The organism is Gordonia marina, assembly GCF_052036135.1.
Classification (GTDB): Bacteria; Actinomycetota; Actinomycetes; order Mycobacteriales; family Mycobacteriaceae; genus Gordonia.
On record NZ_JBPSDN010000005.1, the window covers coordinates 56410 to 113708 of the forward strand.

At 69.8% G+C, this 57299-nt stretch carries 51 protein-coding genes (2 of these 51 only partly in view); 21 read left to right on the forward strand and 30 right to left on the reverse strand.

Annotation, left to right across the window (positions count from 1 at the left end; translation table 11 throughout):
- The 5 genes from ACSEEN_RS04145 to ACSEEN_RS04165 form a co-directional block, all read right to left on the reverse strand.
- Positions 1–135 carry the 5' portion of a BMC domain-containing protein gene (locus ACSEEN_RS04145; RefSeq protein ID WP_247865466.1) on the reverse strand. It extends 471 nt beyond the left edge of the window, so the window shows 135 of its 606 coding nt (coding positions 1–135); its start codon is at positions 133–135; its stop codon lies beyond the left edge, outside the window.
- Positions 128–1474 carry an aspartate aminotransferase family protein gene (locus tag ACSEEN_RS04150; protein WP_440712495.1) on the reverse strand — a complete coding sequence of 449 codons (1347 nt, stop codon included), beginning with the start codon at positions 1472–1474 and terminating at the stop codon, positions 128–130. The genes ACSEEN_RS04145 and ACSEEN_RS04150 overlap by 8 nt, the downstream gene beginning before the upstream one ends.
- Positions 1475–1640: 166 nt before the next feature.
- Positions 1641–2357 carry a microcompartment protein gene (locus ACSEEN_RS04155; RefSeq protein WP_440712391.1) on the reverse strand — a complete coding sequence of 239 codons (717 nt, stop codon included), beginning with the start codon at positions 2355–2357 and terminating at the stop codon, positions 1641–1643.
- Positions 2357–2641, reverse strand: a complete 285-nt coding sequence (locus ACSEEN_RS04160; protein ID WP_247868123.1) for a BMC domain-containing protein — start codon at positions 2639–2641, stop codon at positions 2357–2359. The genes ACSEEN_RS04155 and ACSEEN_RS04160 overlap by 1 nt, the downstream gene beginning before the upstream one ends.
- A gap of 50 nt (positions 2642–2691) precedes the next feature.
- Positions 2692–4176, reverse strand: a complete 1485-nt coding sequence (locus tag ACSEEN_RS04165; RefSeq protein ID WP_440712392.1) for an aldehyde dehydrogenase family protein — start codon at positions 4174–4176, stop codon at positions 2692–2694.
- Between the two features lie 247 nt (positions 4177–4423).
- Between ACSEEN_RS04165 and ACSEEN_RS04170 the strand changes: the two genes are divergently transcribed.
- From ACSEEN_RS04170 to ACSEEN_RS04185, 4 genes are all read left to right on the forward strand, one after another.
- Positions 4424–5428 carry an ATP-binding cassette domain-containing protein gene (locus tag ACSEEN_RS04170; RefSeq protein ID WP_298443553.1) on the forward strand — a complete coding sequence of 335 codons (1005 nt, stop codon included), beginning with the start codon at positions 4424–4426 and terminating at the stop codon, positions 5426–5428.
- A 93-nt stretch (positions 5429–5521) separates the two neighbouring features.
- A complete protein-coding gene (locus tag ACSEEN_RS04175; RefSeq protein WP_440712496.1) occupies positions 5522–6286 on the forward strand; it encodes an ABC transporter permease in 765 nt (254 codons plus the stop codon).
- Position 6287: 1 nt separating this feature from the next.
- Entirely contained in the window at positions 6288–6794 is a 507-nt protein-coding gene (locus ACSEEN_RS04180) for a methylated-DNA--[protein]-cysteine S-methyltransferase (protein WP_440712393.1), read from the forward strand.
- A 118-nt stretch (positions 6795–6912) separates the two neighbouring features.
- Positions 6913–7191: a hypothetical protein gene (locus tag ACSEEN_RS04185; protein WP_440712394.1), complete on the forward strand. Its 279-nt coding sequence runs from the start codon at positions 6913–6915 to the stop codon at positions 7189–7191.
- Positions 7192–7203: 12 nt separating this feature from the next.
- Here ACSEEN_RS04185 and ACSEEN_RS04190 read toward each other — a convergent pair whose 3' ends face one another.
- From ACSEEN_RS04190 to ACSEEN_RS04225, 8 genes are all read right to left on the reverse strand, one after another.
- Positions 7204–8460 carry an ROK family protein gene (locus ACSEEN_RS04190; RefSeq protein WP_440712395.1) on the reverse strand — a complete coding sequence of 419 codons (1257 nt, stop codon included), beginning with the start codon at positions 8458–8460 and terminating at the stop codon, positions 7204–7206.
- Between the two features lie 255 nt (positions 8461–8715).
- Positions 8716–9138, reverse strand: coding sequence for a nitroreductase family deazaflavin-dependent oxidoreductase (locus tag ACSEEN_RS04195; RefSeq protein WP_247865474.1), 423 nt, complete (start codon positions 9136–9138; stop codon positions 8716–8718).
- Positions 9139–9286: 148 nt separating this feature from the next.
- Positions 9287–10201: a PDDEXK-like endonuclease domain-containing protein gene (locus ACSEEN_RS04200; protein ID WP_440712396.1), complete on the reverse strand. Its 915-nt coding sequence runs from the start codon at positions 10199–10201 to the stop codon at positions 9287–9289.
- Positions 10202–10365: 164 nt separating this feature from the next.
- Entirely contained in the window at positions 10366–11049 is a 684-nt protein-coding gene (locus tag ACSEEN_RS04205) for a histidine phosphatase family protein (protein ID WP_440712397.1), read from the reverse strand.
- 10 nt (positions 11050–11059) lie between these two features.
- Positions 11060–12079: a phosphotransferase family protein gene (locus tag ACSEEN_RS04210; protein ID WP_247865477.1), complete on the reverse strand. Its 1020-nt coding sequence runs from the start codon at positions 12077–12079 to the stop codon at positions 11060–11062.
- The gene (locus ACSEEN_RS04215; RefSeq protein WP_298443577.1) at positions 12072–13289 is read right to left on the reverse strand and encodes an acyl-CoA dehydrogenase family protein; all 1218 of its coding nucleotides are present in this window, start codon (positions 13287–13289) and stop codon (positions 12072–12074) included. The genes ACSEEN_RS04210 and ACSEEN_RS04215 overlap by 8 nt, the downstream gene beginning before the upstream one ends.
- A gap of 65 nt (positions 13290–13354) precedes the next feature.
- Positions 13355–13957, reverse strand: coding sequence for a TetR/AcrR family transcriptional regulator (locus ACSEEN_RS04220; RefSeq protein WP_440712398.1), 603 nt, complete (start codon positions 13955–13957; stop codon positions 13355–13357).
- Positions 13954–14577, reverse strand: a complete 624-nt coding sequence (locus tag ACSEEN_RS04225; protein ID WP_440712399.1) for a TetR/AcrR family transcriptional regulator — start codon at positions 14575–14577, stop codon at positions 13954–13956. The genes ACSEEN_RS04220 and ACSEEN_RS04225 overlap by 4 nt, the downstream gene beginning before the upstream one ends.
- An 88-nt stretch (positions 14578–14665) precedes the next feature.
- Here ACSEEN_RS04225 and ACSEEN_RS04230 point away from each other — a divergent pair, with 88 nt between their 5' ends.
- The gene (locus ACSEEN_RS04230; protein ID WP_440712400.1) at positions 14666–15556 is read left to right on the forward strand and encodes an oxygenase MpaB family protein; all 891 of its coding nucleotides are present in this window, start codon (positions 14666–14668) and stop codon (positions 15554–15556) included.
- Between the two features lie 44 nt (positions 15557–15600).
- On the opposite strand, the gene ACSEEN_RS04235 is transcribed toward ACSEEN_RS04230, so the two are convergent.
- The 7 genes from ACSEEN_RS04235 to ku form a co-directional block, all read right to left on the reverse strand.
- The gene (locus tag ACSEEN_RS04235; RefSeq protein WP_440712401.1) at positions 15601–17028 is read right to left on the reverse strand and encodes an LLM class flavin-dependent oxidoreductase; all 1428 of its coding nucleotides are present in this window, start codon (positions 17026–17028) and stop codon (positions 15601–15603) included.
- A 75-nt stretch (positions 17029–17103) separates the two neighbouring features.
- On the reverse strand, positions 17104–17880 hold the full coding sequence (locus ACSEEN_RS04240; protein ID WP_440712402.1) for a hypothetical protein: 777 nt from the start codon (positions 17878–17880) through the stop codon (positions 17104–17106).
- 118 nt (positions 17881–17998) lie between these two features.
- On the reverse strand, positions 17999–18910 hold the full coding sequence (locus ACSEEN_RS04245; RefSeq protein ID WP_440712403.1) for a hypothetical protein: 912 nt from the start codon (positions 18908–18910) through the stop codon (positions 17999–18001).
- 47 nt (positions 18911–18957) lie between these two features.
- Positions 18958–20277, reverse strand: coding sequence for an alpha-hydroxy-acid oxidizing protein (locus tag ACSEEN_RS04250; RefSeq protein WP_440712404.1), 1320 nt, complete (start codon positions 20275–20277; stop codon positions 18958–18960).
- Positions 20278–20438: 161 nt separating this feature from the next.
- Positions 20439–20936, reverse strand: coding sequence for a DUF4334 domain-containing protein (locus ACSEEN_RS04255; protein WP_440712405.1), 498 nt, complete (start codon positions 20934–20936; stop codon positions 20439–20441).
- Complete coding sequence (locus ACSEEN_RS04260; RefSeq protein WP_440712406.1) at positions 20920–22419, reverse strand: flavin-containing monooxygenase; 1500 nt, start codon at positions 22417–22419, stop codon at positions 20920–20922. Before ACSEEN_RS04260 ends, ACSEEN_RS04255 begins: the two co-directional genes overlap by 17 nt.
- 26 nt (positions 22420–22445) lie before the next feature.
- Positions 22446–23303, reverse strand: coding sequence for a non-homologous end joining protein Ku (gene ku / locus ACSEEN_RS04265; protein WP_440712407.1), 858 nt, complete (start codon positions 23301–23303; stop codon positions 22446–22448).
- 39 nt (positions 23304–23342) lie between these two features.
- On the opposite strand from ku, the gene ligD reads away from it, so the two are divergent.
- Entirely contained in the window at positions 23343–25289 is a 1947-nt protein-coding gene (ligD, locus tag ACSEEN_RS04270) for a non-homologous end-joining DNA ligase (RefSeq protein WP_440712408.1), read from the forward strand.
- An 88-nt stretch (positions 25290–25377) separates the two neighbouring features.
- Here ligD and ACSEEN_RS04275 read toward each other — a convergent pair whose 3' ends face one another.
- Positions 25378–27210, reverse strand: a complete 1833-nt coding sequence (locus ACSEEN_RS04275) for a flavin-containing monooxygenase (protein WP_298443607.1) — start codon at positions 27208–27210, stop codon at positions 25378–25380.
- A 175-nt stretch (positions 27211–27385) separates the two neighbouring features.
- Between ACSEEN_RS04275 and ACSEEN_RS04280 the strand changes: the two genes are divergently transcribed.
- Together ACSEEN_RS04280 and ACSEEN_RS04285 are read left to right on the forward strand one after the other, a co-directional pair.
- Positions 27386–28603, forward strand: coding sequence for a helix-turn-helix domain-containing protein (locus tag ACSEEN_RS04280; protein WP_298443610.1), 1218 nt, complete (start codon positions 27386–27388; stop codon positions 28601–28603).
- A 238-nt stretch (positions 28604–28841) separates the two neighbouring features.
- The gene (locus ACSEEN_RS04285) at positions 28842–29588 is read left to right on the forward strand and encodes a metallophosphoesterase (RefSeq protein WP_440712409.1); all 747 of its coding nucleotides are present in this window, start codon (positions 28842–28844) and stop codon (positions 29586–29588) included.
- A gap of 2 nt (positions 29589–29590) precedes the next feature.
- Here ACSEEN_RS04285 and ACSEEN_RS04290 read toward each other — a convergent pair whose 3' ends face one another.
- The 6 genes from ACSEEN_RS04290 to ACSEEN_RS04315 form a co-directional block, all read right to left on the reverse strand.
- Positions 29591–30553, reverse strand: coding sequence for an ERCC4 domain-containing protein (locus ACSEEN_RS04290; protein ID WP_440712410.1), 963 nt, complete (start codon positions 30551–30553; stop codon positions 29591–29593).
- A 69-nt stretch (positions 30554–30622) separates the two neighbouring features.
- Entirely contained in the window at positions 30623–32083 is a 1461-nt protein-coding gene (pntB, locus tag ACSEEN_RS04295) for a Re/Si-specific NAD(P)(+) transhydrogenase subunit beta (protein WP_371308696.1), read from the reverse strand.
- A gap of 6 nt (positions 32084–32089) precedes the next feature.
- Complete coding sequence (locus ACSEEN_RS04300; RefSeq protein WP_371308695.1) at positions 32090–33622, reverse strand: Re/Si-specific NAD(P)(+) transhydrogenase subunit alpha; 1533 nt, start codon at positions 33620–33622, stop codon at positions 32090–32092.
- Positions 33623–33883: 261 nt separating this feature from the next.
- Positions 33884–34723, reverse strand: a complete 840-nt coding sequence (locus ACSEEN_RS04305) for a hypothetical protein (RefSeq protein WP_440712411.1) — start codon at positions 34721–34723, stop codon at positions 33884–33886.
- A gap of 29 nt (positions 34724–34752) precedes the next feature.
- On the reverse strand, positions 34753–36222 hold the full coding sequence (locus ACSEEN_RS04310; protein WP_440712412.1) for an FAD-binding protein: 1470 nt from the start codon (positions 36220–36222) through the stop codon (positions 34753–34755).
- A 67-nt stretch (positions 36223–36289) separates the two neighbouring features.
- On the reverse strand, positions 36290–37111 hold the full coding sequence (locus tag ACSEEN_RS04315) for an acyl-CoA thioesterase domain-containing protein (RefSeq protein WP_440712413.1): 822 nt from the start codon (positions 37109–37111) through the stop codon (positions 36290–36292).
- 111 nt (positions 37112–37222) lie between these two features.
- Between ACSEEN_RS04315 and ACSEEN_RS04320 the strand changes: the two genes are divergently transcribed.
- On the forward strand, positions 37223–38095 hold the full coding sequence (locus ACSEEN_RS04320) for a helix-turn-helix domain-containing protein (protein ID WP_440712414.1): 873 nt from the start codon (positions 37223–37225) through the stop codon (positions 38093–38095).
- A 13-nt stretch (positions 38096–38108) separates the two neighbouring features.
- Here ACSEEN_RS04320 and ACSEEN_RS04325 read toward each other — a convergent pair whose 3' ends face one another.
- Positions 38109–39008, reverse strand: a complete 900-nt coding sequence (locus ACSEEN_RS04325; protein WP_440712415.1) for a hypothetical protein — start codon at positions 39006–39008, stop codon at positions 38109–38111.
- Between the two features lie 113 nt (positions 39009–39121).
- A complete protein-coding gene (gene nadB, locus ACSEEN_RS04330) occupies positions 39122–40687 on the reverse strand; it encodes an L-aspartate oxidase (RefSeq protein ID WP_440712416.1) in 1566 nt (521 codons plus the stop codon).
- A gap of 289 nt (positions 40688–40976) precedes the next feature.
- Here nadB and ACSEEN_RS04335 point away from each other — a divergent pair, with 289 nt between their 5' ends.
- From ACSEEN_RS04335 to pgfA, 4 genes are all read left to right on the forward strand, one after another.
- Entirely contained in the window at positions 40977–42458 is a 1482-nt protein-coding gene (locus ACSEEN_RS04335) for a hypothetical protein (RefSeq protein ID WP_440712417.1), read from the forward strand.
- A gap of 75 nt (positions 42459–42533) precedes the next feature.
- Positions 42534–43100, forward strand: coding sequence for a hypothetical protein (locus ACSEEN_RS04340; protein ID WP_440712418.1), 567 nt, complete (start codon positions 42534–42536; stop codon positions 43098–43100).
- A gap of 95 nt (positions 43101–43195) precedes the next feature.
- Positions 43196–44572: an ABC1 kinase family protein gene (locus ACSEEN_RS04345; protein ID WP_247865502.1), complete on the forward strand. Its 1377-nt coding sequence runs from the start codon at positions 43196–43198 to the stop codon at positions 44570–44572.
- A 71-nt stretch (positions 44573–44643) separates the two neighbouring features.
- A complete protein-coding gene (gene pgfA / locus ACSEEN_RS04350; protein ID WP_247865503.1) occupies positions 44644–46269 on the forward strand; it encodes a cell envelope lipid trafficking protein PgfA in 1626 nt (541 codons plus the stop codon).
- Between the two features lie 57 nt (positions 46270–46326).
- Here the strand turns inward: pgfA and ACSEEN_RS04355 are convergent, their stop codons facing one another.
- Positions 46327–48030, reverse strand: coding sequence for an FAD-binding dehydrogenase (locus ACSEEN_RS04355; protein WP_440712497.1), 1704 nt, complete (start codon positions 48028–48030; stop codon positions 46327–46329).
- Between the two features lie 232 nt (positions 48031–48262).
- Here ACSEEN_RS04355 and ACSEEN_RS04360 point away from each other — a divergent pair, with 232 nt between their 5' ends.
- From ACSEEN_RS04360 to ACSEEN_RS04395, 8 genes are all read left to right on the forward strand, one after another.
- A complete protein-coding gene (locus ACSEEN_RS04360; RefSeq protein WP_247865504.1) occupies positions 48263–49228 on the forward strand; it encodes an alpha/beta hydrolase in 966 nt (321 codons plus the stop codon).
- Between the two features lie 99 nt (positions 49229–49327).
- Positions 49328–50356, forward strand: a complete 1029-nt coding sequence (locus ACSEEN_RS04365; RefSeq protein ID WP_298442431.1) for a Dyp-type peroxidase — start codon at positions 49328–49330, stop codon at positions 50354–50356.
- A 49-nt stretch (positions 50357–50405) separates the two neighbouring features.
- Positions 50406–51212: a family 1 encapsulin nanocompartment shell protein gene (locus ACSEEN_RS04370; RefSeq protein WP_247865506.1), complete on the forward strand. Its 807-nt coding sequence runs from the start codon at positions 50406–50408 to the stop codon at positions 51210–51212.
- 153 nt (positions 51213–51365) lie between these two features.
- A complete protein-coding gene (locus ACSEEN_RS04375; protein ID WP_440712419.1) occupies positions 51366–51596 on the forward strand; it encodes a DUF433 domain-containing protein in 231 nt (76 codons plus the stop codon).
- A complete protein-coding gene (locus tag ACSEEN_RS04380; RefSeq protein ID WP_440712420.1) occupies positions 51593–51958 on the forward strand; it encodes a DUF5615 family PIN-like protein in 366 nt (121 codons plus the stop codon). Before ACSEEN_RS04375 ends, ACSEEN_RS04380 begins: the two co-directional genes overlap by 4 nt.
- 309 nt (positions 51959–52267) lie before the next feature.
- A complete protein-coding gene (locus tag ACSEEN_RS04385) occupies positions 52268–54001 on the forward strand; it encodes an ABC transporter ATP-binding protein (protein WP_440712421.1) in 1734 nt (577 codons plus the stop codon).
- Positions 53998–55920 (forward strand): ABC transporter ATP-binding protein, encoded by a 1923-nt coding sequence (locus ACSEEN_RS04390; RefSeq protein WP_371308688.1) that lies wholly within the window; start codon positions 53998–54000, stop codon positions 55918–55920. Before ACSEEN_RS04385 ends, ACSEEN_RS04390 begins: the two co-directional genes overlap by 4 nt.
- Before the next feature lie 55 nt (positions 55921–55975).
- Positions 55976–57299, forward strand: the start of a protein-coding gene (locus ACSEEN_RS04395) for a multicopper oxidase domain-containing protein (RefSeq protein ID WP_440712422.1). 1349 nt of this gene lie beyond the right edge of the window; the window shows 1324 of its 2673 coding nt (coding positions 1–1324); the start codon lies at positions 55976–55978; the stop codon falls past the right edge of the window.

Here is a 57299-nt window from a genome sequence, read left to right on the forward strand (position 1 = left end):
CAGGCCCGGCGCGATCTCGATGATCTGGGCCGACATGTTCGCCCGCGGCAGGGAACCGCGCACGAAGGTGCCCAGGTAGCACATCGTCTGCGGTTGCAGCTTGTCGATGAAGATGAACGAACGCAGGTCAGCCACGGCTGCCTCCCATCATGTCGCGGAGTTCCTCGGCGATCAGCCGCCGGAGGTCGTCCCGGTTCGGCGGCTGCCAGCCGGCGACCGAGACGGACCGGCCGGGAGAACGCCCGGCCGCCAGGTCACGGGCGACATGCTCGAATTCGGCCAGCAGTCGGTCGGTGTCGCTCTGGCTGAACACCAGCGGCGGGCGGATCTTGATCACGTTGCCGTAGGTGCCCGCCGCGCTGGTCAGCACCTTGCGGTCGCGCAGACCGTTGACGAAGGCGGAGGTCAGCGCGGCATCGGGGTCCTTGTCGACCGGGTCGTGCACCAGCTCGACACCGACATACAGGCCGGAACCGCGGACGTCCGCGGCGAATCCGGCGCGGTCGAGGATGGTGCGGAAGCCCACGACCAGCTGATCGCCCTTGTCTCGGGAGTTGGCCATCAGGCCCTCGCCCTCGATCACCTCGAGCACCGCCTGGGCGGCGGCGATCGGGGCGTTCTCGCCGCCGAAGGTGTTGAAGTAGGCGACGTCTTCGGCGAAGGCATCGAGGTGGCGGCTCTGCGCCACCATTCCGGCGACCGGCATACCGTTGCCCATCGGTTTGCCCATCGTCGCGAGATCCGGGGTGAAGCCGCTGCGCTGGTAGCCCCACATGGCGGCACCGGTGCGCGCGAATCCCGGCTGCACCTCGTCGCTGATGATCAGGCCGCCGGCCCGGTGCACCAGGTCCGCGGCGGCGGCGAGCACTCCCGGATCCGGGTAGATGCCGTCGGACGAGAAGATGCTGTCGACGACCAGCGCGGCGAGGCGGACACCGCGGCGCGCCAGATCGTCGATCTGGGTCTGCACGCTGTTCAGGAACAGCTCGCGCACCTGGGCGGCGTCGTATCGGTACGTGTCGGGCGCGGGGACCAGCCGCACGTCGCGGCCGAGCATCGCGCCGGTGCCCGAGGCCGGCGACCACGAGGCGACGTCGCGCGTGCAGCCGTGATAGGCGTTCTCGGTGACGATCACGCCGGTCCCGCCGCTGACCACCCGGGCCACCCGGAGCGCGAGGTCGTTCGCCTCCGAGCCGGTGCAGGTGAACATCACGTTGTCCAGCGCCGCGTCGTGGGTGGCGACCAGGTTCTCCGCGTAGTCGATGATGTCCGGTTGGAGATAGCGCGTGTTGGTGTTGATCGTCTGCAACTGCCGGTGCACGGCGGCCACGACGTGCGGGTGGTTGTGCCCCACGCTGGCCACGTTGTTGTAGGCGTCGAGGTATTCGTCGCCGCGGGCGTCGATGATCTTGGTACCGAAGGCCCGTACCGGGCGGAGCGGCTCGTCGTAGAACAGGCGATAGGCCGGTCCCATCACCCGGCGGCGGCGTTCCACCAGTTCGCGGGTCTCCGGATCGAGCGAGGCGAGACGATCGTCGCTGAGCGCGTTCAGCGAGATGATCTCGACGTGCGGATCGGGTGTCATGAAGCGGTCCTTCCCTGAGATGCCGCGCGCGGCACGGCAGCGGAGCTGCGGAGTCTCATCGGCCGACGACCTCCTGGAGAACGCGGGTGATCTCGTCGCGGGCGACCGTCACGCTCGCCAGGTCACCGGCGATGAACAGCCGGCCGGCGGCGCCGATCATCTGCACGTCGACCAGCGTGAGGTCGGGGGCCACACGCTCGGCGCTGTTGGCCGCGACGGCGGCGAACAGCGCCGGCGCCATCTCGTACACCAGGAGCGCCGAGCCGGGCAGCAGCATCGAGGCGTCCCGCGTCCGGTTCAGGATCACCGCGTGCTGGTCGCCGATCTCCTCGATGATGTCGCTGTAGAGGATCTTCGGCTTGAGCTGATCCTCGGGACTCGCGTCGAGCGCGGCCAGGATCGCGGCGCCCGCCCGCTCGACGACGTCGGCGTCCGGACTGTGCACTTCGAGGATCCCGTACTGGCGTTCCACGTACAGCAGCCCGGGCTCCACCTCGGGGGTGGCCTTCAGCGCGGAGTCGGTGACCCGCTGGATCGCCAGCGCCGGGGCCACCTCGACGATCAGCGAGTGGTCGCCGGCCTTCGGCGGATAGCCGCGGGCGCGTGTCGGGGTCGCCATCGTCGCGGCGAACTGCCGCTGGAGACCGTCGATGCGCAGGTACACGCGGAGTTCGGTGGACGGTGCGGCGGGCTGGGCCACCTCGGCGGGGGCCGTCTGCCCGGCGGCCGGTCTCGTCTTGCGGGCCGGAGACGAGGTGCGCGTCGTCGCCATCACTTGGTTCCGGTGACGGCGAAGTGCTTGTTCAGATCACCATGCGGACGCGGAATCACATGCACCGACACCAGCACACCCACACTCGCAGCCACCTCCGACCCCGCCTCGGTCGCCGCCTTCACCGCACCCACATCACCATTGATGATCACCGCCACCAGGCCGTCCCCCACCTCCTGACGACCCACCAACGACACATTCGCCGCCTTCACCATCGCATCCGCCGCCGCCAACGCAGCCACGAAACCCCGCGTCTCGATCATCCCGATCGCATCACTCATGATTCCCACTCCTTCTCGTCAGTTCTGGTTCGATGTGCGGGCGCACCCGCGTGTCAGCGCCGCTCGCTGAACAGGTCACGCAGTTCCTCGGCGATCAGCCGGCGCAGTTCCTCGCGCAGCGCGTCGTCGCCCGGGAGCGAGCCGCGCCCGGCGGCCCACGCCGGGCTGACCCGCAGGCCGTCGAAGCGCGGGAAGGGCGCCGCCGTCTCGTAGGCGGTGCGCTTCCACTGCACGAGGTGCTCCGGCGACAGGTTCTCGCCGAGCGAGCTGCCGCCGAGGAATCCCGTGCCGATCGACATGGTCATCGCCAGGCCGGTGTCGAAGCCCGCGTTGCCGAGGCTGCCGCCGGCGTTCACGACGATCCGGTGCACCGGCAGCCGGCTGGTGAAGTCGAGCACCCGCTGGGGGCCGGTGCTGTGGATCACCGCCGAGTGGCCGGTGCCCACGTTCTCCACGAGTGCCTGCGCGGCGTCGACCGCGTCGGCGAAGTCGGCGGCGCGCAGCACCCCGAGGACGGGCGACAGCTTCTCGTGAGTGAACGACTCGTCGTCGGAGCGATCGGTGAACGGGGCCAGCAGGACCTTGGTGCCGGGCCGCACGGAGATCCCGGCGCCCTGTGCGATCACGGTCGCCGGACGGCCGACCAGCGAGGTGTTGAGCTTGCCGCCCGGGTACAGGTGGTTCCGCAGGCGGCGCACCTCGTCGTCGCTGCACAGATGCGCACCGTCACGCTGCAGGTCCGTCAACAGCCGGTCGGCCACCGCCTCGACCACGATCAGCACCGACTCCGCGGTGCACAGCACGGAGTTGTCGTACGACTTGGAGGCGACGATCGCCGCGGCGGCCGCGGGCAGGTCGGCGGTCTCGTCGACGACGACCGGCGCGTTGCCGGGACCGACGCCGATCGCCGGCGTGCCCGATCGGTACGCCGCGCGGACCACCGCGCCGCCGCCGGTGGCCAGGATCAGGTCGACGCGCGCATCGCCCATCGCCGCTTCGATCAGTGGCACCGAGGGCTCGGCCAGGATCTGGATCGCGCCGTCGGGAGCGCCGGCGGCCACGGCCGCGTCGCTGAGCAGTCCAGCGGCCTCGATGCTGGTGGCGACCGCGGCCGGGTGCGGGCTGATGACCACGGCGTTGCGGGTCAGGAGGCAGGACAGCACCTTGAAGTAGAGGTTCGCGACGGGACTGGTCGACGGCGTCACCGCGAGAACCACCCCGGCGGGGCTGGGCACCATCAGCAGCTTGCGCGCCGCGTCGACGCGGTGGCCGACCAGATCGAGGTCGCCGTACTCCCGCACGAACCCCGCCGACAACGCCTCGTTCTTGATCACCTTGTCCTCGGCCACGCCGAATCCGGTCTCGGCGGCGGCCTTCTCGGCGAGCTGCCGCGAGTGGCGGAAGCCGGCCTCGGCGACGGCCCGCACGATGCGGTCGACCTGGGCGCGATCGAAGTCCCGGAACCGCCGCGCGGCCGCCCGGGCACGGTCGAGCACCAGATCGAGGTCCGTCGACACCGCCGTATTCAGAGGATTCATACTGGGTTCAGGCCTTCCATGAGTTCATCACGCAACCAATTAAGCCTTTTGGTTGTAAACGGTTGCGACTACGGTCGCACGGAAACCCGCCAGCGTCAAGGGATTCCCGAAACAACGATCCGGCGACGCTGGGCGACCTTCCGGACCGGCCTGGTCGGAGTGAAAACCAACCATTTGTGGGGGCACCGGGCGACGGTCCCCCATAAACCCGTGGCCCGCTGTCGGACGTGCTCGTTACGCTGGCACGATGACCGGCACTCCTACCGACGCGGCCGTCGAGGCGATCGATCTGGTGAAGCGCTTCGGCGACTTCACCGCCGTCGACGGCGTCAGCTTCTCCGTCCCCGCGGGGACCGTCCTCGGCATGCTCGGCCCCAACGGCGCGGGCAAGACCACGACCGTCCGGATGATGACCACGCTGTCGATCCCGACCTCCGGCACCGCCCGGATCAACGGCTACGACGTCCGCGAGCAACCCGACCAGGTGCGGCGCAGCATGGGCCTCACCGGCCAGGCCGCCACCGTCGACGAGCTGCTCACCGGCCGCGAGAATCTCGCGATGATCGGCGGCCTGTACGGCATCGGCCGCAAGGCACTGCGCGCCCGCAGCGATCAGCTCCTCGAGCAGTTCTCACTCACCGACGCCGGCGACAAGGTGGTGCGCGACTACTCCGGCGGCATGCGGCGGCGCATCGACCTCGCCGTCAGCCTGCTCAGCGCACCGCCCGTCCTGTTCCTCGACGAGCCGACCACCGGCCTCGACCCGCACAGCCGCAACGAACTGTGGGACGTGCTGCGCGAACTCGTCGCCCAGGGCACCACACTCGTCCTCACCACCCAGTACCTGGAGGAGGCCGACCAGCTCGCCGACCGGATCGTCGTGGTCGATCAGGGCCGGATCATCGCCGACGGCACGCCGCTGCAGCTCAAGGATCAAGCCGGATCCGCGAGCGTCGTCGCCACCCTCACCGACGCCGCCGACCTCGCCTCGGCCCACCGCCGGCTGGTTCCGGCACTGGCCGCCCTCCGGGGAGGCGGCGACGTCGAGATCTTCGTGGACGAGGGTTCCCGCTCGCTGACCATCCCGGCCGGCGGGCTGCCCGACCTCACGAGAGTGGCGCAGCTGCTCGACGAATCGGGGATCGCCGTCGACGACCTCGGGCTCTCCCGGCCGAGCCTGGACGACGTCTTCCTGACCCTGACCGGTCATCGCACCGACCCCGGCGACGATGCGTCGCCCTCCGATGCCTGATCCGCCGCCCCTCGAACTCGTCGAAAGGAAGCCGTGAGCGTCTCCGCACCCGTGACCATCACCCCGCCCAGCCTGTGGCGGCAGACCGCGATCATGGTCAAGCGCAGCCTGATCCACACCCGGCGCATGCCGGAGATGCTGGCCGACGTCACCGTCCAGCCGATCATGTTCGTGGTGCTGTTCGCGTTCGTCTTCGGTCCGGCGATGCCGGTCCCGGGTGGCGGCAGCTACAAGGACTACCTGCTGCCCGGCATCATGGGCCAGACGATCGCGTTCACCGCGTTCGTCGTCGCGACCGGCATCACCGCCGACGTCGACAAGGGCATCGTCGACCGTTTCCGGTCGCTGCCGATCTCGCGGACGTCGTACCTGTTCGGCCGCTCGATCGCGTCGGTGCTGCACTCGATGATCGGCATCGTGGTGATGGCGCTGACCGGGCTGGCCATCGGCTGGCGGATCCACAACTCCGCCGGGGAGGCGATCGCCGGGTTCGCGCTGCTGATCCTGTTCGGATTCGCGCTGATCTGGTTCGGCGTGCTGATCGGCTCCACGCTGCGGTCGGTGGAGTCGGTGAACGGCGTCATGTTCACCACCATCTTCCCGCTGACCTTCCTCTCGAACGCGTTCGTCCCGACCGCGCCGATGGCGCCGTGGCTGCGGGCCGTCGCCGAATGGAATCCGATCTCCTCGCTGGTCCAGTCGCTCCGCGTGCTGTGGGGCAACGGACCGGCGGCGGGTCCGGGCAGCGCCCTGCCGCTGCATCATCCGATCATCTCGACGGTGCTGTGGTCGGTCGCCCTGACCCTGGTGTTCGCTCCGTTCGCCCTGCGCGCCTACCGCCGCCGGACCGCCGACTGACATGCCGGACCTGCGATACACACGGATCGAGACGCCGCTGGGCGAGGTGACGCTCGTCGCCGAGGACGACCACCTGACCGGTCTGTACTTTCCCAGGCAACGGCCGCTGCCGGCCGCCGACGAGTTCGGTCCGCGCGTCGACGTCCACGCCGATCCGGTGTTCACCCGCACCGCCGCCGAACTGGCCGAATACTTCGACGGCACACGGCAGTCGTTCGGCGTGCCGCTGCGCGCCCGCGGCGACGACTTCGCCGAGCGCGTGTGGGCCCTGCTCCGACAGATCCCGTACGGGACGACGACCACCTACGGCGCCATCGCCACCCGCCTCGGCCACCCGGGACAGGCGCAGCGCGTCGGCCAGACCGTCGGCCGCAATCCGATCGGCATCCTCATCCCGTGTCACCGGGTGATCGGCGCGGACGGCTCACTCACCGGATACGCCGGCGGCCTGGATCGCAAACGCCGGCTCCTCGACCTCGAAGAACCGGCGGACACCCGGCTGTTCTAGCCGGTCGTCGGCCACGGCCGTCGGCCGAAGGGAGGATTCCCGCCCCGATCGGCGGGGCGGACCACCGTTTCCGGCATACCGTCGGGGCGTCTTCTCTCCCGAAACGAAGGACCCCGGCATGCACCGCATCGTCTCCGCCTTCGCCGCGCTCGCCGTCGGCGCTCTTCTGCTGACCGGCTGCTCCAGCGACGACCTCACCAAGACCAGCTGCAAGGACTACAACAAGATGAGCAGCAGCAGACAGGACGACGTGGTCCGCGCGCTCCTGAAGAAGCGCAGCAAGAGCGGCGACAGCGACGACACCGGCGGTGTCGCGATCCAGCTGAACAAGACGAGCGTCTCCGGCTTCTGCCAGAGCGCGCCCTACTCGTCGGTCGACCAGGCCCTCACCCTGTGACCGGTCCGCCGGTCAGGCGGTGTGGCTGAGGGCGTCGAGCGGGTCGGCGTAGATCGCGTCGAGGGCGACGGCGCCGGCCGCCTTCTGCTGGACGGTGATCGCCGAGCGGGCCACGCGGACGTCGCGATTAGTGATCACCGACGTGGCGCGCAGCGCCTTGGACACCACCGGCAGGGCCTCGGGGTAGTCGGTGAACGCCTGGCCGCCGAGAATCACGTGATCCGGGTTGAAGATGTCCGAGATCAGCGCCACCGTCCGGCCGAGGATCTCGGCGCGCTCGGCGAGGATGTCGTGGGCGACGGCGTTTCCGCTGCGCGCGGCGTGCCGCAACGCCTCCAGCGAGTCGACGTCCAGGCCGGCCGCGGCCGCGGCCCGCAGCACGCCCGAGTCACCGACTGCCTCTTCCAGGCGTCCGGTCTTCTCCGGGTCGAGCAGCCGGGTCTCGCCGGTCGGGAAGTGCCCGATGGTCGGCGGGCCGGCGGCCGGGGTGTGGACGGTGCCGTCCACGCTGAACGCGATGCCGGCCATTTCGCGGGCGTAGAAGTAGAGGAAGTTCTGGCTCGACTCGGCCGGGTTCACCACCAGCTCGGCGGCGGCCATGGCCTCCACGTGCGAGGCCACCGACACCGGAAGACCGAGTTCCCGGGCGATCAGTTCACCCACGCGGACACCGCTCCAGCCCAGTCGCGGGTGGTCGACGACGCCCTTCCCGGCGACGCGGCCACCGATGGCGACACCGCCCCAGAGGAGGCGCTTACCCACCCAGCGGTCGGCGAAGCGTCGTGCGCTCACTCCGATCGCGGCGACCACCTGCTCGGGCGTCGCGGCCTGCGGGGTGGGGATGTTGATGGCACCCACCACCCGGTGCTGCAGGTCGTGGGTGGTGATCGAGGTGGTGCGGAAACCGATGTGGATGCCGACGGTCAGGAAGTCGCCGGTGTTGATCTCGAAGGGCACCCGAGGGCGGCCCACCGCGCCGGGCGGCGTCAGATCGGCGCGTTCGCGGATCAGGCCGGCCTTGAGCAGTGCGCTCACCTGGCGGTTGACGGTCGAGATGGAGAGGCCGGTGAGGGCGGCGGTGTCGTCGCGGAACACCGGTCCGGAGACGCGGGCGGTCCGCAGTACCAGCGCGGCGGCCTTGGTGGAGAGTTGGAGACTGGCGACACCGGCGTGCGGGGTGCTCACCCGGGCCGCCGGGCGCGGTCGCTGGCGGAGGGTCGCATTCTGGGCCTGTCGAATGGTGACGCGTCGGTCGAGGGTGGAGGTCATGGGGTGTCCTTGGGTGCCGGGCGCGCAGACACCCGGACGGGTGCGCGCAGCGCGAATCGAATGCCCGCGAGAGCGGGATGGAAGCTGGGGTCAGCGCATTCGACGGCGACACAGGACACGGGCGAGCGGCAGGCGGCATCCCAGAGCGGTGGTCACATAGGTGACCTCCGGGATCGCATACGGCTGCACGGTCATGTCGATCAAGCTAGCAAGAGCCGGCGGTCCCGGCAACATCGGGGCCCGGCAGCGGGCCCCTCATTCGATGAGGAACACCGGGATCTGCCGGTCGGTCTTGGTCTGATATTCGGCGTACGGCGGGTAGGCCGCGACGGCGAGGGACCACCAGTGTTCACGCTCGTCGCCGGACAGTTCGCGGGCGGTGCCCTCGGTGACCACGTCACCGTCCTGCACGGTCACCGCCGGATTCGCCTTCACGTTGTGGTACCAGGCCGGATGCTGCGGTGCGCCGCCCTTGGAGGCGACCATCGCGTACTTACCGTTCTCCTCGACGCGCATCAGCGGCACGTAGCGCTTCTTCCCGGATTTCGCGCCCGTCGTGGTGAAGAGCACCACCTTCATCCCGTTGATCCCGACCGAGTCGGTGGTGCCGGTCTCGATGATCTTCTCGGTCTGCTCGCGCACCCAGTCGGTGGGGCTCAGTTCCGGTGTCTCGCTCATGTCCTCGATGGTAGGTCGGCGGCCGCGGTCCGCGCCGCCGGAATCCGTCGCGGATTCTGTCGCGGCCGAGATCCGTCGCGGATCTTGCCGGAATCGCGGACGATTCCGCGACGGAGATCGTCGTCCGGCAAGATCCGCGACGGATCGCTCAGGCCGTGCGCCGTTCGGCGAGGGCGAGGTGGTGCCGGATGATCGCGAGGGTCTGCGCCGGGCGTTCCACGATGTCGGCCCAGGTGAAGTGCAGCACCGTCCAGCCCGCCCCGGTGAGCGCGTTGCCGCGGGTCCGGTCGTGCTGGAACGCCTCCGCGTCGGAGTGATACGCGAAGCCGTCGATCTCCACGGCGAGCTTGTGCTCGACGAAGGCGACGTCCACCTCGTAGGGGTCCGCGGCCGGATAGTTCAGTACGTAGGGCGGCAGGTCGCGCGCATCGAGCAGCATCGCCAGGGCACGACGTTCCGCGGGCGATCGCGCGCCGGCCGCGGCGGCGTCGAGCATCGGCGCGACGATGCCGGCGCCCCGCCGGCCCGGGTAGCGCGCATCGGCGATGACCAGGTCTTCGAGGGTCACCTTCCCGGCCTGCAACACCCGGTCGAGAAACTCCATGCCGAGCAGGGCGGCCGAGTCGGAAACGGTCATGGCCGGTGAGGTCACGGCGACGCTCCGCACCTCGTAGAGGTCGACGTCCTTCAGGGTCCGGTTCCACAACTGCACCGTGCCGAGGCTCTTGGCGAGCGGCTTCCGAGTGCTCCGGCCGCGCGGGACGTCGACGTGGATCGTCGCTGGAGCACTTCGGGTGTAGCCGCGCCAGAACGCGGCCGCGGGGCCGCAGAGCGCGGCGCTCCTCCCGCAGCTCCAGACCGCCGCGCGGATCCGTGCGGGCGGGGTCAGGTAGTGGTCCACCGCGTGAAAGACTCCCGGCCCGACGGTCTCCCATTCCCCGGAGGCGCACCGGCGGGCCACCCCCGACCGGTGCAACCCGCACCCCGCCGTCTGCTTGAGCGTCACGACGCCGTCCTGCTTCGCCAGGAAGCGCCGCAGCTTCGCCAGATCCGGTCTTCCCATGTTGTTTAGACGCGCCGGCCCCGTTCCGGGTTCCACTCCCCCGCGCGTCACCCCGGCGATCCGTCGCGGATCTTGCCGCCGCCGAAATCCGTCGCGGATCTTGCCGGGATCGTCGGCGTGTCCGCGACAGATCCCGACGGCCGGCAAGAACCGCGACAAATCGGTCAGCGGAAGGTGGCCAGGCCGACGTCGGACGCGGACAGGTGGGCGTGCTCGTTGACCGAGACCACCGTGATGCCGCGTCGCCCCACGAGAAGCTTGCTGTACGACGCGTTGACCATCGCGCGCGCCAGGGCGGGCCAGCTCTGCGCGGGCACGCCCCAGAGCCGGGCGATCAGCGCGGTGATGGTGCCGGCCGACGAGACGGCGAGCACGGTCTGGCCCGAACCCGCCAGGGCCACCGCGCGATCGGCCGCCGCGCTCGTGCGTGCCAGGTACTCGGCGTAGGTCTCGTCGGAGTCCGCGGCGCCGGCGGTCCAGCGGAGCAGCGCGTCGTCGAGCAACTGCTGGTAGGCCGCCGGGCTGTCGTACAGATCCGGTGTGGGACCGCCCGGCAGCGCCGGGATCACGTACTCGTCCCAGCCCGCATCGACGACGCGCTCGGGCGCGTCACCCGCGTGGACGGTCCCGAAGGCGTCGAGCACGGCGCCCAGGGTGGCGCGCTGGCGCGGCAGCGCGCCGCTCACGGCGGCGGTGAAGGCCGGCACCTGACCCGCGAGGGCGAGGCCGGTGCGCCGGGCCTGCTCGAAGCCGAGTTCGGTGAGCCCGGGAGCATCGCCCGGCGCCGGCTCCGTCGAGTACGCGTGCAGCGGCGCCTGACCGTGCCGGACCAGATAGATCACACCCATGACAGATCCCTCAGTTCTCTAGCGCGGCGAGGCCGTTCGCGATGAACGACGCGGTGGCCTCGGCGGCGCGTTCGGCACCGGCCGCGCCCGACGACCCGCCCTGAAGCGCACGATGGGTGATGCCCTCGGCGATCACGCCCAGCTTCAGGTTGGCCAGCCCCAGGTAGAAGCCCCAGTCGCCCAGATCGACGCCCGCCACCTCGGCGTAGCGCTGCGCCATCGCGTCGGCCGACGGGTACCGGTCGCTGGTCCACGCGGCGTCGAACCCGAGGACCCGCGAGAACACCGGTTCGCGATAGACGCACATGAGCGCGACGTCGGTCAGCGGATCGCCGAGCGCCGACAGTTCCCAGTCGACGACGGCGGCCACCGACGACGGGTCGCCCGGCGCGAGAATGGTGTTGTCGACGCGGAAGTCACCGTGCACGATCGTCGACCGTGCCGCGTCCGGAATCCGTTCGGCGAGAAGCGAAGCCAGCCGCTCGACGTCCGGCAGCTCACGCGTCTGGACCAGTCCCCACTGCCGGGTCCACAACCTCACCTGGCGGGCGGCGAAGCCGTCGGGACGCCCGAAATCAGCGAGCCCGACCTCCGCGTAGTCCACCTCGTGGAGGGCCGCGAGAGTACGGACCAGCGCATCGAAGTTCGCCTCGACATCGGCGTCGGACCACCTGGCGAGATCGTCGGTGGAGCGGATGACGTCGCCGTCGACGAAGTCGACGACCGTGCACGGCGCCCCGATGAACTCCCCGGTGCGGTCGATCGCGACGGGGGTGGCCACCGGCACGCCGGTCCCGGCGAGCGCGGAGGTGACCGCCCATTCGCGCTCCATGTCGTGCGCCGAGGGGGTCAGTCCGGCCAGCGGCGGACGGCGCACCACCCAGCGCCGGGTGCGGTCGGCGGCGGCGAAAGTCAGGTTGGAGCGGCCCCCGCTGATCAGCTCGATGGACAGCTCACCGTCGACGTCGATGCCGTTCGCCGACAACAGGTTCCGCAGGTCAGCAGCCTTCAGTCCGGCATGGTCAGGCAACGGTGCCACCCGCCTCGCGGCGCTTGCGGGCCCGTCCCACGGCGCGCTTGGCGAGCGCCCAGCGATGCACCTCGGACGGCCCGTCGTAGATGCGGAAGGCGCGGACCTCGTTGGCCAGCCGGGCCAGCGGCAGGTCCTCGGAGACCCCGAGTCCGCCGCACATCTGAATGCTGCGGTCGAGGACTCGCGAGAAGGCCTCCGCACCGAAGGTCTTGGCGATCGAGGTCGAGTCCGAGGCGTGCTCGCCGCGGTCCAGTTCCCAGCAGGCCCGGGTGAGCAGCGACCGGCTGGCGGCGAGATCGATCTCGTTGTCGGCGACCATCTGCTGGATCATGCCGAGGTCGCCGAGCCGGCCGCCGAAGCCCTCGCGGGTGTCGACGTAGTCGCACGCGATCGCATGGGCGCGTTCGGCGGTGCCGAGCCAGCGCATCACGTGCGTCATGCGCGCGGGCCCGAGCCGGACCTGCGCGTATCGGTAGCCCTCGTCCACCTCGCCGAGCACGTCCTCGTCGGGCACGAAGACGTCGCGGAAGGTCACTTCGCAGTGACCGCCGATCATGCCGCGGTCGTAGGTGTGGACGTATCGGTCGACGCTGATGCCCGCCGCCTCGCCGGGTGCGAGAAACATCGTCGCGCCGCCGCGGTCGCCGGCTTCGCCCCTGGTGCGCGCCATGATGATCCACATTCCGGCGCCGTCGGCACCGGTGATGAACCGCTTGACGCCGTTGATCTTCCATCCGCCCGGCACGCGGACGGCGGTGGTGCACAACGCATTCGGGTCCGAGCCCGCCCCGGGCGAGGGTTCGGTCATGGCGAAGGCGCTGCGGATGTCGCCCCGGGCGAGCGGCGCGAGGTAGCGGTCCTTCTGCTCCGGACTCGCGATGTGGGCGAGCATGTGGACGTTGCCCTCGTCGGGCGCGCCGAGATGAAGCGCGACCGGACCGAACGTCGAGTGACCCGCGGCGGTGAACACCGGCGAGCGCTCCGACATGTTCAGGCCCAGACCACCGAACTCGACGGGGGCATGCGGCGCGAAGATCCCCAGCGCCTTGGCCTGAGCGTTCAGCTCGCGGCGCAGATCGTCGCCACCGGCCGCCATCACATCGCCGGCATACCGATTCTCGATCGGGAGCACGACGTCGTCGATGAACGTCCGGGTCCGCTCCACGAGATCGGCGACCTCATCGCCCAGGGAAAGTTCGACAGCCACCACTCAGCCTCCTTCTACCGAACGATCGCTCGGTAGGTCCACCGTGTCATCCCCGCGGCACGACGTCAAGCGGTCGGCACGTACCCGACCAGATCGCGAGCGAGCACCAGGTTCCGCGCGACGAGCTCATCCGGGTCGAGCGCACCGGACGGCCGGTACCAGCTCGACACCCCGACGCACATCGTCGCGAGCGCCCGCGCGGCATCCTCCGGATACCCGGTGGTGAACAGCCCGGCCGCGACGCCGGCGGCCACCGCATCGTCGAGCATCCGCTGCTGCCGATCGCGATGCGCGACGTAGCGCTGCCGATACTCCGGGTCCATGCTCCGGATCTCGGTGGAACCGACGAAGGCCTGCTCCCGCCGGTACATGTGGAACCGCAACAGCGATTCGACCAGCGCGTCGAACCGGGCCACCGGATCGTCACCCGCGTCGGCGAGTGCGGCCTCACTGCGATCCAGCAACTCGGACATCGTGAGTTCCGAAAGCCCTTGCAGCAGAGACTGTTTCGACGGGTAGTGGTGGTAGAGGCCGGGCACCGACAGACCCGCGCGGCCGGCGATCTCCCGGACCGTCGTGCCGTGATAGCCGTGCTCGGCGAAGGCCGCGAGAGCAGCGGCCAGCGGTGCAGGCAGATCCGGTGGGCCGTACTCGCGCCAGGTGCTCATGGCAGCAACATCCGCACGCACACGGCGACCATCCGCTCCCGATCCAGTTCGATGGCGCCCTGCGACCACGCGCCCAGCAACCGACCGAGCCCGCCCACCTGAAAATACGCCGCGGCGGTCAGGTCGGGCCCGGGCCGCATCCCGAATCCCTCCCGCGCCGATTCACTCGTCAGCTGAACCAGGAACGTTGTCGACTCGGCCCGCTTGGCCGCGATCACCGCGCCGCCGATCGCGTCCGCGAAGAGGAGCCGGCCCGCACGCGGGTCCGACTCGATCACCCGGAGCAGCGCGCGCACCGCCTCTTCCACTCGTTCCCGAGGGGTCTCGGCGGCCCGAAAGGCCTCCCGAGCCTCCCCCGCGAGCCGGGCGATCACCTCGTCGTAGGCGGCACCGATCAACTGGTCGACGCCGGTGAAACTCTCGTAGAAGTACCGCGGCGTGAGCGCCGCCCGGGCACAGACTCCGCGGACCGTGATCGATGCGGCCTCGGGGTCGCCGAACACGTCCAGCGCCGCGTCGATGAGCGCGGCACGACGCCGCGCCACCCGCGCATCCCCGGCCTCCCCGCCATAGGCGCGCAGCGTCCCAGGCTTGTCCGGCGACGATTCTGAAGAGGTCACCGGTCCATCTTGACACCTGGCACCGACCGGTGTTAACTCGATCATATAATATTAAGTGACAACAGATGTTATCAGATACGGAGTCGTCATGACCGCCGAGATCGTCAGCGACGGACGCGCGAACGCCCTCGCCCGCGACGCCGAGACCATGCCGCGCTCGCGGCGCGAGGAACTCGATGCCGTCGAGGTCAGCAACCTGCCCATGCTCGGGCTCGCACTCCTCGCCGGGCCGGCGAACGTGATCATGCAACTGTCACTCCCGGCCGTCGGCTACGGCGTGTACGAGAGCACGGTGGAGTCGGGCAACCTGTTCAAGCACCCGGTCAAGCGGACCCGGACGACGCTCACCTACCTCGCCGTCGCCGCCATGGGCTCCCCCGACATCCGCAAGGCGTACCGCCACGCGGTGAACAAGTCCCACGCCTACGTGCGGTCGAACGCCGACAGCCCGGTGAAGTACAACGCCTTCGACCCGGCGCTGCAACTGTGGGTGGCCGCCTGCCTGTACCGCGGCTGGGAAGACGTGCAGCGGATCTTCGGCGATCCCGCATCGATCACCGAGGAGGCCTACCAGCAGGGCGCGGTCATGGGCACCACCCTGCAGATGCCGCGCGAGATGTGGCCGGCCACCCGCGCCGACTTCGAGGAGTACTGGCAGCAGCAGGTGGCCGGGCTGGAGATCGACGACACCATCCGCGGGTACCTGCTCGGCATCATGGAGATGCGCTTCTCCCTGGGGCCCGTCCGCATGCTGACCCGCTGGTTCTCCGAGACCATGACCATCGGCTTCCTGCCGCCGGAGTTCCGCGAGAAGATGCGGGTCGATCACACCCCGGCACAGCGCCGGTTCTTCCGCGCGCATGCCGCGGTCGCGCGGCGATTGATCCCCGTGCTACCCAAGCCGCTACGCGAATTCCCGTTCAACCTGCTGCTCGCCGACCTGGAATGGCGGCGCCGGACGGATCGTCCCCTGGTCTGAGCCGGTTCAGCGGGCGCCGGCCGCCCGCGCACGACGAGCCGCGCTCACCCGCGGGCCCCCGTGAGCGCCCGATCGCGGATCGAGTCGTCGATCGTCGACCCGGGTGCTCCGACCCGCACGTCCGCCGCGCGATGAACCTCGGGCAACCGGTCACCGCGCCCGAACAACTTGTGCCGCAACGTACCCGGCGTGTAGTGGCCCGGATACACCCCGCGTTCCTGTAGCCGCGGCACCACATGCTCGACGACGTCCTCGAACGACCCCGGCGTGACCGCGTAGGCGATGTTGAAGCCGTCGACGTCCGTCTCCTCCACCCAGTCGATGAGGGTCTGCGCCACCTCGTCGCCCGAACCGACCAGCACCGGCCCCATCCCGCCGATGCCGCCCCAACTCGCGAGATCCCCGACACTCCAGAGCTTTCCGCTCTCGTCGGCCTGCGAGAACGCGGCGACCGCGGACCTGATGGCATTGGACTCGACGTCGCCGATCGGATCGTCCAGCTCATACTCGGACAGGTCGACGCCCATCCACCCCGACATGAACACCAGCGAGCCCTCGTCGGAGGCGTAGCGGCGATACTCCTCGGCCTTCGCGCGGGCCGCCTCCGGGGTGTCGTCGGTGATGATGGTGACCAGCGTGTAGATCTTCGCGTCGTACGGATCGCGGCCGGCGGCGGCGAGCTCCTCCCGGATCGCGGTGACCAGGCCCCGCAGGATCGCCTTGGTCGGCGCGGCGACGAAGACCGCCTCCGCGTTCTCCGCGGCGAAGCGGCGTCCGCGCGGCGACGCCCCGGCCTGGTAGATCACCGGCGTGCGCTGCGGTGACGGTTCGGCCAGGTGGATGCCCGGGACACGGAAGTGCTCACCGGAATGCCCGATGTGGTGCACCTTCGCCGGATCGGCGAAGACTCCGGCGGCGCGGTCACGGCGGACGGCGTCGTCCTCCCACGACCCCTCCCACAGCTTGTACAGCACGGTCAGGTACTCGTCGGCGTGGTCGTACCGGCTGTCGTGGTCCAGCAGAGCGTCGTCGCCCATGTTCCGCGCTGCCGCGGGCAGGTATCCGGTGACCACGTTCCAGCCGACCCGGCCGCGCGTCAGGTGATCGAGGGTGGAGAGCCGCCGCGCGAACGGGTACGGATGCTCGAAGCCGGTGCCGGTGGTGATGCCGAAGCCGAGGTGTTCGGTGGCGTGCGCCATCGCCGACACCAGCAGCAGCGGGTCGTTCACCGGGATCTGGGCACCCTGGCGGATCGCCGCCTCGTCGTTGCCGGCGAAGACGTCGTACGTGCCGAGCACGTCGGCGATGAACAGGCCGTCGAACCGCCCGCGTTCGAGGAGCTGCGCCAGCCCCACCCAGTAGTCGAGGGTGTTGTAATCCCACGACCGGTCGTCGGGGTGCCGCCACAGCCCCGGCGACTGGTGGGCGACGCAGTTCATGTCGAACGCGTTGAAACGGATCTGTCGAGTCATGACGACCATCGTGGGGCCGCGGTGGATCGATCAGAACCGTTGCGCGCGTGGTGATCCCAACGCGCGCCGGGACTGCTACATGGTGAGCAGCGGCAAGATGATGAGCAGAATGACGATGATCGCGATCGGCACGACCATCATCCCGATCATGAGGCCGACGCCGTTGTACTGCTGCGGGCCTTCGCCGAGCGAACCCTTGCTGAAGGTCCACGCCGGGGCGCGGTACTCCATGCCCACGGTCTGCCCGGGTGCGACGTTGACGGTGGCGTCGGCGGGACCGATCTTCGGCGGGAGGATGTACGGCACGTGCACGTGCAGGTGATGCTGACCGGGCGGCAGCGGAATGGTGTTGTCACCCCAGACGGCCGGGATCTGCTGGCCGTCGATCTCCACCTTCGGCTTGATGAAGTAGAGGATCCACGCCAGCGGGAAGAACTTGGTGGTCAGCAGCAGACCCTGCGGGCCGAGCGGGCCGCCCGGCTGCGGCGCCGGAGCGTGCTGCGGTGCGGCACCGTAGTGCGGCTGCGGGGCCTGCTGCTGCGGAGCCTGCTGGTGCGGGCCCGGCTGCGGCGGTCCCGGCTGATGCGGAGCGGGATACTGCGGCGCCTGCTGGCCGGGCGGATACTGGCCGGCGGGCGGCGCCTGCGGCGGAGCACCGTACGGCCGGGGCGGATTCCCGTAGGGCTGCGGCGCACCATAGGACTGCTGCGGACGCGGCGGCTGGGCGGGCGCGCCATACGGCTGCTGCCCCGGCGCGCCGTACTGCGAACCCGGGGCGGGTTGTCCGTGCCGCGGCGGGTTCCCGGCCGGCTGGTTGTCGTAGGGGCCCTGCGGGGGTGTTCCACCAGTCATGCGCACAGCATAATCGCCCGACCCGGCCTCAACACGGTGCACGCAGCACCGAGCACGGCGCACACGGGAGCGAATATCCGTTTCGGGAGACTTGCCGGTGACCCGGGTCGCCGCCTGATCACCGCGAGGGCATCGGTCCGGACGGGGAATCGGGAGCAGACGTCATGACGTGCGGCGCGAGTTCGCCGAGTGCGAGAAAGACGATGTCGGACCGCGGTTCGATGCCCGCCGGCATGGAGACCGTGGTCGGCGGTCGCGTGGTCGAACGCACCGTCCAGCGATGCTGCGACACCACTCCCCGGAATCGGACGCAGACGTACTCCAGCGCGGTCACCTCCGGCCACGGGAGATAGCCGTCGTCGTCCGCCCGACCGGGGAGATAGCCGAGACCTGCCTCCGAGAGCCAGAGCTGGTCTCGACCACGATTGGCCACCAGCCAGCCCGCAGAGAACCCCGCCAACGCGCCGAGTCCGAGCAGCAGCCCGAGGAGGACGAGCCCGGTCCCCACCGCCGCCTCGGTGTCGCTTGCCGACGCCGGGGCGGCGACCGGGCGAGCCGGCTCCATCCCGCGCAACACATCGCCGATCGGCATCCCCGACTCCAGCCGGCGGTGAATGGCGTCGGCCTGTTCGGGGGTGACGGTGTAGGTCTCCGTCGCACGTTCGGTGTCCGGCCGACCGCGCGGCGAATCGTCCAGACGCCAGGCACTGCCGCTGACGACGAGGACGAGCGCGCTGCACAGCAGCACGAGGGCCACGGCCCCGGTGCTCGCGGCGACACCCCGGGCGACCGGCCGCACGGCGACCAGCACCGTCTCGTCCGGAGCCGGGGCCGGACACGCCGAGAGGCGCCGGTCCGCACGGTATCCGGCGATCAGGGCGCGCCAGACGAAACCTCCCAGGAGGAGCACGGACAGCGGGATCAGCACCCCGGATCGCACGCCGTTCGCGGCGATCCCCAAGACCAGACCGATCAGGGCCGCCGCCATCGCAAGGGTGACCCAGACGCCGATCACGACGACCAGTTCCACCGGTATCAGACGCCGGCCCGTGAACTCGCCGGAATTCCGGGACCCTCTCACCCCAGGTCTTTGAGCGCCGAACGGTCCAGACCGGAGACGTCCGTGTGCCCGGACAGGCCCAGGGTGAGGTCGAGCTCGGCGATGATGTTCGCGACGGCATCGCGGGCCCCGGCGGCGCCGTTCAGGGCCAGGCCGTACATGTGCGGGCGGCCGATGCAGACCGCATCGGCGCCGAGAGCGAGCGCCTTGAAGACGTCGGACCCGGTGTAGAAGCCGGAGTCGGCAAGGATGGTGACCTGTCCGGCCACCGCGTCGGCGACGTCGACCAGCGCATCCGTGGAGGAGATGGAGCCGTCGACCTGCCGGCCGCCGTGGTTGGACACGATGATGCCCTCGACGCCGAGGTCGACGGCACGGCGGGCATCATCGGGATGGAGGATCCCCTTGAGCACGATCGGCAGCGAGGTCTTATCCCGCAGCGTGGCGATGTCGTCCCAGTTCAGCGATGGGCGCGAGTAGATGTCCAGGAAGGTCTGGACGGCGGCGCGCGGTTCCGGCGCGGTGAGGCGGTTCCAGAGCGAAGTCGAAGGATTCCGGCGCAGATCACCCGGCACGTTGCGGGCGATGGAGAAGAGCGTCTTGATCGCGCCGAGCGAGATCTCCTGCCCGCCCGCCGCACCCGCCGACGCGTCCCGCAGCCGCTCCGCGACGATCTCCCAGAACGACGGATCGGAGGTGTACTGGTCGATGCCCTCGGCCCGCGCGAAGGGCAGCGAGCCGAGATTCAGATCCTGCGGCCGCCAGCCGAGCATGGTGGTGTCGAGCGTGACGGCCAGCGCCGCCGCCCCCATCTTCTCGGCGCGGGCGATGAGGCTGTCGACGAGACGGTCATCGGTGGACCAGTAGAGCTGGAACCAGCGCGGTGCACCCGGTACGACGGCGTCCATCGCGGCGGCGACCTCCTCCATCGGGGCGCAGCCCTGATTGGAGAAGATGTACGGCACGCCGAGTTCGGCCGCCGCCTTCCCGATGTGTACGTCGGCGTTCGGATGGGCCAGAGCTCCGGCGCCCACCGGGGCGAAAAGCACTGGGGCGGAGAGCTTCTGGCCGAACAGCTCGATCTCGGTGGTGCGCTCGCTGACGTCCCGCAACACCCGCGGCACGATCGCCCACCGGTCCAGCGCCGCCCGGTTGGCCGCCATGGTGCGCCCCTCACCGGCGCCGCCGGCGATGTAGGCCCAGCCCCGGCGGGACATCTTGGCGCGCGCACGACGCTCCAGCTCGGCGAAGTCCGTGGGGACAGTGGGCGTCCGGCCGTGCACGCCCGCGGTGTAGACCTCGTTCTGCCGGGCGCGCCCGAAGTTGACCGATACCATCAGGCCATGTCTCCTAAGTCTTCTCCGAAGGCATCGGTGGATCCGCTGGGCGGCTGGCAAGGCGGAGGAGGGAGGCATAGCGGCGCTATGCCGACCGACGACAACGCCGCCAGGCGCTGCGCGGGCCGCCGAGGACCGGAAAGAGACTTAGGAGACATGGCTTAGACCGCCCCGTCCCGCGACCCGGAGTCGCGCTGCAGATAGAAGTAGAAGTGCCGGTCGCGGACCAGCGAGCCCTTGCCGTTCATGATGCCCATCAGGGTGTCGTCGTCGACGCGCTTGAAGTGATCGATCACCGGCTGGCCGTCGTAGACCATCGACGCGGTCACCTCACCGCGGAACTCCACCGGCCACAGGCTCGCCTCACCCTTGCCGATCTCCTTGTCGGAGAACAGGTTTCCGTCATCGTCGCGGCAGACCATGGGCGCCACGTCGTACCGGTCACGGAACCACTTGCCGTGCCAGCGGACCTTCTCCAGCTGCCCGTCCATCGGATGGCCGGAGGGCAGCTCGCCGCCGCGCCAGTCGCCGAGGATCTCGTCGACGGCCACCGTCGGCAGCGCCGCCCAGATCGTGTCGAGATCGGCCGGATCGCTGACCCCGCCGTCGGCGACGCGCCTGCGGAACTCGGCGACGGCGTGCTCACGCGTGGATGTCATGGTCGTTCTCCATTTCCGCGCCGGCCGGGGCGGTCGAGAAGACCATCTCCTCGGTGACGTCGTACCGGCGGGCATCGAGGGCGTCGATGATCGCGTTGTGCCGCACCTGCCACGGCGCCCGGTCGCCGGCCTTCGGCAGCCGCCCGCCCGACCGTTCGATGTAGCCCGAGTTCAGTTCGAAGAACGCGTGCGACGCCGGTTCGGGGCCGCTCAGCGCGGGGTACGCGCGGGTGTAGCCCTGCGCGCGCATGTGCGCGATCAGGTCGGCCACCGCCTTGCTGGTCAGGTCGACGCGCAGGGTCCACGACGCATTGGTGTAGCCCACCGACCAGGCGAAGTTGGGGACGTCGTTCAGCATGTACGCGCGGTACCCGAAGTGCTCACCGGGGACCACTGCCTCGCCGTCGACCGACAGCTCGATCCCGCCGAACGCGATCAGATCGAGGCCGGTCGCGGTGACGACGATGTCCGCGTCGAGCACCCGGCCCGAGGTCAGCGCGATACCGGTCGGCGTGAAGCGCTCGATGGTGTCGGTGACCACCTCCGCGTCGCCGTTCGCGATCTCGGTGTAGAAGTCGCCCTCGGGGATGATGCAGAGGCGCTGATCCCACGGCGCATACGCGGGCTTGAAGTGGGTGTCGACGTCGTATCCGTCCGGCAGATAGTGCAGGGCGAGGCGCCGGATGAGCCGGCGGGAAGCGTTCGGGAAGCGGCGGCAGAACAGGAACAGGCCCATGGTGACGACCATGTTCCGGTACCGGATCACGTCGTGCGCCCACTGCCGCGGCAGGCACCGCTGCGCGAGCCGCGTCATCGGATCGCTCCACGGGTACGGGAACAGGTAGGTCGGCGAGCGCTGCAGCATGGTGACGTGGGCGGCCTCGGGTGCCATCGCCGGGATCAGCGTCACCGCCGTCGCACCGCTGCCGATCACGACCACCCGCTTGCCGGTGTAGTCGAGATCCTCGGGCCAGAACTGCGGGTGCGCGATCTGCCCGGTGAAGTCGTCCTCGCCGGCGAAATCGGGGCGGTACCCGGCGTCGTACCGGTAGTAGCCGGTGCACAGGTAGAGGAATCGGGTGGTGACGGTGCGCGTCTGGCCGTCGGCCAGCAGGTCGACCGTCCACAGGTCGGTATCGGTGGCGAAGTCGGCCGCGGTGACCTGCGTGGCGAAGCGGATGTGCGGGTAGATCCCGAAGTCGCGCGCCGTCGTTTCCAGGTACTCGCGGATCTCGTCGCCACGCGCCATCGTCTTGGTGCCGCGCCACGGGTTCCACGGGAAACTGAGCGTGAAGATGTCGGAGTCACTGCGGACCCCGGGATAGCGGAACAGATCCCAGGTGCCGCCGATCCGTTCCCGGTTCTCGACGATGAGGTACTTCAGTTCCGGGTTCCGCTCCCGCAGCCGGTAGGCGGCGTCGATCCCGGAGAGCCCGGCTCCCACGATCAGGACGTCGTAGGTCTCAGCGTTGTCGGGCGTCATCGTGTCCTTTCCTGCCTGTTCCGCGGTCACGCCGACTTCGCGGACTTGCGCGCCGTCGTCTTCTTCGCGGCGGGCTTCTTGTCGGCGGCCGGGGCCGCTTCGGCGGCGCCCGCCCGGTCTTTCACCGATGCGCGCAGTGCGGCCAACAGATCGGCCACCTCGTCATCGTCGTGCGACGGTGCCTCGGCTTCTTCCGGGAATGCCTCTCCCCCACCGGCTTTCGCCTCGATCAGCTTGGCGAGCTCGGTCTCGTAGACGTCCTCGAATCGGCTCGGGTCGAAGTCGGTGGCCATGGTGTCGATGAGCGACGAGGCCATCTCCAGTTCCTGCGGGCGGATCTCCACGTCCTGGTCGAGGAAACCGAAGTCGGGCTTGCGGACCTCGTCGGGCCAGAGCAGCGTCTGCAGCGTCATCACCCCGTCGATCACCCGCAGCGCCGCCAGCCGGGTGCGGCTGCGGAGGGTGAACATCGCGATGGCGAGCCGGTCCGTGCTCTCCAGCGTGCGGGCCAGCAGCGTGTAGGCCTTCGGCGACTTCGACGCCGGTTCCAGGTAGTAGGCCTTGTCGAAGTAGATGGGGTCCACCTGGTCGGCCGGCACGAACTCCAGGATCGAGATCTCCGGGCTCCGATTGACCGGCAGCGAGGCCAGATCGTCCTTGGTCAGGATGACGGACCGGCCCTCGTCGCTCTCGTACGCGTTCGCGATCTGGCTGTAGTCGACCTCGACGTCGGTACCCTCGCGGACACGCCGATAGCGGATCCGGGTGCCGTCCTTCGCGTCCACCTGGTGCGACGACCGGTCATGGCTCTGGGTCGCCGAGTAGACCTTGACCGGCACGTTCACCAGGCCAAAGCTCAGATCACCCTTCCAGATCGAGCGCATACCGGCCATTGTGCCAAAGACCACAGGAAGAATGGACCCATGGCGAAGGACGATCTCGTGGTCGACGGGCACGCGATCGCGCTGACCCACCTCGATCGCGTCCTCTATCCGGAGACCGGCACCCGCAAGTACGACGTGATCACCTACTACCTGGCGATCGCCGAGGCGATCCTGCCGCACCTCGCCTCCCGCCCGGTGACGCGCAAGCGGTGGCCGTCCGGCACCGGGTCGGCGCCGTTCTTCGAGAAGACGATGCCGGCCGGCGCTCCCGCGTGGATTCCGCGTTTCACCATCGCGCACGCCACCGACGACAAGGTGTACCCGGTCGCGTCGAATGCGGCGGTGCTGGTGTGGCTGGCGCAGATGTCCGCGCTGGAACTGCATGTCCCGCAATGGCGGATCGACCTGTCCACGCCCGACGCGCGGCGCACCGACCGGCTGGTCCTGGACCTCGATCCGGGGCCGAGCGTGCCGCTGACCCAGTGCGCGCAGGTGGCGCTGACCATCCGCGGGCTGCTCGACGACGCCGGGATCCCGTCGTGGCCGGTGACCAGCGGCGGCAAGGGGATACACGTCTACGGCCGGCTGCCCGGCCCGGTGCGGAGCGACTCGGCGCGCGCGGTCGCCAAGGAGATCGCCGTCTCCCTGGAGAAGACGTACCCGGACGAGGTCACCGCGTCGATGAACAAGGCCGCCCGCCCCGGCCGGGTGTTCCTGGACTGGAGCCAGAACAGCGCGGCCAAGACCACGCTGAGCCCCTACTCGTTGCGCGGCCTGGAACAGCCGTGGGCGGCGGCGCCGCGCGAATGGTCCGAGCTGGCCGATCCGGATCTGCGGCAGCTGCGGTATTCCGAAGTGCGGGAAAGGTTCTCGGCCTCCGGTGACCTGCTCGCCGGGCTGGACGACACGCCGCAGCCGCTTCCCGAGGGGGTCGTGGACCTGGGGGTGTACCGGCGGCATCGGCGCGGCGACGACGGGGCGCGGCTCCGTTCGGCCGACGCGACGGCCACCTCCCGGCAGGCCGACGACGGCGAGCCGCCGCGGAGCCCGGGCACGGTCGTCGTGCCGCGGCCGATGCTGGCCGTCGACGAGGCCATCGACGAGCTGCCGGAGCAGGAGTGGGCGTTCGAGGGCAAGTGGGACGGCTATCGGATCCTGGCGCGGCTCACCGGCGACGGACTGCGACTGCGCTCACGCTCGGGGGTCGACATGACGGCGGACTTCCCCGAGTTCGGGGTGCTGCGCGACGCGCTCGCCGGGCACACCGCGGTGCTCGACGGCGAGGCGGTGGCGATCAACGCGAGCGGGCAGACCGACTTCACGCTGCTCGCCTCCCGCCGCCGGCGGCCCGGCGAATACCTGCTGCGGCTGTACCTGTTCGACGTGCTGGAGTTCGACGGGCACGGCCTGTCGCACCTGCCGTGGGAGGCGCGGCGGGCGGTGCTCGACGATCTGGCGCCCCGCTTCGCCGGCACGCCGGCCATCGAGATCCCCGGCCTGCTGCACGGCCCCGGCGCCCGTGCCGCCCGGGAGGCCCGCGACCGCGGCTGGGAGGGCGTCGTCGCCAAGCGCCGGTCGGCGCCCTACCGGCCGGGGACGCGCAGCCCCGACTGGCGCAAGCAGAAGAACTGGAACGACATCGAGGTGGTGATCGGCGGCTTCCGCATGGGCCGGGAGGGCAACGAGCGGAACCTCGGTTCGGTGCTGGTCGGGCTGCCCGAGGCGACCGGTCTGCGCTACGCCGGGCGCGTCGGCACCGGCTGGACCCAGTCCCAGGCGACCGACCTGCTGGCCGAGCTGCGCGAGCTGGAGATCCGCCGCTGCCCGTTCATCGGCGGCGTCGACGCGCCGGTCGCGTCGAGCGCGATCTGGGTGCTGCCCAAGCTGGTCGCCGACGTCAGATTCATGGACTGGACGTCGACCGGGCACCTGCGGCACCCGGCCTGGCGCGGGATCCGCCGCGACAAGCTGCCCGGCGACCTGTAGAACACGCGAAACCGTCGTATCCGTCGGTCGGCGACCAACGGATACGACGGTTCGGCGAATCGGAGTCACCGCGGACGATGAGCCCGCGTCAGCTCAGATGATGTACTTCCTGAAGGCCGTAGACCGGGGTGTCGATCCCCTCGTAACGGGCCTTCAGCTGGAGCGCCAGGTACAGCGAGTAGTGCCGCGACTGATGCAGGTTGCCGCCGTGGAACCAGAGGCCGGGCTGCTGGGTGGGCTTCCACATGTTGCGCTGCTCGCCCTCCCACGGCCCGGGATCCTTGGTGGTGTCCGAGCCGAGGCCCCACACCTTGCCGACCCGGTCGGCCACCTCTTGCCCCATGAGGTCGGCGGCCCAGCCGTTCATCGAGCCGTAGCCGGTCGCGTAGACCACGACGTCGGCGGGCAGCTCGGTGCCGTCGGCCAGCACCACCGAGTTCTCGGTGAGATGGTCCACGCCGCCCTTGGCGAGCTTGATGGTGCCGTCCGCGACCAGCTCGCACGCACCGACGTCGATGTAGTAGCCCGAGCCGCGGCGCAGGTACTTCATGAAGAGCCCGGAGTCGTCGTCGCCGAAGTCCAGATCGAAACCGGCGGCCTCCAGCCGGTCGTAGAAGTCCTTGTCCCGTTCGCGGATCTGGTCGTACAGCGGGATCTGGAACTGGTGCATGATCCGGTACGGCAGCGAGGCGAAGGTGAAGTCGGCCTTCTTGGTGGTCATCCCGTCGCGGACGGCCTGCTCGCTGTACAGCGAGCCGAGGCCGATCTCCATCAGCGAGTCCGAGCGCACGATGTGCGTCGAGCTGCGCTGCACCATGGTGGTGTCGATCCCGTTCTCCACCAGAGCCTTGCAGATGTCGTGCGCCGAGTTGTTGGCGCCGATCACCACGACCTTCTTGCCCACGTATCCGTCGGGGCCCGGGTGCCGGCTGGAGTGGTGCTGCTCCCCGGCGAAGACGTCCTGGCCGGGGAAGCTCGGCACGTTCGCCTTGCCCGACATGCCGGTCGCGAGCACCAGCTGCGTCGGATGGAGGGTCAGCTCCTCGCCATCGCGATTCACCCGGACGGTCCAGGTGCCGGCCTCCTCGTCGTACGACGCCTCGACGCATTCGGTCTTGGACCAGTACGGGACCTCCATCACCTTGGTGTAGAACTCCAGCCAGTCGCCGATCTTGTCCTTCGGCGCGAAGACGGGCCAGTTCTGCGGGAAGGGCAGGTACGGCAGGTGGTCGTACCAGACCGGATCGTGCAGGCAGAGCGACTTGTAGCGCTTCCGCCACTGGTCGCCGGGCCGGTCGTGCTTGTCGACGACCAGCGAGGGCACTCCGAGCTGCCGCAGCCGCGCGCCGAGCGCGATGCCGCCCTGGCCACCGCCGATCACCAGCACATACGGCTGCACGGTGCGGCCGAGTGCGGCCTCTTCGTCCTCCCGCTTCTGCGCCCACGACCGCTGGTCGGGGTCGCTGCCGTGGACCGCGCCGAGCGGGCGGGAGAAGCCGCCCGGCTCCTCGTGGCCCTTGAGCTCCTGCAGGGTGGTGAGCAACGTCCAGCCCTGGTCGTCGCCGTCCGGGCCGGGCTTGATGCGCAGGTGGCCCTCGCCGCGGCCGACCGCCGTCTCAAAGGCGATGAAGGCCTCCGCGACGCCGTCGGTCTCGGTGGCCGGCTCGGCGGTGTGCCAGCCGGACGGCGCGGTGCCGCCGAGCCGGTCGGTCAGCATCGCCGCGATCTCGTCACGCCCCTCGGACGTCTTGAGATTCCAGGTGAAGGCGACGAGGTCGCGCCAGTAACTGTCGTCGGCGAACATCGCGGCCGCGGCATCGGCGTCGCCCGCCTCCAGCGCGGCCGAGAACGCCGCGAGCCATGCGTCGACACGCTCCTGTGCGGACGGCGCGGCGACCTCGGGTTCGAGGGTCTGCGTCATTGCTGCTCCTTGGGATCGGTGCGCCGGACCACCGGCGCGGAATGTGATGGCCAGCACACCGCGCGGCCCGGCGGGGCGGCAAGGGTTGCAGCGGGTTGCAGCGCGCCGGAGGTTGACGGAACGGGTACGCGCGAGGACTCTCGACTGTGACCACAACCACACCGGAGGCCGCTACGTGACGTCTGCCCCGATCCTCGAACCGGCTCTCGCCGCCGGCGACGATCCGCGCGCCTATGCCGCGGTGCTGCACGCCGTGTACGACGCGTCGATGGCCGGGGAGAAGCCCCCGGCTCGACCGCGCTCGGTGATCGGCGAGTCGTGGGACCGGGTACGACAGGCCGGGGTCCGGCCCGATTCGGACGGTGAACCTCCGCTGGACACCTCGGACCTGCAGGAACGACGGTCCGCGTCGGGCCTCAGCGAATTGCTGGACCCGCTGATGCATCACCTGGACACGCTGATCGTCGACGGCGAGAACATCCTCGTCGTCGCCGATGCGACCGGTCGTGTGCTCTGGCGCAACGGGGTGAACCGCGTGCTGCACCGCGCGGACCGGCTCGGATTCACCGAGGGCGCGTCGTGGGCGGAACGGTCGGTGGGCACCAACGCGATCGGCACCGCCCTCGCCTCCGGGCGTGCCGTGCAGGTGTTCTCGGCCGAGCACTTCGTGCGCAGCCACCACGAGTGGACCTGTGCCGGCGCGCCGATCCACGACCCGCGGACCGGCGCGGTCCTGGGCGTGGTCGATGTCTCCGGGCCGGCCGCCACCATCCATCCGACCACGCTCGCGCTGGTCGACACCGTCGCCCGGCTCGCGCAGTCACAGTTGCGCGAGGCGCACCGGGCACGGCTCGACGAGCTGCGCGCGGTCGCCGCGCCCATCCTGGCCCGCTCATCGGGTCCGGCGTTCGCGGTCGACTCGTTCGGCTGGGTGGCGGCGCTCGACGGCGTCGACCCGCGACCGCGACTGCCCTTCCCGCGGGCGGTGTCGGCCGGCAGGCATTACCTGCACGGGATCGGCGACTGCGATCTGGAGCCGATGCCCGGCGGCTGGCTGGTGCGCGTCGCCGCCACGGACACCGCGCCCGGCCGGATCCACGTGGAACTGCTGTCCGGCGACGAACCGCTGGTCCGCGTCACCGGTGCCGGCGGCACCTGGGTGCACCGGCCCTCCCCGCGCCACGCACAGTTGCTCCGGCTGCTCGCCGCCCACCCCGGCGGGCTCAGCGCCGCACAGCTCGCCGAGCAACTCTTCGGCAACCCCGGTCAGCGCATCGCCGCACGCTCGGAGATGTCCCGGCTGCGCAAGCACCTGGGCGGCGTGCTCGCGTCGAATCCGTACCGCTTCGCCCCCGAGGTGATCGTGTCGGTGGCCGCCCCGAGCCGGATGTGACGTCCGGGGAGGGTGCTCGGCCGTCGGCCCGGCGATGAGGCCGATGTCCCGCCCGTGACCGTCGTATCCGTCGGTCGGCGACCGACAGATACGACAGTCTGGTGAACCACCTCACGGGGGCCGGGGATCCGCCGGTCACACCTGCCCCTCCTGACGCGCCGGTAAGCTTGCCGAACCGATAGCGTGATGGCGGCCGTCCGGGCGGGCGGAGTCGAGAAATCCCGAGGTGGTGCCGGCGATGGTCGTGGTCGCACAGATCAGTGATCTGCACTTCGACGGCACCGCCGAGCACCGGGACCGGGTCACCGCCGTCCTCGACTACCTCGATCACACGGGCCGGAACGGCACCCCCGTCTCGGCCTTGCTGCTGAGCGGTGACCTGACCGACCAGGGCGCCGCCGCCGAGTACGCGGAACTGGCGGCGAACCTGGTGTCCGATCTCCCGATCGTCGCCGTTCTCGGGAACCACGACGACCGGGCCGCCTACACCGCTCAGTTCACCGGCACACCGTCGATCGCGCCGGTGAACTCGGCACTGCGCCTGGACGATCTGCTGATCCTCGGCCTCGACTCCTCGATACCCGGCCGTGCCGAGGGCGAATTATCGGACGGCACCCTCGCCTGGGCGCGCCGCGAGATCGCCGCGGCCGGCGACGTCGACGTCCTGCTCACCTGGCACCATCCGCCGGTCACGATCGGGATGCCGACGATGGACGCGCGGGGACTGCGCAACGCGGCGGACGCGGCCGCACTGGTCACCGAGCATCCGAACATCGTCGGCGTGGTCACCGGGCACGTTCACACGCCGGCCGCGAGCGTCTTCGCCGGGCGCCCGCTGATCGTCGCGCCCGGCGTGGCCTCCACGCTGAATCTCCCCGTCGAGGGCACCGGGTGGGTCAACGAGACCCAGGGACCGGGCCTGGCCTTTCACGTGATCGACGATCACCGGTTGACCACGCACTTCCGGACACTGTCCCGCTGGTGAGGTCAGTCGTTGCGGCGCTCCCAGGCCTCGCGGACAGCCTTGGGGATGCGACCCTTCGCCGGAACGTCGAGTCCCCGGGCCGCCGCCCACACCCGGATCTGCTTCGGGGAGGCCTCCGGTCCCGGCGCGATCGTCGCGACGACGACATCGGTGCCCTGCCGCTGGCGCCACTCATGCAGTGCGGCACCGAGCCAGCGGTAGGCCCACTCCTCGGCGAGCTTCCGGTTGTCACAGAACACGATCGGCACCGCCGGGAAACGGATCTGCGCCTCGGCGACGGCCTCGGCGATCACCGATCCCGCCGCGAACTCCTGCTTGAAGACCTGGCTGTAGGACGCCTCCACGACCACCGCGGCACGAAACTGCCCGGATAGCTCGGCGAGCGCGTAGTTCAGTCTTCCGTTCATCAGGCTGCCGGTGAGGTCGCCCATGGACTTGCGTTCCACCACCGCCACGAGATGGTCATCGTCGAAGACCGCGTAGTCGCCGATCGGGAGCTTGCGCTTACTGGTCGTCGCCTGCTGGTGGCCGAAACCGTAGGCGTACTTCTCCCCGGAGTCGACGACGATGTCCAGAACCTCCCCGTGTGCACGCGCGGTCGGCAGTGCAACCTGCGGCCGCGCTTGCTTCGCGGTCAGGCGTGACTGCCAGAAGATCACCTCCCGACCGCGGGCCCGGGTGATCACGAACTGCGAGCGGTTCTTCCGGGTGCGTTCGAGAACCAAGTCGATGGCCGCCCCACGACGGCTCACCGACCTGACCGGAACGGTCTCGATGATCTCCGGATCGTCCGGCCAGCCCTCGCCACGATGGCAGTACACCTTGGTTGCGCCCGGCCAGGTGTCCCGTGCCTTGAGCACGATTCCCCGGTCGCCCACCGGAATCAGAAGCAGATACGGCAGTGTCGAGGCCTCGTCGGGATTGCGTGCGATCAGAAAGTCGTCGGGCCTCGTCACCTCTCCCATGTGGTCAGACTACCGAGGGCCGCGCACCCGGCTGGGTGCGCGGCCCTCGGTCTCGACTGAGCCGGCCGGCTACAGCGCCGCGATGATGTCCTCGACGCGGTCCTTGGCGTCGCCGAACAGCATCTGGGTGTTCTCCCGGAAGAACAGCGGGTTCTGCACGCCCGCGTATCCGGCGGCCATCGACCGCTTGAAGACGATCACGTCCTTGGCGTTCCAGACCTCGAGGACCGGCATACCGGCGATCGGCGAGCCCGGATCCTCCGAGGCGGCCGGGTTCACGGTGTCGTTGGCACCGATCACCAGGACCACATCGGTGTCGCCGAAGTCGTCGTTGATCTCGTCCATCTCCAGCACGATGTCGTACGGCAGCTTCGCCTCGGCGAGCAGCACGTTCATGTGACCGGGCAGGCGACCGGCGACCGGGTGGATACCGAACCGCACGTCGACGCCCTTCGCGCGCAGCTTGGCCGTCAGATCGGCGACCGGGTACTGCGCCTGTGCCACGGCCATGCCGTAGCCCGGGGTGATGACCACGGACTTGGCGTTCGCGAGCAGTTCGGCCGCGCCCTCGGCGTTGACCTCCCGATGCTCGCCGTAGTCGGTGTCGTCGGACGGGCCGGCGACGATGCCGAAGCCACCCGCGATCACCGAGATGAACGACCGGTTCATCGCCTTGCACATGATGTAGCTCAGGTAGGCACCCGAGGAGCCGACCAGCGCACCGGTGACGATCAGCAGGTTGTTGTCGAGCAGGAAGCCCGACGCCGCGGCCGCCCAGCCGGAGTACGAGTTCAGCATGGACACGACGACCGGCATGTCGCCGCCGCCGATCGAGGCCACCAGGTGCCAGCCCAGGAACAGGGCGACCGCCGTGATGACGGCCAGCAGCACGTAACCGGTGGTGTCGTCCTTCACGTCGCGAGCGACGTAGACGCCGGTCAGCACGATGAAGACGACGATCGAACCGACGTTGATGAGGTTCTTACCCGGCAGCATCATCGGCGACGACTTGATCCGCGCCGACAGCTTCAGGTTGGCGACGATCGATCCGGTGAAGGTGACCGCACCGATGAAGATGCCGATCGCGACCTCGGCCGCGTGGATGCCGACCAGGGCGCCGTAGTCCGAGTCGGCGGGGCTGACGTTCTCGACGCCGTTGATCGCACCGTTCCAGCCGATGAGGACCGCGGCGAGACCGACGAACGAGTGCAGCAGCGCGATCAGCTCGGGCATGCCGGTCATCTCGACCACCTTGGCGCGCCAGAGGCCGACCAGGCCGCCGACCACGACGGCGGCGATCAGCAGGCCGATCGGCAGCCACTTGCCGAATGCGGCGCCGTCGAACGGCAGGTCGTTCCAGTGGTCGACCATCAGGGCGATGGTCGCGGCGAGCGCGATGACCATGCCGACCATGCCGTAGGTGAGGCCGCTCTTGGCGGACTCGTGCTTGCTCAGTCCGGCCAGCGACAGGATGAAGAGCAACGAGGCGACGATGTACGCCGCGACAGAGATCGTTCCGATAGTGATCATGGTCGCTCAGGCTCCCTTGCTGAACATGGACAGCATGCGACGGGTGACCGAGAAGCCACCGAAGATGTTGATCGAGGCGAGCAGGATCGCGATGGTCGACAGCACCAGCACGGTGGTGTTGGTGGTCGCGATCTGCAGGATCGCACCGACCACCACGACGCCCGAGATGGCGTTGGTCACCGACATCAGCGGCGTGTGCAGCGCATGCGCCACCTTGCCGATCACGTAGTAGCCGATCACGATCGCCAGCATCAGCACCATGAAGTGCTCCGGGATCTGACCCGGCGCGTAGGCGTTGATCAGGAAGAACGCCAGAATGCCGACCAGAACCAGGCCGACCTTCTTGCCCGCCGACATCGGCTCCTTGGGCTCGGCGGCCGGCGCGGCCTCGGCGGCCGCGGCCTTCGGCGCGGCGGACACCTGCACGGGCGGCGGCGGCCACATGCCCTCGCCGTCCTTGCTGACGGTGATGCCGCGTTGCACCACGTCGTCGAAGTCGAGCGTCAGCTCACCGTTCTTGCCGGGGGTGAGCAGCTTGAGCAGATTGACGATGTTGGTGCCGTACAGCTGCGAGGTCTGCGCGGCCAGCCGGCCGGCCAGATCGGTGTAGCCGAGGATGGTCACCCCGTTCGCGGTGACGACCTTCTCGTCGGCGACGGTGCCCGCGGCGTTGCCGCCGTTGGCCGCCGCCATGTCGACGATCACCGAGCCGTTCTTCATCCCGGCGACGGTGTCGGCGGTGAGCAGCTTCGGCGCCGGACGGCCGGGGATCAGCGCGGTGGTGATGACGATGTCGGCGGCGCGCGCCTCCTCGTCGTACATCGCCGCGGTGGCCGCCTGCTGCTCGGCTGTCATCTCCTTGGCGTAGCCGTCCTCGGACTTCTCCGCCTCGAAATCGACCTTGACGAACTCCGCACCCATCGACTCGACCTGCTCGGCCACCTCGGGCCGGACGTCGAAGGCGCGAACGATCGCGCCCATCGCCGACGCCGCACCGATCGCGGCCAGACCGGCCACTCCGGCACCGACGACGAAGACGCGCGCGGGCGGGATCTTGCCCGCTGCGGTGACCTGGCCGGTGAACATGCGGCCGAACTCGTGCGCGGCCTCGACGACGGCGCGGTAGCCGGCGACATTGGCCATCGAGCTCAGCACGTCCATCGACTGGGCGCGCGAGATACGCGGCACGGCGTCCATCGCGAGGGCCGTGATACCGGCATCGGTCAGCTTCTCGACCAGCTCGGGGTTGCGGCCCGGCGCCATCATGGAGATGAGGACGGCGCCGCGGCGCATGCGCGCGATCTCGTCGTCCGTCGGAGCATTGATCTTGACGACGACATCGGCCGCCCACACCTCGTCGGCCGAACCGATGCGGGTGCCCGCCCCGGCGAAGGCGTCGTCGGGCTGCTCGGCCCGCGCTCCGGCACCGGACTCGACGATCACCTCGTATCCGAGCTGCTGCAGCTGCGCCACCGTTTTCGCGGTCGCCGCGACGAGCGTCTCGCCCGCCTTCGACTCCTGGGGGATACCGATCAACATGTCGTTCCCGTGCTCATAGTTCGCTTCACCTTGGTCTCGTCGGCGAACCGGGAACGACGACGCGCAGCGCGCAGCACGATGCGGCACGCACGCTCGGCGGAGCCGGTTCTCGCACTACGTGCCGGTACATCGTCGGACTCGGCACGCCAGGTCACGGGCAGGCCGGTCCGGCTCCCGCTGCTGGAAAACGTGGCACGAAGATAGCACGCGCACCCCCGGGCACCCACGGCCGCGTGACCTACACCACCCGTCCGGAATAGGCTATGTGCGCGGTTTGCGGGCCGGCCGGCCGGCGGCGCGATCCGGCCGCGCGGCCCGAACGCAGACCTCGGCCTCCAGGCCCAACGTCGGAAGCGGGTCGGGCGGCGGCGCCGTCAGCATGGCGACGATCTCCCCGGGCGGGGTCCGCAGGCCCGCGCCGTGCCGCTCGTCGAGCGCGACCAGCACCGATGCCATCGTGTTGAGGTCGACGCCGTACGCCCCCATCCCGGCCCACCCCCGGCGCGACGACTCGGAGTCGCCGAGGGCGAGGAGCGGGACGTCCTGCTCACCGGTCACGGTGCCGATCCGGACGGCACCGAATCGCCAGATCCGGCCGTCGGCCGTCCGGAGACACTCATCGGTGAGGACCAGGCAGCCCCGGTTCCGGTACAGGACCCAGGCCAGCAGTCCAATCAGGATCGGGGTCATGGTCAGCACCGCACCGAGGGCCCGCCCGCCGGTCAGCCTGCCGTCGACGACGTCCGCGATGCCGGCACCCAGCAGCATCACCGCGACGACGAGCAGGAAGGCGAGCGGATTGAGGAGGAACGGCAGACGCCGCAGCCGGACCGCGGGACCGGCCGCCGGATCGTCGATCACGTCGATGCGCCGGGGCTCGGGCAGCCAGGCGGGCACCAGGAAGACTCCGATGCACCCGCCGGCCACGACCACCGGAGGATCGGCCGAGACCACGCCGTAGTAGGCCACGGCCCCGCCGAACAGGAGCAGCAGGACGTTCGGGATCACCATGCGGGGCCGGACGTATTCGGTGTACCGATGCCAGCGATACCGGCACAGCTCCGGCGGGGCGGCGCGGCTGCCGTCGTCACGAGGAGGCACCCGGCCGAGTGTATCGGCTACGCCGCAGGTCACACCGGGAAAGACCGGGCACAGGCCGCGTGTCGGCCGGCCCGCCGACCGAAATACGAGCCTTCGCCCAATTGCGTTCCGCTGGCGTAACCCTTGCCGTCCTGAGCGATGTTCGCCGCGCACGCCCCGGCGGCGTAGAGGCCGTCGATCACCGTCCCGCCGGGGCGGCGCACCTGGCCGTCGACCGTGACCGACATGCCGCCGACGGTGAACCCGGCGTAGAGCGCGGTGCCGAGGGTGAGGTCGAACGCGGCCCACGGCCCGGTGTCCTGCGCGGCCAGGAATTCGGGGCTCTTGCGGAAGTCCGGATCCTCGCCGCGCGCGGCGTAGGTGTTGTACCGGTCCAGGGTCGCGCGCAGGGCGGCCCGGTCGAGGTGCAGGCCGTCGGCCATCTCGTCGACCGTCTCCCAGCCGTCGATGAACGGCACCAGCGGGAACTCGGGCCGTTCGAGATGCGCCTCGTCGACGATCAGATACGCCTTCGCTCCCGGCTGGTCCATCACGAAGCCCGAGGTCCGCGAGTGGTAGGAGTCCTCCGCGACGAAACGGCGGCCCTCGGCGTTGACGATCAGTCCGGTCAGCAGGATCGACGGCGGATAGGCGGGCGCGGTGATGAAGGCCTGGTCCATGTGCTTGAGTTCGGCTCCGGCCGACGCGCCCAGGCGGATGCCGAGCCCGTCGTCGTAGGTGCTGCCGAGCGTGAACGGCTTCTCGGCCAGCTGGGGGGTGTACCGGGCGACCATGTCCGGGTTCATCACGAAACCGCCGGCCGCGATCACCGTCGCACCGGCGCGGATACAACCGTCGTTCCCGTTCACGTCTTTCCAGTAGGCGCCCACGACCCGGTCGCCGTCGACGACCAGCCGCCGCCCGCCGGTCTCGTAGCGGATCTGCGCACCGGCCTCGGCCAGTCGTTCCACCAGCAGGCCGATCACCAGGCCGGCCCCGCCGGTGTCGCCGGGCACCGGCACCTTGTGGCCTCGCGGCGCCGGGGCAGCCTGTTCGCGGAACGGCCACACCTTCTCGTTCCCGGTGTACATCAGGCCCTGCGTCTGCGGCTGGATCACCGCTTTCTCGGGGTAGTAGCTGCGCTCGAATTCGAAGCCCAGCGCCTCCAGCCATCCGAAGTGCTCGACGCTGTCGGTGCAGTAGGCGGCGATCTTGTCGTGCTCGGGGTCGCGGGAGACGGCGGTCAGGTACTTCGCCATCTCGGTGGGAGTGTCGTCGTGCCCGGTCGCCCGCTGCACCGCGGTGCCGCCGCCCAGGTAGAAGTGCCCACCGGCGAGGCAGCTGGTGCCGCCGGCCGCGGCGGACCGTTCCAGGACCAGGACCGAGGCTCCGGCGCGCGCGGCTTCCAGGGCCGCGCAGCAGCCGCCCATCCCGGCGCCGAGGACGAGGACGTCGACCTCGTCGGAGAACGCGGGAACGTCGTCGACGGAGATGACTTCGGGCAGGTCCAGACCACTCATGCCGTCCAGACTAGAACACGTTCTAGTGCGTGTCTCCACTCTCCGTCACGAGTCGAGGCCCCGCGTTCTACACGGTGTGCGCGCCGAACCGGCGGAGATCGACGGCGGCGGCGGGATTGGCGAGGCCGGTGATGGCGGCGAGGCCGAGCACGCCCTCCCGGTCGTACAGCGAGACCACGCCGGTCATCACACCGTCGCCCTCGACGCGATCGGACGACGACATGCCGACCTCGAGTCCGCGCGGCAGTCGTGCGATGTGCAGAGTGACGTCCGCGTTGATGTATTCCAGCCCGCGCGTACCCATGTTGAGGGCGGCGTTGGCCACGTCGGCGGCACCGGCCAGCGCTTGGAACGGGGTCAGTTCCTCGCCGGTGACCAGCGGCACCGGGTACTGCCAGGCGTGCGTCCGGCTCGCATCCTGCGGTGTCTCCCACGGCGGCTGCCACCGGTCGGTCGCGTCGGTGCGATAGAGCCGTTCCAGGCCCTCCGCACGACATTCCGGTCCGGGCGGCGGGACCACCCCGGACTCCGGGGACCAGACCCGGCCGTTCACCGCATCGTTCGGCGCGAGGTACAGGGCGCTCGCCCGGGCGGCGGCTTTTCCGTGCTGACGGAGCACGGCGTCGACCAGGCAGAGACGACGGCCCGCGCGGACCACCTCGGTGACGACCTCGATCGGCGCCATGCCGACGGGCCGGAACAGGTCGAGGGTCCAGCGGGCCGGTCGCAGGCCGTCCCGTCCGAGGGCGGCGATCTCGGCTTCGACGCCGCGCGCCAGCGCCCCGCTCACCGCCAGCCCGCGCATCTGGGCCTCGCCCCAGCCGCTCGCCGCGATGTCGCGCGGCACCAGTGCGCCCGAGGAATCCCGATCGAACAGCGCCAGCGTCATATCTCTCCCGTCATTCCCCTCCGCTCTCGATCGTAGAGTCCGGCCCCCGCGTGTTCCTGGGAAGGATTTCTCCCAGGAACATCCGCCCGGTGATGCCCTAGCCTCGAGGACATGACCGAGAAGGCGCCGCACCTGCGAGAACTGGGAGCATTTCTGCGGGCCCGGCGCGCCGACGTGACCCCGGCCCAGGTCGGACTCCCCGAACGCGGCTTCGGCCCCCGGCGCGTCCCGGGTCTGCGCCGCGAGGAGGTCGCCGACCTGGCGGCGATCAGCCACGACTACTACACGCGCGTCGAGCAGGGCAGGCTCGCCCCGTCCGAGTCGGTGCTCGAGGTGCTGATCCGGGTGCTCTCGCTGGACGACGACCAGGCCGAGTACGCCCGCGAGCTGGCCCGGCAGTCGCAGCGCCGGGCCTCACCGCGCCGCACCGCCCGGCCGGTGCGGCCGCAGGTGCAGCGGATCCTCGACCAGTTGATCGAGACGCCCGCGCTGGTGTTCGGCAGGCATCTGGACATCGTCGCCTGGAACGATCTGGCGGCCGCCCTGCTCACCGATTTCGGCACACTGCCACCCGCGCAACGCAACTACGCCGTTCTGGTCTTCACCGATCCGGCGATCCGGGAGCTGTACACCGACTGGGATTCGGTGGCCCGCACCGTCGTCGCGGTACTGCGGATGGCCGCGGCCGACAGTCCACACGACCCGCGGCTGGCCGCCCTGGTCGATCGGCTCTCCGCCGACGAGGACTTCCGTGCCCTGTGGGCGGCCCGCCGGGTGGCGCGACAGCAGTTCGGCACCAAGCGGCTCCACCATCCCGTCGTCGGCGATCTGACGCTCGACTGGGACAGCTTCCGGTACGACGGCGATCCGGATCAGCAGTTGGTGATGTGGTCGGCGGAGCCGGGCACGGCCTCGCACGACCGGCTGAGAATCCTGGCGTCGTGGTCGATGAACGACGCGCATCGCGCCGATTCGAGGTCGTGACGCGCGTCGGCGTCTACTGCGGGTCGAGGCTGTCGGCGAGCTTCGAGAGCGCCTGCGCCACCTCGCGCAGCGCATCACCGACCTGCCTGCGCACCAGCGACTGCTCATCGGGCAGGGTGTCGGCGGCCCGGACCGCCGCCGAGGTGGCGGCCAGTGCCGTGTCCGCGGCGGCCACGACGGTGGCCCGTTCCAGTTCGGCGAGGGAACCGTTCACCACGGTCGGCGGCTGCGGCCGCGGGTCGGGCGCGGAGGTCACCGGGGCCACCACCGTCCGGCTCTGTCCGTCCGGGCCGATCACCTCGATGAACGACGTCCGGCTCAGGTCCGCGTAGTCGTTGACCTGGATCATCGGCGTCGCGTACGCGGCATCGACCGGTGCGTCGGCGGGCGCGTCCTTGTTCTTCCGGCGCTTGCCGGGCTTGGCGTCCTTGTGCTGTTTGGTCATCTCCACCCCTTCGGCCGGCGGCACGGGTATCGGCGCGGGCACGGCTATCGGCTCTGGTGCGGGCGGCGGTGCGGCTGCGGGCGGCCGTGCGGGCGCAGGCACGGGCCGCGGCGCGGGCCGGGATTCCGGCGCGGGCGGCGAGACCGGCAGCGGCTCCGAGATCGGCCGCAGCGCCGGGAAGCGGTGCATCCCGCCGTGCCCGGCGAACAACGTGCACTGCGCGGCGTCGATCGACCGGCCCTCGCACGGGGCGAGCTCGCGGCACGCCTGCGGGGTCCGCGCGAAATCCCCCCAGAGCAGCCACGCGCGACGGGCGGTGCCGCCACGACCGCCGTCGCTGGCGTGGAATCCGGGATGACCGTCGGGCAGGTCGCAAGTGAGCAGCCACGACGACTGCGGGGGCATCCGCAGCGCGGCACGATCAGAGGGCCCGGCGACGATCGACGACCAGCAACGAGCGCGCACCATGCTGCTCCACCTCACTTCATGCCTCGGCCCCGAGAGTCCCCCGCTCGGGTGCAGTCTACGAAGTCCGGCCGACAAGTGGGTAGGACATGCCGACAACCAGGGCATCGGTCACGCTACCGGGCGGCGACGATCTCCTCCCCGGCGAGCCGGAAGCGGCGCGACGGCGCCGAGTCCGCGGCGTCCGGAAAATCGGCCCGATAGTGGCAGCCGCGCGATTCGGTGCGGGCCGTCGCCGCGGCGACGACGGCGCGCGCGGTCAGGGTCAGGGCGGCGTCCTCGGTGTCGGCCCGCTCGGTCTGTTCCCGGAGCGGAGCGGCGCGAAGGAACTCGGCGGCGGCCGCCAGGCCCGGCGCATCGCGACGCAGCGCCACCCGCGCCGACATCAGGTCCTGCAACTCGGTGCGATCGGCGGCGGGGCGGCGCGCAGGCACCTCGACCGGAGCGGCGGCGAGGGGCTCGTCGCGGCGCGTGACCGCGACTCGCGCGGCCCGCCGGCCCATCACCAACCCCTCGAGCAGGCTGTTCGAGGCGAGCCGGTTGGCGCCGTGCAGACCGGTGCGCGCCACCTCGCCGGCCGCCAGCAGCCCCTCGATCCGGGTGCGGCCGTGCGTGTCGGTCACCACGCCGCCGCACAGGTAATGCGCGCCGGGCAGCACCGGCAGCCGGCCGTCGTCGGTGGACACGCCCGCCGCCCGGACGCCGGCCAGCACGGTCGGGAAGCGGCGCTCGAAGTCCGCGATCGCGGTGAAGTCGAGGTAGACGCAGGGCGCGCCGGTGCGGGCCATCGCGGCGGTCACCGCCCGCGCGACCACATCGCGGGGTGCGAGATCGCCCAGCGGGTGCACGCCCGCGGTGACGCTTTCGCCGTCGGCGTCGACCAGCCGCCCGCCCTCGCCGCGCAGCGCCTCGCTGACCAGCGTGCGACGTCCCCGCGCGCCCGGGACGTACAGCATCGTGGGGTGGAACTGGATGAACTCCAGATCCGCGACCTCGGCACCGGCCCGCAGCGCGAGCGCGATGCCGTCGCCGGTCGCCCCGGCCGGATTGGTGGTGGCCGCGTAGAGGTGCCCCACTCCGCCGGTCGCGAGCAACACGGTGGGCGCGTACACGGCCCCGTCGCCGCCGGGACCCGTGTACGCCACCCCGGCGGCGGTGCCGCCCGGCGCGACGAGGATCCCGGTGGCGCGGGCATCGTCGAGCACCGTGACGCCGGTGCCGTCGAGCGCCGCGCCGAGGGCGGCCTGCACCTGCGCACCGGTCGCGTCGCCGCCGGCGTGGATGATGCGGCGGACGCTGTGCCCGCCCTCGCGAGTGCGCAGGAAGCGTCCGTCGGGCCCGGTGTCGAAGCGCGCACCCCAGCCGACCAGGCGACTCACCGCGGACCAGCCGGCGGCGACGATCTCGGTGGTCGGTTCCTCGGCGGTGAGCCCGGCTCCGGCGAGCAGCGTGTCGTGCACGTGGAGCCCGACACTGTCCTCCGGATTGTCCGGCTCCACCACCGCGATGCCGCCCTGCGCGTAGAAGGTCGACGTCGACTGCTCGAGCTCTTCGGGACGCCACGCGCGGCCCTTGTTCAGCACGACCACCCGCAGCCCGGATTCCTCCGCGGTCAGCGCCGCCGTCAGCCCCGCCACGCCCGCACCGACCACCACCAGGTCGGCTCGTCGCTCACCGCTCATCGCCCTGCACCCTTCGTCGCATCGATCACCAGGTTATCGACTCATGATCGAAAACGGGTCGGGCGGAGACTTCGCACCGGATGCCGCGATGTCACAAATCGCTCGGGTGACACCAGAACAAGCTTCACCAACCCAAGCAAAGCAGGGACTTTAGTCCTAATTTTTCCGCGAAAACGGTACATATCCGGCATCTGCCTGCTGGCAAATTACTTCTGATAACGAACATTGCTAGATTTCCTGACCGAGCGCTCTGTCACTTTTCCCATCTCTCGTGAAACGGGTCACATACATGTCTCTCGCCTCTCTGTCTCGTCCGTCCCGCCGGAAAGCCGGCTCCCTGGCCGCCGTCGGCCTGGCCGCCGGAGTCCTCGCCGGCACCATCGGTCCGCAGGCCACCGCCCACGCCGACACCATGCTCGGCTCGCCCGTGCAGTGCGTCGCCGGCCAGAGTCCCACCGTCGTGCGGGCCTACAACAACAAGCCGAACGCGTCGCAGTTCAACGGCTCGGCCGACTGCACCAATGCCAGCGCCTCCATCGTCGCGAAGGTCGCCGACAAGATCCTGCCGCTGTTCGGGATGGACGCGTCCCTCAGCGACCTCAACGGAGCCGCGGCACGCGGCCTGATCGCGGCACTGCCCGGCACGGGAAGCGCGACCATCTCGGGCAGCGGCTACAACAGCGCCATCACCATCAACGGTGCGACGGCGGTCGCGAACGCCACCACGATGACTCCCCTGAGCGGCGCCATCGCCACCGCGATGGGCAGCAACTCACTCGCCGACGCCAACGGCGCACCCGGCGGTATCGCCATCGCCATGAACCTCACGCCGCAGACCACGTCCAAGGCGCGGGCCCTGCCGCTCAGCATCACTTCCGCGGTGTCGCTCGCCAGCCGCAGCACCTGGGCGACGGCACTCGGCGGTTTCGCCTCGGCGCAGACCAGCGATGGCACCGACATCAATCACCCGGTCAATCTCGACAAGACCATCTGCACCGCCCTGTACGCGCAAGCCTCCATCAGCAATGTCAAGGGCGAGACACAGCAGTCATGCACCAGCGTGCTGTTCATCTTCCAGAAGACGACCGACACCAGCCCGACCACCGTGTACGCCATCAAGAACCCGCTCGACATCGGCCTCAGCTCGATGGCCTACAACAACCAGTTCCTGCCGCTTCTCGGCACCGCGGGCATGCCCTCATCGATGCTCGACATCTTCGGCACCAATCTGATCCCCGAGTTCCGCAGCGACATCGTGCGCTTCAACGTCGACGCCGACGGCAACATCACCGGCGTCGAGAGCGATCTGCCCCAGTGGCTGAGCGGCGTCGTCGACTCGATCAAGAGCGGCATCAGCTCGATCGGCAACAGCGGCACCACCGCCACCGACGGCACCACCGCCACCGCGGCTCCGAGCACTCCGACGCAGACGCCGAATCTGACGTCCGCCGCCGTCAGCCTCGACACCGTGACCCCGGTCACCCCCTCGGCCGCGACCACCACCTCGGACACCACCGGCCCGGTCGTCACTCCGGCGCCGCAGCAGCCCACCGCGGAGGCGGCGCCGAGCGCCACCGCACCCACCGTGACCGATAACTCGCAATCGTCCACCGACACGACCGCGGCCGATAACTCGACCACCTCGGATACCTCGTCGTCGACCGCGAGCGACACCACCACCGCGAGCGACACCACGACCGCGAGTGACACCACGTCGTCGACCGATACGTCTTCGTCGACCGATACGTCGTCGGCCGGTGACCTGGGCTGACGCCCGGCCGCGCAGGCACGCCGAACCGGCGCACCCGACCTCATCGGGTGCGCCGGTTCGCTACCCTCCACCGCAATGTCCGAAACAACGCCGCCGCAACGCCCGGCCGCCCGCTGGTGGACGATCGCCACGATCGTCACCGCCGCGCTGGCCGCCGTCTTCTGCGCGATCCTCCTGGCCGTACACGCCGAATGGCTCGATCTCCTCGGCTGGCTGGCCGCCTACGTCGGCCTTCTGGTGGCCGGCGGTCTCTGGCTGGCCTTCGCGATCGTCGGCGCCGTCCGCTACCGCGCCTGGCGGCTCACGCTGATCGCCCCGATCATCGTGGTCGTGACGGCTGTCCTGGCGTTCCTCGAGGTGCCCGGCCAGGCGGTCTTCGCCGTCTCCCGCGGCGCCCTGACCGATGCCGCGCAGGAGTGCGCCGAAGGCGGAAAGTCCTGGCACGGCGCCGTGCGCGTCGACCGCACCCGGCGGCTCGACGACGGCACCTGCCTCTTCTACACACCCGGCGGATTCATCGACAGCGTCGGCTGGGCCTACGTCCCGGACGCGGTCGGTGTCCCGGTCTCCGACCCGAACGACGGCGGCATCAGCTACGCCCACGTGACCGGTGACTGGTATCGCTTCACCTGGCACTTCTGACGGCCGGCGTGACCGGCCCGTCGCGCATCCGCCGCATTGACGCAGGTCACGAAAATCCGGATCGGTACGGGCGCGGACTACTATACGGAACGGTGATGACTGAGAAGCCTGTCGACGACGACGTCCGGGAGCAGTTGCCGGCCGTCTCCGCGGCCACGGAGGTCACCCGATTCTCCTCCACCGCGGCACACGCCGCCTTCGGGGTCGGCCGGTTCCTGGCGACCACCGCGAACGACCTGATCCACGGCAAGGCGCCGACCAAGAAGAACGTGGCGCACGAGGTGCGCGTGACCTTCGAGCACCTCGGTCCCACGTATGTGAAGCTCGGTCAGCTGATCGCGTCGAGCCCCGGAGTCTTCACCCCGGCGCTGTCCGAGGAGTTCGAGTCGCTGCTCGACCGGGTCCGGCCCGCGTCCGCCGAGGACGTGCACCGCATCATCGCCGAGGAGTTCGGCCAGGGCGCCGACGAGGTCTTCGCGACCTTCGACGACGAGCCGATCGCGTCCGCGTCGATCGCTCAGGTCCACACCGCCACCCTGCGCACCGGGGAGGAGGTGGTGGTCAAGATCCAGCGACCGGGGATCGCCGACCGCCTCGCGCCCGACGTCGCCATCCTGGAACGACTCGCCGGCCTCGTCGAACTGTCCGAGTACGGCCGCATGCTGAGCGCCCGCCACGTGGTGGAGGACTTCGCCGACGGCCTCAACGCCGAACTGGACTTCCGCAACGAGGCCGCCACCATGGAGGAATGGTTCGAGTGCCTGCAACCCGGGCCGTTCGGCGACCGGGTGCGGGTCCCGAAGGTCTATCACGACCTGACCACCGCGCGCGTGATGACCATGGAGCGCATCCACGCGGTCCGTATCGACGACGTCGCCGCGGTTCGTGCCGCCGGGCACGACGGCGAGGCACTGTGCCGCAATCTCCTTCTCTCCCTGCTGGACTCGGCGTTCCACGGCGGGCTGTTCCACGGTGATCTGCACGCCGGCAACGTCCTGGTCGATGACGACGGCAAGCTCGTCCTGCTCGATTTCGGCATCGTCGGGCGGTTCAACGCCCGCACCCGCCGGATCCTGCGCCAGCTGGTGGTCGATCTGATCGTCAAGCAGGACTACGAATCCGCCGGCCGGGCGATCTTCCTGCTCGGCGCCGTCCACAAGCCCGGGTCGACGGCCAAGGGCGGCGAGGACCTGAAGAAGGTGACCGTTCCGCTCTCGACCACCGAGATGGGCTCGATGAGCTACACCGATCTGGGCCGCCAGCTGGCCGCCGTCGCCAAGGCGCACGACGCGCGGCTGCCGCGTGAGCTGGTGCTGGTCGGCAAACAGCTGCTGTACGTGGAGAAGTACATGAAGCTCCTCGCGCCGCGCTGGAAGGCGATCTCGGACCGGGAGATCTACGGCTACATGGCCGGAATCATGAAGGAAGCCGAGCGCGACCGCCGCGCCGACCGGGGCGGACAGACCCGGTGAACGCCGCGACCTAATAGTCTGGACCCACATGTGGTCCGTACCGACGACCCCTGCTGCTTGGAGCCGAACACATGAGACGTTTCTGGATGGCGCTGCTGGCCTTTCTCGGGCTCGCATGCATCGCTGCGGCGATCACCATTCCGACATACCTCGTGCCGAAGCTCAAGGTGGTCCCGCTCGACCTCGACATCACCTCCGATGCGAGCTCGATCGCCAGCGGCGGCGCCGGTGACCGCTTCCCCGCGGTGATCTTCGACCGCTGCTCCATCGCCAAGTCCAAGGCCGCCCAGCTGCACGTGAACCTCAAGCAGCAGCGCCGGTCGATCATCGTGGAGCCGTCGAACGCCGAGCAGGCGACGCTGCAGTCCGCGCAGACCGTGCTGGTGGAACGGATCCGCGACGCCGACGGGCAGGAGAAGACGCCGAGCGTCGCCCCGGCCGGCGAGGAACGCAAGTGTGACGACGGTCTGCTGACCGCGAGCATCGACCACGTGTCGGTGGACCGGAAGACCTCGGTGCCCAACGGCAAGGTGAGCTTCCTCCAGATGGAGGCGCCCGCGGACGGCGAGTCGGTCAAGGACGTCTCGGTGCCGCTGGAGAACCGGAAGGGCTTCCAGTACAAGTTCGGCTTCGGCGTCGAGAAGCGGAATTACTACTACTACGACCTGAACACCCGGCAGGACACCGTCGCCAGCTTCGTCGACGAGAAGACCATCGACGGGCTGAAGGTCTACCACTTCAAGACCGAGGTCCCCGAGACCGATCTGTCCGACCTGCCCAATCCGCAGGGTGAGGCCGCGCTGGGCACCATCCTGACCATGCCTGCCAAGTGGTGGGGCATCACCGGCCGCGGCATCAAGCCGAACACCCCGGTCACCATGCACCGGTACGCCTCGGCCGTGCGCGAGGTGTGGGTGGAGCCGGCCACCGGCACCATCGTCGACGGCCTCGAAGCGCAGCACCAGTACTTCAAGTCCCCCGACGACCCGGGCGACGTCCCCGCCGCGGTGACCGAGTTCCGGATGGATGCGCTCAAGGCCGATTTCAAGTGGTCCGACACCACCGTCGCCGAGCAGGTGAAGCGTGCCGATCACTACCGCGGCCTGCTGAAACTGGGCGGCACCACGCTGCCGATCGTCCTCGGGGTGGTCGGTGCGCTGCTGCTGGCCGTGTGGGGCCTGCTGCTCTTCCGCGGCCGCCGCCGGGGCGATGACGGCACCGGCGGGGACGGCGGCTCCGGTCCGGATCTCGCCGCGCCCGTCGACGACGATCCGACCGCGGCCGCGCCGCAGCCCGAACCCGGGCCCGGTGCACCGGCCGCCGCGTTCGCCGCCGCACCGACCGCCGCGGACGAGTACTGGGCGCCACCGGTCCCCGGCGGCGAGCCGGAGATCGACGACACCGTCGACACCATCGTCTTCGACCATCCCCTCGAGCCGGCGGCGCCGGCCGACGAGTTCCGTCCGCTGGACAATCCCATCGCGGCGATCCCGGTGGACCTGCCGCCGGAGGAGCCGACCGTCATCGTGCCGATCGAGGACTTCGTCATCGACACGTCCGTCTTCCAGCGGCCCGCGTACGACGCACCGGCGGCCTACACCGAGCCGCTCGCCTTCGGCGAACCGCTCGCGCCGGAGGAGCCGACGGCCTACGACACCCCGGAGACCGACCAGCACGGCAGGCACGAGCGCCCGTAGCCGCGGTCGCGAGGCCACTGTCCCGGGGACCGCGGCCTCTCGACGTACCGCTCCGGGTCAGGAGCGGCGCGCCACCGCCCGCCCGGCCGCCCGGCCGGAGAAGATGCAGCCGCCGAGGAAGGTTCCTTCCAGCGCGTTGTAGCCGTGCACGCCGCCGCCGCCGAAACCGGCGACCTCGCCGGCCGCGTACAGCCCGGGGAACGGATTCCCGTCGGGCCGCATCACCTGCGCGTCGAGGTTGGTCTCCAGCCCGCCCAGGGTCTTGCGGGTGAGGATGTTGAGGCGCACGGCGATCAGCGGCCCGCACTCGGGGTCGAGGATGCGGTGCGGCTTGGCGACGCGGGTGATCTTGTCACCGGCGTAGTTGCGCGCGTTGTGGATCGCCATGATCTGCGCATCCTTGGCGTAGCCGTTCTCCACCTGCGTGTCGCGGGCGGAGATGGTGCGCTCGAGTTCCTGCAGGTCGATGTGCCCGCCCCGGCCGATCTCGTTCATCCCGGCGACCAGCTCCGGCAGGGTGTCGCGCACCACGAAGTCGATGCCGTGATCCAGGAAGTCCTGCACCGGTCCCGGCGCCCCCTTCGCCAGCCGGCTCTTCGCGGCGGCGGTGAGCGACTTCCCGGTGAGATCGGGGTTCTGCTCCGAACCGGACAGCGCGAACTCCTTCGCGATGATGTCGCCGGTGAGGACGAACCAGGAGTAGTCGTACCCGGTCGCGAGGATCGCCTTCATCGTGGCGTTGGTGTCGAAACCCGGAAAATTCGGGGCGGACAGCCGATTGCCGTCGGCGTCGAGCCACAGCGACGACGGCCCCGGGATGATGCGGATCGCGTGATCGGTCCAGATCGGATCCCAGTTGTGGATGCCCTCGGTGTAGTGCCACATGCGGTCGCGGTTCACCAGGTTGGCCCCGGCGCCCTCGGCGATCTTCAGCATGCGGCCGTCGACGTAGTCCGGGACACCGGCGATCATGTGCTCGGGCACCGGTCCGAGCCGCTCCACGGGCCAGTTCTCCCGGACCATCTCGTGATTGTGACCTATCCCACCGGTCGTGACGATCACCGCCGGAGCGCGCAGTTCGAACTCGCCGGTCTCGACACGGGAACTCGGGGTCCCGCGCTCGGCGTCGGTCGGTTCGAGCACCGCACCGCGGACGCCGACCACCACCCCGTCGCCCGCGTCCGGCGCACCCGGTTCGCGGCCCTCGACGATCAACTCGTCGACGCGATGACGGAAGGCGAACTCGACGAGCCCCGCGCGCTCGGCCGCCAGCACCGGTTCGGCGAAGACCCGGACCACCTCGGGGCCGGTGCCCCAGGTGATGTGGAAGCGCGGCACCGAGTTGCCGTGGCCGTCGGCGAATCCGCCACCGCGCTCGGCCCAGCCGACCACCGGGGTGAACTTGAGACCGAGATCACGCAGGTACTGGCGTTTTTCCGTCGCGGCGAAGTCGACATAGGCGCGCGCCCACTGGCGCGGCCAGTAGTCCTCGTCCTCGCGGTCGAAGCCGGCCGAGCCGAGCCAGTCCTGCAGGGCGAGTTCCGGCGAGTCCTTGATGCCCAGCCGCCGCTGCTCGGGACTGTCGACCAGGAAGATGCCGCCGAGCGACCAGAACGCCTGCCCGCCCAGATTGTTTCGGTTCTCCTGATCGACGACGAGCACTCGCTTACCCGCCTGCACCAACTCGTAGGTCGCCACCAGGCCCGCCAGCCCGGAACCGACGACGATCGCATCGGCTTGTCTCTGTTCGCCCACGGCCATTCCTTCCCCGAACTTCTGCGCCACCACTGTGGCTCATCGCACAGCCTATCCACTGTCCGGCGGTGTCCGGCCCTTTGCTTGGCCGTTATCGGTCCGTTATTCTTCGACTCGAGCGAAATCCCGGGCCCTAGTACCCTGTGGAGGCACGCCCGAGGGGCGCGCTCGAAACTTCGGGGGTTTCGCACCGATACGACCGCGGCCGGCGTCGGCCAAGATCGCCAAAGGATTGTCTATGTTCTCCAGCGCCCGTAAGCGCTTGCTCGCCGTCGCCCTGGCCACGGCTACCGCGCTCGGCGGCGCGGCCGCCGTCGCGCCGCACGCCGAGGCCCGCGGCTCCTGCCCCGGCAGCGTCGAGCGTGTCCACTCGGCCGCCATGCACCGCGCGGTCCCCGTCTGCATCATCAGCGCGGGCGGCAACAACAAGCCCACGCTGTACCTGCTCGACGGCCTGCGCGCCCCGAATAACAGCAGCGGCTGGCTGCTCGAGACCGACGTCGCGCAGTGGATGCGCGGCAAGGGCACCAACGTCGCCATTCCGTTCGGCGGCGGCGGCAGCTTCTACGCCGACTGGGAGCAGCGCGATCCGCACCTCGGCCTGAACAAGTGGGAGACCTTCCTCACCCGCGAGCTGCCGGCGTACATGAAGAAGAACCACGGTTCGGACAACCGCCGCAACGGCATCGCCGGCCTGTCGATGTCGGGCACCGCGGCCCTGAACCTGGCCTCGCGCCACCCGCAGTTCTACAAGGCCGTCGCGTCGTACTCGGGCTACCCGACCGTGACCATGCCCGGCTTCAACCAGGGCATTCAGGCCTCGGTCGCCGAGATGGGCGGCAACCCGACCAACATGTGGGGCATCTGGCCCGCCGGCGAATGGGCCGCCAACGACCCGTTCCTGACCGCGGGCAACCTCGCCGGTCACCGCGTCTACGTGTCCTCGGGCACCGGCGTCGGCAGCCGCTACGACTCCTCGCTGACCCCGGGCAACCCCGGCTTCAACCCGGTGAAGTTCGCGCAGATGGTGCCGCTGGAGGTCGCCGCGTCGACGTCGAGCCAGCTGTACATCGCGCGTATCGCAACCGTGCCGGGCGTGCGTCTGACCACTCACATCACGCCGGACGGCGCGCACTGGTGGGACTACTGGCAGGCCCGTTTCAAGGAGTCCTGGGCCACCACCTTCCGCCCCGCGTTCTTCTGATCGCGACGCAGGACCAATGACACGGCCGAGGCCGGGCAATCCGTAGTGATTGCCCGGCCTCGGCCGTTCCGCAGGTCGTACTGGCGATAGGCTGGGGTCATGGCAGCCGGGCAGACCATCCTCACCGTGAAGTCCAAATACGCGATCTTTCTGACCCTCGGTATCGAACCGGGCGGCGAGGACCGGGTCCGGGACACCCTGGAAGGACTCTCCGGCCGCGTCCGGTCGGTGGGTTCGCGGAATCCGGATGCGCGCCTGACCGTCGTCACCGGCATCGGCTCGGATGCCTGGGACCGGCTGTTCGCCGGCGCCCGCCCCAAACTGCTGCGCCCGTTCAAGGGTTACGTGGGCGAGGTGCACACGGCTCCGGCCACGCCCGGCGACATCCTGCTGCACATCAAGGCCCAGACGATGGACGTCTGCTACGAGGTCGGCCAGCTGCTGACCGCCGACTTCGGGGACTCCGTGCGCACCATCGAGGAGATCCACGGCTTCCGGTACTTCGACCTGCGCGACCTGACCGGCTTCGTCGACGGCACCGAGAATCCGGAGGGCCAGGCCGCCGTCGACACGATCCAGGTCGGTCCGGCCGACGATCCGGCCTTCGCCGGCGGCAGCTACATCACGGTCCAGCGCTACGAGACCGACATGGCCAAGTGGAACGGCATCACCGTCGAACAGCAGGAGAACGTCTTCGGCCGCAGCAAGTCGGAGAACGTGGAGATGGACGACGACGTCAAGCCGGTGAACGCGCACATCGCGGTGAACCAGGTGAACGACGCCGAGGGCAACCAGCTGCAGATCGTGCGCGACAACATGCCGTACGGCGATGCCTCCGGCACCGGCGTGAAGGGCACCTACTACATCGCGTACTCCAAGACCCCGGACGTCACCGACACCATGCTGGAGAAGATGTTCATCGGCGATCCGCCCGGCAACTACGACGCGCTGCTCGACTTCACCACCGCGGTGACCGGTTGCGAGTTCTTCGCACCGTGCGCCGACTTCCTCGACGCCCTGCCGCCGGCCCCGGCGACCACCCCGGCGCCGCCCGCCGAACCCGCACCGGCCGCACCGGTCCGGCCCGCCGACGGCTCGCTCGGCATCGGCAGCCTCCGCCGCCGGTGACCGCGGCGCCTCCCGAACACCCGTCCACCCGATCAACCCAGGAGTACCGATGAACAATCTGCACCGCGAACTCGCCCCCATCTCGTCCGCCGCCTGGGACGCGATCGAAGAGGAAGCCACCCGTTCGTTCGCCCGCAACAGCGCCGCGCGGCGCGTCGTCGACGTCGAAGGCCCCCTCGGGCTCGACGTCGACTCCGTGACCCGGGGCCGTCGTGCCAAGATCGATTCCCCCGCCGACGGGATCCAGGCGTTTCTGCGCCAGGCGCAGCCGCTGGTGGAACTGAAGGTGCCGTTCACGGTGACCCGCGAGGCGATCGACGACGTCGACCGCGGCGCGTCGGACAGTGACTGGGACCCGGTGGTCCGGGGCGCCAGTGAACTGGCCCGCGCCGAGGACACCGCCGTCTTCGAGGGCTTCGCCGCCGCCGGCATCACCGGGATCACCGAGGCCGCCGCGTCCGAAGCGCTCGACCTGCCCGCCGACGCCGTCGACTTCCCGGACGCGGTCAGCGCCGCCATCAACCGGATGCGCCTGAGTTCGGTCGACGGACCGTACTCGCTGGTCCTGAGCGCCGACCTGTACGCCGAGGTCAACGAGACCGTCAACGACGGCTACCCGGTGCGCGAGCACCTGCAGCGGATCCTCACCGACGGCGAGATCATCTGGGCGCCGGCCATCAGCGGCGCGGTGCTGATCAGCACCCGCGGCGGCGACTTCGAGCTGGCCATCGGCCAGGACGTCTCGATCGGCTACGACTCGCACGACGCGGACGTGGTGAACCTGTACTTCACCGAGTCGTTCACCTTCCTGACCTACACCCCGGAGGCCGCGGTCCCGCTCCGCCCCGCGAAGTAGCCCGCGCGAGCGACACCCGCTCCACCGAAGCGACACCCGCCGCCGAAGCGACAGGCGCGGGTGTCGCTTTCTTGTCGGGTGTCGCGGTCCCGCGGCGGCCGTCGCGGGCGCCGGACGGGTTGATCAGCCGCGGTCCGGAAGTACAGTGGGTCCATGAGATTCGCTCGAATCACCATCGACCCCGAGCTGATGGCCGGGTTGCCGTGCATCCGCGGACTGCGCATGCCGGTCGCTAGCGTCGTCGCCATGGTCGCGGACGGTATGACGGCCGAGGAGATCGTCGCCGAACATCCTGACCTCGAAGTCGCCGACGTCGCCGAAGCGCTCCGCTACGCCGCCGAGGCCGTGCGGGAGCGAGAGCTTCCGCTGCGCCATTCGGCGTGAACTTCCTGCTCGACGAGAATCTGTCACCGCTCGTCGCGAAGCACCTCAATGCCGCCGGGTATTCCGCAGTTCACGTCCGGGATCTGAGCCTCCAGGGATCCTCCGACGACGAGGTCATCAGGCATGCAAGCCAGTCAGGCCGAATCCTTGTCAGTTCAGACACCGACTTCGGCACCCTGCTGGCACGCAGCGGAGCGACCTCGCCCTCCTTCGTACTGATCCGGCGCGCCGCGGACCGTCGAGCCGCCGACCAGGCACGACTCTTGCTCGACAACCTGCCCGCCGTCGCCGAAGACCTCGCCGCGGGCGCCGTAGTCGTGCTGGGCGAGGAGAAGATTCGTATTCGGCGACTTCCGATCTGAGCCGGCCGATAGAGCGGCAGAGCTCGCGGAACTCACCATGAAGCACGACCGTTCAGCGCGGGAACTTTGACGACGGCGACTCCGTCGGTCCTTCCTACGAGAAACACCTCGCCCAGCCACCTGCGCCGAAGCGACAGGCGCGGGTGTCGCTTTTCTTGTCGGGTGTCGCGGTCCCGCGCCGGCCGTCGCGGGCGCCGGACGGGCATTCCGGGCAATCCTCCGGCGAGCGGAATCCGGCCCCGCTGACGGGCGCACGGATCGGCCGCTAATCCCCTCGCCGCTGTCGGGGGCGATGCGTAGGGTGGACGAGTGCTGATCCGCCTGCTGCGCACCTACCTGGCGAGGTACGCCCCCAACATCGCCGCCGTCGTCGGCCTGCAACTGGTGGCCACGGCCGCCATGCTGTACCTGCCGACGCTCAACGCGGACATCATCGACGACGGCGTCGCCAAGGGCGACACCGGCTACATCCTCTCGACCGGCGGCTGGATGCTGCTGATCTCGGCAGCCCAGGTGATCTGCTCGGTGTCGGCGATGTACTTCGGTGCCCGCGCCGCGCTCGGCGCCGGCCGCGACATCCGGCACGACCTGATGCACCGCGTCGACGACTTCTCCGCCCGCGAGGTGGGGAAGTTCGGGGCGCCGTCGCTCATCACCCGCACCACCAACGACGTGCAGCAGGTTCAGCTGCTCGCGGTGATGAGCATGTCGATCCTGGTCATGGCCCCGATCATGGGTATCGGCGGCATCATCATGGGTATGCGGATCGCACTGTCGATCTCGTGGATCCTGGTGGTCGCGGTCCCGGTCCTCGGCATCACGATGGGCCTGATCATCTCCCGGATGATCCCGGGCTTCCGCGCCATGCAGGCCCGCATCGACGACGTGAACCGGGTGCTGCGCGAGCAGATCACCGGCATCCGCGTGGTCCGCGCCTTCGTCCGCGAGCGCTACGAGACGCAGCGGTTCGACGTCGCCAACCGCAGTCTCGCCGATGCCTCACTGCGCGTCGGCCGGATGATGGCGCTGATGTTCCCGGCGGTCATGCTGATCACCAACCTGACGCTGATCGCGGTGCTCTGGTTCGGCGGCAAGCAGATCGACTCGGGCAACGTGCAGATCGGCGATCTGACCGCGATGATCAGCTACGTCATGCAGATCATGATGTCGGTGATGATGGCGAGCTTCCTGGCGATGATGGCCCCGCGCGCCGGCGTCTGCGCCGATCGCATCTGCGAGGTCCTCGACACCGAGACCTCCGTCAAGCCGCCGATCGACCCCGTGCCGATCACCGGCGATCCGGCGATCGTGACGTTCGACGACGCCGAGTTCCGCTACCCCGGGGCGACCGCCCCGGTGCTGTCCGGGATCGGCTTCACCACCGCGCCGGGCACCACCACCGCGATCGTCGGGTCCACCGGTTCGGGCAAGACCACCCTGATCAACCTGATCCCCCGGCTGCTCGACGTGACCGGCGGCGCGCTGTCGGTGGGCGGGGTGGATGTGCGCGACGCCGACCCCGACGAACTCCGCCACCACATCGGACTGGTGCCGCAGCGGGCGTACCTGTTCTCCGGGACCGTCGCCGACAACGTGCGCCAGGGCAAGATCGACGCCACCGACGACGAGGTCTGGGAGGCGCTGGAGATCGCGCAGGCCGCCGACTTCGTGCGGGCCATGCCGGACGGGCTGGACACCGACGTCTCCCAGGGCGGCACCACCGTCTCCGGCGGCCAGCGCCAACGACTCGCCATCGCCCGCGCTCTCATCCGCAAGCCGTCGATCTATCTGTTCGACGACTCCTTCTCCGCACTCGACCTGGCCACCGACGCCCGGCTGCGGGCGGCGCTCGCACCGGCCACCCGCGCGGCGGCGGTGATCGTCGTCGCCCAGCGTATCTCGACCATCACCGGCGCCGACCAGATCGTCGTGCTCGATCGCGGTGCGATCGCCGGGATCGGCACCCACGACGAACTCCTGGCGACGTGTCCGACATACGCGGAGATAGCCGAGTCCCAGCTGGCGATCGGACAGGCGTCGTGACGCGCGGCGGCCCGCCCGGGATGGCCCCGGCGCAGGAGAAGGCCAAGAGCTTCGGGCCGACGCTGCGGCGGCTGGTCGGGCAGCTCGGCGCGTACCGGGTCCGGTTGCTGGTGGTGCTGGCGTCCATCGTCGGCTCGGTGACGCTGACCGCGATCGCCCCGCGCATCCTCGGCGATGCCACCAATCTGCTGTTCGAGGGCGTGATCGGCAGTCGTCTGCCCGCCGGGATCAGCAAGGAGCAGGCCGTCGAGGGGCTGCGGAGCCACGGACAGAACACCTTCGCCGACATGGTCTCGTCGATGAACGTCGTCCCCGGCCACGGTATCGACTTCAGCGCGGTGGGCCGGGTGCTGACGACGGTGCTGGTCCTGTACGTCAGTTCGGCGATCCTCGGCTGGCTGTCGGCGTATCTGCTGAATCAGGTGGTGGTCGGGACCATCGCGGCGCTGCGCGCCGATGTCGAGACCAAGGTGCACCGGCTGCCGCTCTCGTACTACGACGCCGCCGCGCGCGGCGATCTGCTCAGTCGCGTCACCAACGACCTCGACAATCTGTCGCAGAGCCTGCAGCAGACCATCAGCCAGTTGCTGAACTCGATCCTGACGGTCATCGCCATCCTCATCATGATGCTGACCATCTCGCCGCTGCTGTCGCTGATCGCGATCGCGACGGTGCCGCTCGCGGTGATCGCGACGGCGATGATCGCCAAACGCTCCAAACCGCACTTCATCGGCCAGTGGAGCTCCACCGGCAAGCTGAACGCGCAGGTCGAGGAGACCTTCACCGGACACGAGATCGTGAAGGCGTTCGGGCGCCGCGAGGAGGTGGAGCGCGTCTTCGACGAACAGAACGAGGCGCTCTACGCCTCGAGCTGGAAGGCGCAGTTCATCTCCGGCATCATCATGCCGGCCATCATGTTCCTCGGGAACCTGAACTATGTCGCGGTGGCCGTCGTCGGCGGTCTGCGAGTGGCCTCCGGGCAGCTGAGCCTCGGCGAGGTGCAGGCCTTCATCCAGTACTCGCGCCAGTTCACCCAGCCGCTCACCCAGATCGGGTCGATGTTCAACCTGATGCAGAGCGGCGTGGCCTCCGCCGAGCGCATCTACGACGTGCTCGACGAGCCCGAGGAGTCCCCCGATCCGGCCGAGCCGATCACCCCGGCGACCGACACCGGGCACATCGTGTTCGACGACGTCAGCTTCCGGTACCGCGCGGACCGGCCGCTCATCGAGCACCTGTCGCTGGATGCCGAGCCGGGGCACATGATCGCCATCGTCGGGCCGACCGGCGCGGGCAAGACCACGCTGGTGAACCTCATCATGCGGTTCTACGAGGTGGACTCCGGACGCATTCTGATCGACGGCGCCGACGCGGCGAAGATGACCCGGGACGACCTGCGCGAACGCACCGGCATGGTGCTGCAGGACTCGTGGCTGTTCGGCGGCACCATCTACGACAACATCGCCTACGGCGATCCGTCCGCGAGCCGCGAGCAGGTGATGGAGGCGGCCCGGGTGAGTCACGTGGACCACTTCGTCCGCACGTTGCCCGACGGCTACGAGACGGTGATCGACGACGAGGGCGGCGGCGTCAGCGCCGGTGAGCGGCAGCTGATCACCATCGCGCGCGCCTTCCTGGCGCAGCCGACCATCCTGATCCTGGACGAGGCCACCAGCTCGGTCGACACCCGCACCGAGCTGCTGATCAGCCAGGCGATGGCCAACCTGCGGCGCGGCGCCGGCGGCGACCGTACGAGCTTCGTGATCGCCCACCGCCTGTCGACCATCCGGAACGCGGATCTGATCGTGGTGATGGAGGAGGGCTCGATCGTGGAGCAGGGCACGCACGACGAGCTCATCGCCGCCCGCGGCGCGTACTTCCGGCTTTACAACGCGCAGTTCGCGGGTGCCGTCGAATGAGAGCGTGACCAACGCCTCCTGATTTAGCGGAATGCTCCTCCGTAATATCAGAGGAGTGAGTACTCCCGCAGACCGCCGTCGCCCGAAGAGCTGGCACCGACTGGCCGGCCTGCCGGTGCGCGTGTGGATGGTGGTGCTGATCGGAATCGGGCTCGCCCACTGGGCGCTGCCGGATGCGCGGTGGCTGCTGGTGCATGTCTTCACGATCGGGCTGGTGACCAACTCGATCGTGCTCTGGTCCCAGACCCTCGCCGAACGCTTCCTCGGCTATCCGCTGCCGGAGGCACGACGCCCCCGGCAACTCGCCCGGATCTACGCGCTCAACGCCGGGCTCGTGGTGACCATCGTCGGCATGCTCGGCGCGTGGTGGCCGGTCACCATGGCCGGGGCGATCGTGATCGGCGGTGTGGTCGCCTGGCACTGCGCCGCATTGGCGCGGCTGATCGTGGAGGCGCAGCGGCATCGCGAGGCGGCCGGCGAGGGGCCGGCCGAGAACGCGCTCAACGCGTGGTTCTTCGTGGTCGCGGCGTCATTGCTGCCGGTCGGCGCCGGATTCGGGGTCGCGCTGGCCTACGGATTCGCCGATCCGGAGCAGGCCGGGTTCCTGGTGACCCACCAGGCGCTCAACATCCTCGGCTTCCTCGGGATCACCGCCGCCGGGGTACTGATGCTGATGTTCCCGCGGCTGCTCGGCGCGGCGAAGCTCGGTCAACGACGTCGGCCGTACGCACTCGTCGTGCTGCCCACCGGTATCGCGATCACCATCGCCGGCGCGCTGAGCGACCACCCGGTGCTCGCCGCCGCCGGGATCGGCGTGTACCTGGCCGGGTGGCTGATCGTCACGGGACCGTTCGTGCCCGCCGCACTGGCGAATCCGCCGCGCGGCTACGCCCCGGCGTCGATCTGCGCCGCCCTGCTGTGGCTGTTCGGCTCGCTGATCGCGTACGCGACGACGCTGGTCACCGGACCGTTCGTGACCGCCCGCATCACCCTGCTCACCGTCTGGTTCCTCGCCGGGTTCGCCGGACAGCTGCTGTTCGGCGTGATGAGCCATCTGATGCCGACGATGATGGGCCCTTCGACTCCGCTCAGGAACCACCCGGGTCCGGTCGCGGCCGCCGGGAAGGCCCGGATGGACCGCTGGTGGCTGTGGCGGGTGCTGGTGATCAACGGCGGCCTGGTGCTGTGGCTGTTGCCGCTCGACAGCTGGGTCAAGGTCGCGGTGTCGTCGCTGGTGATGCTGGCGTTCATCATGTTCCTGCCGATCATGATCGCGGCGGCGCGCGCCGCCATGACGGCCCGGAAGGCGCTCGCCGAGCCGGAACCGGTGGAATCGCGGTCGGGCTCGCACATCCCCGTTGCACCGGAATCACGAGCGC

What these genes read in the sequence shown, in the direction of transcription:
- ACSEEN_RS04150 (WP_440712495.1), bottom strand. Translation starts at nt 1,474, where the DNA reads ATGGGACCGGCCTATCGCCTGTTCTACGACGAGCCGCTCCGCCCGGTA.
- ACSEEN_RS04155 (WP_440712391.1), bottom strand. Translation starts at nt 2,357, where the DNA reads ATGGCGACGACGCGCACCTCGTCTCCGGCCCGCAAGACGAGACCGGCC.
- ACSEEN_RS04165 (WP_440712392.1), bottom strand. Translation starts at nt 4,176, where the DNA reads ATGAATCCTCTGAATACGGCGGTGTCGACGGACCTCGATCTGGTGCTC.
- ACSEEN_RS04170 (WP_298443553.1), top strand. Translation starts at nt 4,424, where the DNA reads ATGACCGGCACTCCTACCGACGCGGCCGTCGAGGCGATCGATCTGGTG.
- ACSEEN_RS04175 (WP_440712496.1), top strand. Translation starts at nt 5,522, where the DNA reads ATGGTCAAGCGCAGCCTGATCCACACCCGGCGCATGCCGGAGATGCTG.
- ACSEEN_RS04180 (WP_440712393.1), top strand. Translation starts at nt 6,288, where the DNA reads ATGCCGGACCTGCGATACACACGGATCGAGACGCCGCTGGGCGAGGTG.
- ACSEEN_RS04185 (WP_440712394.1), top strand. Translation starts at nt 6,913, where the DNA reads ATGCACCGCATCGTCTCCGCCTTCGCCGCGCTCGCCGTCGGCGCTCTT.
- ACSEEN_RS04190 (WP_440712395.1), bottom strand. Translation starts at nt 8,460, where the DNA reads ATGACCTCCACCCTCGACCGACGCGTCACCATTCGACAGGCCCAGAAT.
- ACSEEN_RS04195 (WP_247865474.1), bottom strand. Translation starts at nt 9,138, where the DNA reads ATGAGCGAGACACCGGAACTGAGCCCCACCGACTGGGTGCGCGAGCAG.
- ACSEEN_RS04200 (WP_440712396.1), bottom strand. Translation starts at nt 10,201, where the DNA reads ATGGGAAGACCGGATCTGGCGAAGCTGCGGCGCTTCCTGGCGAAGCAG.
- ACSEEN_RS04205 (WP_440712397.1), bottom strand. Translation starts at nt 11,049, where the DNA reads ATGGGTGTGATCTATCTGGTCCGGCACGGTCAGGCGCCGCTGCACGCG.
- ACSEEN_RS04220 (WP_440712398.1), bottom strand. Translation starts at nt 13,957, where the DNA reads ATGAGCACCTGGCGCGAGTACGGCCCACCGGATCTGCCTGCACCGCTG.
- ACSEEN_RS04230 (WP_440712400.1), top strand. Translation starts at nt 14,666, where the DNA reads ATGACCGCCGAGATCGTCAGCGACGGACGCGCGAACGCCCTCGCCCGC.
- ACSEEN_RS04235 (WP_440712401.1), bottom strand. Translation starts at nt 17,028, where the DNA reads ATGACTCGACAGATCCGTTTCAACGCGTTCGACATGAACTGCGTCGCC.
- ACSEEN_RS04240 (WP_440712402.1), bottom strand. Translation starts at nt 17,880, where the DNA reads ATGACTGGTGGAACACCCCCGCAGGGCCCCTACGACAACCAGCCGGCC.
- ACSEEN_RS04250 (WP_440712404.1), bottom strand. Translation starts at nt 20,277, where the DNA reads ATGGTATCGGTCAACTTCGGGCGCGCCCGGCAGAACGAGGTCTACACC.
- ACSEEN_RS04255 (WP_440712405.1), bottom strand. Translation starts at nt 20,936, where the DNA reads ATGACATCCACGCGTGAGCACGCCGTCGCCGAGTTCCGCAGGCGCGTC.
- ACSEEN_RS04260 (WP_440712406.1), bottom strand. Translation starts at nt 22,419, where the DNA reads ATGACGCCCGACAACGCTGAGACCTACGACGTCCTGATCGTGGGAGCC.
- ku (WP_440712407.1), bottom strand. Translation starts at nt 23,303, where the DNA reads ATGCGCTCGATCTGGAAGGGTGATCTGAGCTTTGGCCTGGTGAACGTG.
- ligD (WP_440712408.1), top strand. Translation starts at nt 23,343, where the DNA reads ATGGCGAAGGACGATCTCGTGGTCGACGGGCACGCGATCGCGCTGACC.
- ACSEEN_RS04275 (WP_298443607.1), bottom strand. Translation starts at nt 27,210, where the DNA reads ATGACGCAGACCCTCGAACCCGAGGTCGCCGCGCCGTCCGCACAGGAG.
- ACSEEN_RS04285 (WP_440712409.1), top strand. Translation starts at nt 28,842, where the DNA reads ATGGTCGTGGTCGCACAGATCAGTGATCTGCACTTCGACGGCACCGCC.
- ACSEEN_RS04290 (WP_440712410.1), bottom strand. Translation starts at nt 30,553, where the DNA reads ATGGGAGAGGTGACGAGGCCCGACGACTTTCTGATCGCACGCAATCCC.
- pntB (WP_371308696.1), bottom strand. Translation starts at nt 32,083, where the DNA reads ATGATCACTATCGGAACGATCTCTGTCGCGGCGTACATCGTCGCCTCG.
- ACSEEN_RS04300 (WP_371308695.1), bottom strand. Translation starts at nt 33,622, where the DNA reads ATGTTGATCGGTATCCCCCAGGAGTCGAAGGCGGGCGAGACGCTCGTC.
- ACSEEN_RS04310 (WP_440712412.1), bottom strand. Translation starts at nt 36,222, where the DNA reads ATGAGTGGTCTGGACCTGCCCGAAGTCATCTCCGTCGACGACGTTCCC.
- ACSEEN_RS04315 (WP_440712413.1), bottom strand. Translation starts at nt 37,111, where the DNA reads ATGACGCTGGCGCTGTTCGATCGGGATTCCTCGGGCGCACTGGTGCCG.
- ACSEEN_RS04320 (WP_440712414.1), top strand. Translation starts at nt 37,223, where the DNA reads ATGACCGAGAAGGCGCCGCACCTGCGAGAACTGGGAGCATTTCTGCGG.
- ACSEEN_RS04325 (WP_440712415.1), bottom strand. Translation starts at nt 39,008, where the DNA reads ATGGTGCGCGCTCGTTGCTGGTCGTCGATCGTCGCCGGGCCCTCTGAT.
- nadB (WP_440712416.1), bottom strand. Translation starts at nt 40,687, where the DNA reads ATGAGCGGTGAGCGACGAGCCGACCTGGTGGTGGTCGGTGCGGGCGTG.
- ACSEEN_RS04335 (WP_440712417.1), top strand. Translation starts at nt 40,977, where the DNA reads ATGTCTCTCGCCTCTCTGTCTCGTCCGTCCCGCCGGAAAGCCGGCTCC.
- ACSEEN_RS04340 (WP_440712418.1), top strand. Translation starts at nt 42,534, where the DNA reads ATGTCCGAAACAACGCCGCCGCAACGCCCGGCCGCCCGCTGGTGGACG.
- ACSEEN_RS04345 (WP_247865502.1), top strand. Translation starts at nt 43,196, where the DNA reads ATGACTGAGAAGCCTGTCGACGACGACGTCCGGGAGCAGTTGCCGGCC.
- pgfA (WP_247865503.1), top strand. Translation starts at nt 44,644, where the DNA reads ATGAGACGTTTCTGGATGGCGCTGCTGGCCTTTCTCGGGCTCGCATGC.
- ACSEEN_RS04355 (WP_440712497.1), bottom strand. Translation starts at nt 48,030, where the DNA reads ATGGCCGTGGGCGAACAGAGACAAGCCGATGCGATCGTCGTCGGTTCC.
- ACSEEN_RS04360 (WP_247865504.1), top strand. Translation starts at nt 48,263, where the DNA reads ATGTTCTCCAGCGCCCGTAAGCGCTTGCTCGCCGTCGCCCTGGCCACG.
- ACSEEN_RS04365 (WP_298442431.1), top strand. Translation starts at nt 49,328, where the DNA reads ATGGCAGCCGGGCAGACCATCCTCACCGTGAAGTCCAAATACGCGATC.
- ACSEEN_RS04370 (WP_247865506.1), top strand. Translation starts at nt 50,406, where the DNA reads ATGAACAATCTGCACCGCGAACTCGCCCCCATCTCGTCCGCCGCCTGG.
- ACSEEN_RS04375 (WP_440712419.1), top strand. Translation starts at nt 51,366, where the DNA reads ATGAGATTCGCTCGAATCACCATCGACCCCGAGCTGATGGCCGGGTTG.